Source organism: Solibacillus isronensis, assembly GCF_023715405.1.
Taxonomy (GTDB): Bacteria; Bacillota; Bacilli; order Bacillales_A; family Planococcaceae; genus Solibacillus; species Solibacillus isronensis_B.
In genome coordinates this window covers 1,152,585-1,209,880 of the sequence record NZ_JAMBOC010000001.1, presented here as the reverse complement: position 1 = coordinate 1,209,880, position 57,296 = coordinate 1,152,585, and the positions used below count along the sequence as shown (strand labels likewise).

Annotated in this window: 63 protein-coding genes, 1 riboswitch and 1 other annotated feature (1 of these 65 only partly in view); of the genes, 44 read left to right on the top strand and 19 right to left on the bottom strand. The window is 38.0% G+C overall.

Features of this window, described 5'->3' with window-relative positions; all coding sequences use genetic code 11:
* Positions 1-155 precede the first annotated feature (155 nt).
* Complete coding sequence (locus tag M3166_RS06200; protein ID WP_251688353.1) at positions 156-320, bottom strand: aspartyl-phosphate phosphatase Spo0E family protein; 165 nt, start codon at positions 318-320, stop codon at positions 156-158.
* A gap of 316 nt (positions 321-636) precedes the next feature.
* Between M3166_RS06200 and M3166_RS06195 the strand changes: the two genes are divergently transcribed.
* The 6 genes from M3166_RS06195 (at position 637) to M3166_RS06170 (ending at position 6,195) form a co-directional block, all read left to right on the top strand.
* A complete protein-coding gene (locus tag M3166_RS06195; protein ID WP_251688351.1) occupies positions 637-1,071 on the top strand; it encodes a BrxA/BrxB family bacilliredoxin in 435 nt (144 codons plus the stop codon).
* Positions 1,059-1,844 carry a class I SAM-dependent methyltransferase gene (locus tag M3166_RS06190; RefSeq protein WP_251688349.1) on the top strand — a complete coding sequence of 262 codons (786 nt, stop codon included), beginning with the start codon at positions 1,059-1,061 and terminating at the stop codon, positions 1,842-1,844. The genes M3166_RS06195 and M3166_RS06190 overlap by 13 nt, the downstream gene beginning before the upstream one ends.
* A gap of 103 nt (positions 1,845-1,947) precedes the next feature.
* Positions 1,948-2,274: a metal-sensitive transcriptional regulator gene (locus M3166_RS06185; protein WP_251688347.1), complete on the top strand. Its 327-nt coding sequence runs from the start codon at positions 1,948-1,950 to the stop codon at positions 2,272-2,274.
* 13 nt (positions 2,275-2,287) lie between these two features.
* Positions 2,288-2,494 carry a copper chaperone CopZ gene (copZ, locus tag M3166_RS06180; protein WP_251688345.1) on the top strand — a complete coding sequence of 69 codons (207 nt, stop codon included), beginning with the start codon at positions 2,288-2,290 and terminating at the stop codon, positions 2,492-2,494.
* 90 nt (positions 2,495-2,584) lie between these two features.
* A complete protein-coding gene (locus M3166_RS06175; protein WP_251688343.1) occupies positions 2,585-4,978 on the top strand; it encodes a heavy metal translocating P-type ATPase in 2,394 nt (797 codons plus the stop codon).
* Between the two features lie 215 nt (positions 4,979-5,193).
* Positions 5,194-6,195, top strand: coding sequence for an NAD(P)/FAD-dependent oxidoreductase (locus M3166_RS06170; protein WP_251688341.1), 1,002 nt, complete (start codon positions 5,194-5,196; stop codon positions 6,193-6,195).
* Between the two features lie 159 nt (positions 6,196-6,354).
* Here M3166_RS06170 and M3166_RS06165 read toward each other — a convergent pair whose 3' ends face one another.
* From M3166_RS06165 to M3166_RS06150, 4 genes are all read right to left on the bottom strand, one after another.
* Positions 6,355-7,737 (bottom strand): sensor histidine kinase, encoded by a 1,383-nt coding sequence (locus tag M3166_RS06165; RefSeq protein WP_251688338.1) that lies wholly within the window; start codon positions 7,735-7,737, stop codon positions 6,355-6,357.
* On the bottom strand, positions 7,734-8,414 hold the full coding sequence (locus M3166_RS06160) for a response regulator transcription factor (protein ID WP_251688336.1): 681 nt from the start codon (positions 8,412-8,414) through the stop codon (positions 7,734-7,736). Before M3166_RS06160 ends, M3166_RS06165 begins: the two co-directional genes overlap by 4 nt.
* Positions 8,415-8,513: 99 nt before the next feature.
* Positions 8,514-9,227: an ABC transporter ATP-binding protein gene (locus tag M3166_RS06155; protein WP_251688334.1), complete on the bottom strand. Its 714-nt coding sequence runs from the start codon at positions 9,225-9,227 to the stop codon at positions 8,514-8,516.
* A 1-nt stretch (position 9,228) separates the two neighbouring features.
* The gene (locus tag M3166_RS06150; protein WP_251688332.1) at positions 9,229-10,263 is read right to left on the bottom strand and encodes an FtsX-like permease family protein; all 1,035 of its coding nucleotides are present in this window, start codon (positions 10,261-10,263) and stop codon (positions 9,229-9,231) included.
* A 398-nt stretch (positions 10,264-10,661) separates the two neighbouring features.
* Here M3166_RS06150 and M3166_RS06145 point away from each other — a divergent pair, with 398 nt between their 5' ends.
* Both M3166_RS06145 and M3166_RS06140 read left to right on the top strand, forming a co-directional pair.
* On the top strand, positions 10,662-11,468 hold the full coding sequence (locus M3166_RS06145; protein WP_251688330.1) for an aldo/keto reductase: 807 nt from the start codon (positions 10,662-10,664) through the stop codon (positions 11,466-11,468).
* A 406-nt stretch (positions 11,469-11,874) separates the two neighbouring features.
* Complete coding sequence (locus M3166_RS06140) at positions 11,875-12,270, top strand: VOC family protein (RefSeq protein WP_251688328.1); 396 nt, start codon at positions 11,875-11,877, stop codon at positions 12,268-12,270.
* A 98-nt stretch (positions 12,271-12,368) separates the two neighbouring features.
* Here the strand turns inward: M3166_RS06140 and pgeF are convergent, their stop codons facing one another.
* Positions 12,369-13,130 (bottom strand): peptidoglycan editing factor PgeF, encoded by a 762-nt coding sequence (pgeF, locus tag M3166_RS06135; RefSeq protein ID WP_251688326.1) that lies wholly within the window; start codon positions 13,128-13,130, stop codon positions 12,369-12,371.
* An 88-nt stretch (positions 13,131-13,218) separates the two neighbouring features.
* Here pgeF and M3166_RS06130 point away from each other — a divergent pair, with 88 nt between their 5' ends.
* Genes M3166_RS06130 through M3166_RS06120 form a run of 3 tightly spaced genes read left to right on the top strand, consistent with a single transcriptional unit; the run spans position 13,219 to position 14,622 of the window.
* The gene (locus tag M3166_RS06130) at positions 13,219-13,647 is read left to right on the top strand and encodes an ATPase (RefSeq protein ID WP_251688324.1); all 429 of its coding nucleotides are present in this window, start codon (positions 13,219-13,221) and stop codon (positions 13,645-13,647) included.
* Positions 13,631-14,302 (top strand): DUF771 domain-containing protein, encoded by a 672-nt coding sequence (locus M3166_RS06125; protein ID WP_251688322.1) that lies wholly within the window; start codon positions 13,631-13,633, stop codon positions 14,300-14,302. The genes M3166_RS06130 and M3166_RS06125 overlap by 17 nt, the downstream gene beginning before the upstream one ends.
* A gap of 17 nt (positions 14,303-14,319) precedes the next feature.
* Positions 14,320-14,622, top strand: coding sequence for a DNA primase (locus M3166_RS06120; RefSeq protein ID WP_251688320.1), 303 nt, complete (start codon positions 14,320-14,322; stop codon positions 14,620-14,622).
* Positions 14,623-14,671: 49 nt separating this feature from the next.
* Here the strand turns inward: M3166_RS06120 and aspA are convergent, their stop codons facing one another.
* Positions 14,672-16,090, bottom strand: a complete 1,419-nt coding sequence (gene aspA, locus M3166_RS06115; protein WP_251688318.1) for an aspartate ammonia-lyase — start codon at positions 16,088-16,090, stop codon at positions 14,672-14,674.
* 221 nt (positions 16,091-16,311) lie between these two features.
* On the opposite strand from aspA, the gene M3166_RS06110 reads away from it, so the two are divergent.
* Complete coding sequence (locus M3166_RS06110) at positions 16,312-16,848, top strand: dehydrogenase (protein ID WP_251688316.1); 537 nt, start codon at positions 16,312-16,314, stop codon at positions 16,846-16,848.
* A 320-nt stretch (positions 16,849-17,168) separates the two neighbouring features.
* Positions 17,169-17,248, top strand: a riboswitch (glycine riboswitch).
* Positions 17,249-17,502: 254 nt separating this feature from the next.
* Positions 17,503-18,840, top strand: a complete 1,338-nt coding sequence (locus M3166_RS06105) for an amino acid permease (protein WP_251688314.1) — start codon at positions 17,503-17,505, stop codon at positions 18,838-18,840.
* Between the two features lie 98 nt (positions 18,841-18,938).
* Here the strand turns inward: M3166_RS06105 and M3166_RS06100 are convergent, their stop codons facing one another.
* The 4 genes from M3166_RS06100 to M3166_RS06085 form a co-directional block, all read right to left on the bottom strand.
* On the bottom strand, positions 18,939-20,093 hold the full coding sequence (locus M3166_RS06100) for a cobalamin-independent methionine synthase II family protein (RefSeq protein ID WP_251688312.1): 1,155 nt from the start codon (positions 20,091-20,093) through the stop codon (positions 18,939-18,941).
* Positions 20,094-20,193: 100 nt separating this feature from the next.
* Positions 20,194-21,123 (bottom strand): LysR family transcriptional regulator, encoded by a 930-nt coding sequence (locus tag M3166_RS06095; RefSeq protein WP_251688310.1) that lies wholly within the window; start codon positions 21,121-21,123, stop codon positions 20,194-20,196.
* A 133-nt stretch (positions 21,124-21,256) separates the two neighbouring features.
* Positions 21,257-22,465: an MFS transporter gene (locus M3166_RS06090; RefSeq protein WP_251688308.1), complete on the bottom strand. Its 1,209-nt coding sequence runs from the start codon at positions 22,463-22,465 to the stop codon at positions 21,257-21,259.
* A gap of 11 nt (positions 22,466-22,476) precedes the next feature.
* A complete protein-coding gene (locus M3166_RS06085; RefSeq protein WP_251688306.1) occupies positions 22,477-23,748 on the bottom strand; it encodes a sugar-phosphatase in 1,272 nt (423 codons plus the stop codon).
* Between the two features lie 214 nt (positions 23,749-23,962).
* On the opposite strand from M3166_RS06085, the gene M3166_RS06080 reads away from it, so the two are divergent.
* The 23 genes from M3166_RS06080 (at position 23,963) to M3166_RS05970 (ending at position 44,418) form a co-directional block, all read left to right on the top strand.
* A complete protein-coding gene (locus M3166_RS06080; protein ID WP_251688304.1) occupies positions 23,963-24,511 on the top strand; it encodes a GNAT family N-acetyltransferase in 549 nt (182 codons plus the stop codon).
* Positions 24,512-24,710: 199 nt separating this feature from the next.
* Positions 24,711-25,616: an ABC transporter ATP-binding protein gene (locus M3166_RS06075; RefSeq protein WP_251688302.1), complete on the top strand. Its 906-nt coding sequence runs from the start codon at positions 24,711-24,713 to the stop codon at positions 25,614-25,616.
* On the top strand, positions 25,603-26,541 hold the full coding sequence (locus M3166_RS06070) for an ABC transporter permease (RefSeq protein ID WP_251688300.1): 939 nt from the start codon (positions 25,603-25,605) through the stop codon (positions 26,539-26,541). Before M3166_RS06075 ends, M3166_RS06070 begins: the two co-directional genes overlap by 14 nt.
* A gap of 266 nt (positions 26,542-26,807) precedes the next feature.
* Entirely contained in the window at positions 26,808-27,539 is a 732-nt protein-coding gene (locus M3166_RS06065; RefSeq protein WP_251688298.1) for a GntR family transcriptional regulator, read from the top strand.
* Positions 27,536-28,705, top strand: a complete 1,170-nt coding sequence (locus M3166_RS06060) for an iron-containing alcohol dehydrogenase (RefSeq protein WP_251688296.1) — start codon at positions 27,536-27,538, stop codon at positions 28,703-28,705. The genes M3166_RS06065 and M3166_RS06060 overlap by 4 nt, the downstream gene beginning before the upstream one ends.
* Positions 28,678-30,426: a thiamine pyrophosphate-binding protein gene (locus M3166_RS06055; protein WP_251688294.1), complete on the top strand. Its 1,749-nt coding sequence runs from the start codon at positions 28,678-28,680 to the stop codon at positions 30,424-30,426. The genes M3166_RS06060 and M3166_RS06055 overlap by 28 nt, the downstream gene beginning before the upstream one ends.
* Before the next feature lie 3 nt (positions 30,427-30,429).
* Positions 30,430-31,359 carry a bile acid:sodium symporter family protein gene (locus M3166_RS06050; RefSeq protein WP_251688293.1) on the top strand — a complete coding sequence of 310 codons (930 nt, stop codon included), beginning with the start codon at positions 30,430-30,432 and terminating at the stop codon, positions 31,357-31,359.
* Positions 31,356-32,309 (top strand): SDR family oxidoreductase, encoded by a 954-nt coding sequence (locus tag M3166_RS06045; protein WP_251688291.1) that lies wholly within the window; start codon positions 31,356-31,358, stop codon positions 32,307-32,309. The genes M3166_RS06050 and M3166_RS06045 overlap by 4 nt, the downstream gene beginning before the upstream one ends.
* A gap of 293 nt (positions 32,310-32,602) precedes the next feature.
* Positions 32,603-33,835 (top strand): DNA polymerase IV, encoded by a 1,233-nt coding sequence (locus tag M3166_RS06040; protein ID WP_251688289.1) that lies wholly within the window; start codon positions 32,603-32,605, stop codon positions 33,833-33,835.
* Positions 33,836-33,992: 157 nt separating this feature from the next.
* Positions 33,993-35,477 (top strand): MFS transporter, encoded by a 1,485-nt coding sequence (locus tag M3166_RS06035; protein WP_251688287.1) that lies wholly within the window; start codon positions 33,993-33,995, stop codon positions 35,475-35,477.
* A gap of 118 nt (positions 35,478-35,595) precedes the next feature.
* Complete coding sequence (locus M3166_RS06030; protein WP_251688286.1) at positions 35,596-36,045, top strand: protoporphyrinogen oxidase; 450 nt, start codon at positions 35,596-35,598, stop codon at positions 36,043-36,045.
* The gene (locus tag M3166_RS06025; protein ID WP_251688285.1) at positions 36,046-36,984 is read left to right on the top strand and encodes a TRM11 family SAM-dependent methyltransferase; all 939 of its coding nucleotides are present in this window, start codon (positions 36,046-36,048) and stop codon (positions 36,982-36,984) included. It begins immediately after the preceding gene.
* Between the two features lie 128 nt (positions 36,985-37,112).
* On the top strand, positions 37,113-37,547 hold the full coding sequence (locus M3166_RS06020; protein WP_251688284.1) for a MarR family winged helix-turn-helix transcriptional regulator: 435 nt from the start codon (positions 37,113-37,115) through the stop codon (positions 37,545-37,547).
* A gap of 77 nt (positions 37,548-37,624) precedes the next feature.
* The gene (locus tag M3166_RS06015; protein ID WP_251688282.1) at positions 37,625-38,608 is read left to right on the top strand and encodes a ring-cleaving dioxygenase; all 984 of its coding nucleotides are present in this window, start codon (positions 37,625-37,627) and stop codon (positions 38,606-38,608) included.
* A gap of 33 nt (positions 38,609-38,641) precedes the next feature.
* Positions 38,642-39,244 carry an alpha/beta hydrolase gene (locus tag M3166_RS06010; RefSeq protein WP_251688280.1) on the top strand — a complete coding sequence of 201 codons (603 nt, stop codon included), beginning with the start codon at positions 38,642-38,644 and terminating at the stop codon, positions 39,242-39,244.
* 439 nt (positions 39,245-39,683) lie between these two features.
* Positions 39,684-40,625: a ribonuclease Z gene (gene rnz, locus M3166_RS06005; RefSeq protein ID WP_251688278.1), complete on the top strand. Its 942-nt coding sequence runs from the start codon at positions 39,684-39,686 to the stop codon at positions 40,623-40,625.
* 124 nt (positions 40,626-40,749) lie between these two features.
* Positions 40,750-40,980, top strand: a complete 231-nt coding sequence (locus tag M3166_RS06000) for an acyl-phosphate glycerol 3-phosphate acyltransferase (protein WP_251688276.1) — start codon at positions 40,750-40,752, stop codon at positions 40,978-40,980.
* Between the two features lie 212 nt (positions 40,981-41,192).
* Positions 41,193-41,525: a nitrite reductase gene (locus M3166_RS05995; RefSeq protein WP_251688274.1), complete on the top strand. Its 333-nt coding sequence runs from the start codon at positions 41,193-41,195 to the stop codon at positions 41,523-41,525.
* A gap of 61 nt (positions 41,526-41,586) precedes the next feature.
* Positions 41,587-41,916 carry a histidine kinase gene (locus M3166_RS05990; RefSeq protein ID WP_251688272.1) on the top strand — a complete coding sequence of 110 codons (330 nt, stop codon included), beginning with the start codon at positions 41,587-41,589 and terminating at the stop codon, positions 41,914-41,916.
* Positions 41,917-41,929: 13 nt separating this feature from the next.
* Positions 41,930-42,694, top strand: coding sequence for a hypothetical protein (locus tag M3166_RS05985; protein WP_251688270.1), 765 nt, complete (start codon positions 41,930-41,932; stop codon positions 42,692-42,694).
* Positions 42,695-42,843: 149 nt separating this feature from the next.
* Entirely contained in the window at positions 42,844-43,125 is a 282-nt protein-coding gene (locus M3166_RS05980; RefSeq protein WP_014824066.1) for a hypothetical protein, read from the top strand.
* Between the two features lie 94 nt (positions 43,126-43,219).
* Positions 43,220-43,915 carry a UDP-N-acetylmuramyl pentapeptide phosphotransferase gene (locus M3166_RS05975; RefSeq protein ID WP_251688268.1) on the top strand — a complete coding sequence of 232 codons (696 nt, stop codon included), beginning with the start codon at positions 43,220-43,222 and terminating at the stop codon, positions 43,913-43,915.
* A gap of 44 nt (positions 43,916-43,959) precedes the next feature.
* On the top strand, positions 43,960-44,418 hold the full coding sequence (locus M3166_RS05970) for an NUDIX hydrolase (protein ID WP_251690022.1): 459 nt from the start codon (positions 43,960-43,962) through the stop codon (positions 44,416-44,418).
* A 52-nt stretch (positions 44,419-44,470) separates the two neighbouring features.
* Here the strand turns inward: M3166_RS05970 and M3166_RS05965 are convergent, their stop codons facing one another.
* On the bottom strand, positions 44,471-45,019 hold the full coding sequence (locus M3166_RS05965) for a hypothetical protein (RefSeq protein ID WP_251688267.1): 549 nt from the start codon (positions 45,017-45,019) through the stop codon (positions 44,471-44,473).
* Between the two features lie 256 nt (positions 45,020-45,275).
* Here M3166_RS05965 and M3166_RS05960 point away from each other — a divergent pair, with 256 nt between their 5' ends.
* A complete protein-coding gene (locus M3166_RS05960) occupies positions 45,276-45,449 on the top strand; it encodes a tRNA U-34 5-methylaminomethyl-2-thiouridine biosynthesis protein (protein ID WP_251688265.1) in 174 nt (57 codons plus the stop codon).
* Positions 45,450-45,718: 269 nt separating this feature from the next.
* The gene (locus tag M3166_RS05955) at positions 45,719-47,869 is read left to right on the top strand and encodes a transglycosylase domain-containing protein (RefSeq protein WP_251688262.1); all 2,151 of its coding nucleotides are present in this window, start codon (positions 45,719-45,721) and stop codon (positions 47,867-47,869) included.
* Between the two features lie 231 nt (positions 47,870-48,100).
* Here the strand turns inward: M3166_RS05955 and M3166_RS05950 are convergent, their stop codons facing one another.
* The gene (locus tag M3166_RS05950) at positions 48,101-48,493 is read right to left on the bottom strand and encodes a cohesin (protein WP_251688260.1); all 393 of its coding nucleotides are present in this window, start codon (positions 48,491-48,493) and stop codon (positions 48,101-48,103) included.
* 201 nt (positions 48,494-48,694) lie between these two features.
* A complete protein-coding gene (locus tag M3166_RS05945) occupies positions 48,695-49,249 on the bottom strand; it encodes a nucleotidyltransferase family protein (RefSeq protein ID WP_251688258.1) in 555 nt (184 codons plus the stop codon).
* Positions 49,250-49,440: 191 nt separating this feature from the next.
* On the opposite strand from M3166_RS05945, the gene M3166_RS05940 reads away from it, so the two are divergent.
* Positions 49,441-49,728 (top strand): hypothetical protein, encoded by a 288-nt coding sequence (locus tag M3166_RS05940; RefSeq protein ID WP_014824058.1) that lies wholly within the window; start codon positions 49,441-49,443, stop codon positions 49,726-49,728.
* 76 nt (positions 49,729-49,804) lie between these two features.
* Here M3166_RS05940 and M3166_RS05935 read toward each other — a convergent pair whose 3' ends face one another.
* From M3166_RS05935 to M3166_RS05925, 3 genes are all read right to left on the bottom strand, one after another.
* A complete protein-coding gene (locus tag M3166_RS05935; protein ID WP_251688256.1) occupies positions 49,805-50,269 on the bottom strand; it encodes a DMT family transporter in 465 nt (154 codons plus the stop codon).
* 11 nt (positions 50,270-50,280) lie between these two features.
* Positions 50,281-50,709 carry a DMT family transporter gene (locus M3166_RS05930; RefSeq protein WP_251688254.1) on the bottom strand — a complete coding sequence of 143 codons (429 nt, stop codon included), beginning with the start codon at positions 50,707-50,709 and terminating at the stop codon, positions 50,281-50,283.
* Positions 50,710-50,790: 81 nt separating this feature from the next.
* The gene (locus M3166_RS05925; RefSeq protein ID WP_251688252.1) at positions 50,791-51,105 is read right to left on the bottom strand and encodes an ArsR/SmtB family transcription factor; all 315 of its coding nucleotides are present in this window, start codon (positions 51,103-51,105) and stop codon (positions 50,791-50,793) included.
* A gap of 537 nt (positions 51,106-51,642) precedes the next feature.
* Here M3166_RS05925 and M3166_RS05920 point away from each other — a divergent pair.
* The 3 genes from M3166_RS05920 to M3166_RS05910 all read left to right on the top strand — a co-directional run bounded on the left by M3166_RS05920 (position 51,643) and on the right by M3166_RS05910 (position 53,066).
* A complete protein-coding gene (locus M3166_RS05920; protein WP_251688250.1) occupies positions 51,643-52,017 on the top strand; it encodes a phosphoadenosine phosphosulfate sulfotransferase in 375 nt (124 codons plus the stop codon).
* 180 nt (positions 52,018-52,197) lie between these two features.
* The gene (locus tag M3166_RS05915; protein WP_251688248.1) at positions 52,198-52,581 is read left to right on the top strand and encodes a pilus assembly protein PilB; all 384 of its coding nucleotides are present in this window, start codon (positions 52,198-52,200) and stop codon (positions 52,579-52,581) included.
* A 242-nt stretch (positions 52,582-52,823) separates the two neighbouring features.
* Positions 52,824-53,066 carry a hypothetical protein gene (locus M3166_RS05910; RefSeq protein WP_251688246.1) on the top strand — a complete coding sequence of 81 codons (243 nt, stop codon included), beginning with the start codon at positions 52,824-52,826 and terminating at the stop codon, positions 53,064-53,066.
* A gap of 338 nt (positions 53,067-53,404) precedes the next feature.
* Here M3166_RS05910 and proC read toward each other — a convergent pair whose 3' ends face one another.
* Positions 53,405-54,211 carry a pyrroline-5-carboxylate reductase gene (gene proC, locus M3166_RS05905; RefSeq protein ID WP_251688244.1) on the bottom strand — a complete coding sequence of 269 codons (807 nt, stop codon included), beginning with the start codon at positions 54,209-54,211 and terminating at the stop codon, positions 53,405-53,407.
* Positions 54,212-54,283: 72 nt separating this feature from the next.
* Positions 54,284-54,495, bottom strand: a binding site (T-box leader).
* 325 nt (positions 54,496-54,820) lie between these two features.
* On the opposite strand from proC, the gene M3166_RS05900 reads away from it, so the two are divergent.
* Both M3166_RS05900 and M3166_RS05895 read left to right on the top strand, forming a co-directional pair.
* The gene (locus tag M3166_RS05900) at positions 54,821-55,819 is read left to right on the top strand and encodes an MBL fold metallo-hydrolase (RefSeq protein ID WP_251688242.1); all 999 of its coding nucleotides are present in this window, start codon (positions 54,821-54,823) and stop codon (positions 55,817-55,819) included.
* 7 nt (positions 55,820-55,826) lie between these two features.
* Positions 55,827-56,303, top strand: a complete 477-nt coding sequence (locus M3166_RS05895) for a YxiG family protein (RefSeq protein WP_251688240.1) — start codon at positions 55,827-55,829, stop codon at positions 56,301-56,303.
* A gap of 568 nt (positions 56,304-56,871) precedes the next feature.
* On the opposite strand, the gene M3166_RS05890 is transcribed toward M3166_RS05895, so the two are convergent.
* Positions 56,872-57,296, bottom strand: the 3' portion of a protein-coding gene (locus M3166_RS05890; RefSeq protein WP_251688238.1) for a hypothetical protein. 193 nt of this gene lie beyond the right edge of the window; only the last 425 of its 618 coding nucleotides appear in the window; the start codon falls outside the window, past its right edge — the gene reads right to left on this strand; it ends in the stop codon at positions 56,872-56,874.

The following is a 57,296-nucleotide window of genomic DNA, read 5'->3' as shown; positions in this document are numbered from 1 at the left end:
TAGTAATTAGATAAGGTGGGATAGTAGTGTTAAAAAAGGGTTTTTACAAAACAAACACATAGTTCATTGGTATTCAATGAACTATGTACAAGTAATAGATCGATATTTACTCAAATTCAATTAGAAGCAAAACAATATGTAAGCCTTCTTTTTAATTAAGCGGCAATATCTGAATACTTATTAAGTAATTCATCCAGTTCCTGACTGCAATTCACGACTTCCGGATGAGTGAATCCTAAATCATTTGCTTTTTGGTACATAAGTTTTCTTTTTGTCTCAATTCGTAGTTTTAGTAGCTTTTTTAATAGTAAAAATTTCATCGATAAATTTCCCTTCAGTAGTAGTTGGTAGGTTTAAACTTTTGTTGAAATAAAATGACAACTGTTTCATCCTATCTTATTTCGGACAAGATATATGTCGAAACATGCTAAAAAAGCATAATTCAATAATTTGTAAAAATTATAAACTTTATACATAAATAGGGTGCTTTATATTTGACTTAACTTAAAATGTATGGATATTTGTTGGGTTCTTGTAAATGTCGGAAATCGGTGAAATCCAATTTTTGTACAACTGGTAATATCATTGATATAATGAGCGATGTGAATACATATAAACAGAAAGAGGTTATGAAAAATGACAAATGCTTATGATGAATATATGCGTCAAGTAACACAGCCAATGCGTACGGAACTTGAGAGTGCAGGCTTTGCACAATTAACTACGGCAGATAGTGTACACGAATTTATGGCTGAAACAAAAGGGACGGCTTTAGTTGTAATCAATTCAGTTTGTGGTTGTGCTGCAGGTCTAGCACGTCCGGCTGCTCGTGAAGCAGTAGCAGATGTAAAACCGGATCAGCTTGTAACGGTATTTGCTGGTCAAGACCCGGAAGCGACTGCAGCAATGCGCGGATACTTTGATGAAGTGCCACCAAGCTCACCATCAATGGCGATTTTAAAAGATGGTCAATTAGCTTACTTCATTCCACGTGATCAAATCGAAGGTCATCCAATGGAACAAATCCGTGATCATTTATCAGATGTGTTAAAACAAGTATGTGCCGAGTAACGATTGTCACAACTGCAGGCAGACCGGACGAGCAATCGCTTCAGTTAGCTGAATTTGCTAGTAAGGAGCTGCAGGCAAAAATTGTTCCGCGCCAAAAACGTTCGGTACGTAAGCTTTCCGAAGTGTACGATGCCAATGTCATTGTTGCGGGGAAAAATCGATTTGAATACTATGCGAAAGGTGCCGAGGCGCCTTTCTTTTTTCATCCAAATTCTGCCGCATTTCGTTTGAAACGTGTCGCTCGCGGTGAAGACGAGCCATTGCTTACTGCTTGTGCACTGCAAAAAGGGGATACGTTTTTGGATTGCACACTAGGCTTAGGGGCCGACAGCTTGTTGGCTGCTTATGTTGTAGGTGAAAAAGGCAAAGTGATTGGTGTAGAAGCAGACAAAAATGTGTCGTTTATTGTAAAAACAGGGATGCAAGCTTATGATACGACTGAACTTCCATTGACGGCATCCATGCGAAATATCGAAGTGGTTCATTCTACGGCACTGGAATATTTAAAGCAGCAAGAAAATGAAAGCTTTGATGTCGTATACATGGATCCGATGTTCGAGGAAGTCATTGAAGAATCAACGAATTTTGAAGCGCTGCGCTATGCCGGAAAGCATGTGACACTAACGGATGAATGGGTGGCTGAAGCAAAACGTGTGGCGAAAAAGCGTGTCGTGTTAAAGGCCCATTATAAATCGAACTGGTTTGAAAAGTACCAGTTTCAGCGTGATGTGCGATTAACAGCCAAGTTTCATTATGGTGTTTTTGAAAAATAAAGCGTTGAAGTTCTTTTTAAGAAGAGCTTCAGCGTTTTTCTTAACGCTTTACATACCCCTCATAGGTATGATAATCTGAAATCAAGTAAGGGGGATTGATTGAATGATACATGAAAACGATAGTATATTGGAAGCACATGAAGAAAGCTGTCGTAAAAGTCATCATCCTGAACCGATAAAAAAAGATTTAACGACGAGATTAAATCGGATCGAAGGGCAAATTCGCGGAATTAAGGGTATGATTGATAAAGACGTGTATTGTGATGATATTATTACACAATTATCGGCAACACAATCGGCTTTAAACAGTGTCGCGAAAATTTTGCTTGAAGGTCATTTAAAAGGCTGTGTTGTGGATCGTCTGAATGAAGGCGATACCGAAGTTTTGGACGAGCTTGTCGTAACTATTCAAAAAATGATGAAAAAATAAGGAGTGTTCAAGTATGGTAAATGTAACGTTAAATGTTAATGGTATGTCTTGCGGTCATTGTGTAAAATCTGTAGAAACTAGTGTTGGCGCATTAGCTGGTGTACAGGAAGTAAAAGTGGATCTTGCTGAGAAAAAGGTATCGGTTGCGTATAACGAAGATGCTGTTACTGTTGAGCAGATCAAAGAAACGATTGATGAACAAGGTTATGACGTTGTTTAAGTATTGTGGTATTGATTCAGGTTCTCTACTATAGAGAACCTCTCTTTTTACAAAATTTTATACCCCCTTGAGGTATAAAGAGGTGAGAATATGACGAAAGAACTTACATTGCAAGTAACAGGTATGACGTGTGCGGCATGTTCGGCAAGGATTGAAAAAGGGCTGAATCGTCTGGATGGCGTCGAATCGGCGAACGTCAATCTAGCGGTTGAAAAAGCGGCGATTCGATATGATGAAACCGTTGTTAAAGCACAGGATATTGAGCAAAAGATTCAGGCACTTGGCTATGATGTCGTCAAAGAGAAAGCGGATTTCACAATCGATGGAATGACGTGCGCGGCGTGTTCGGCAAGAATCGAAAAGGTGCTCGGGAAAATGGACGGGATTGCTTCGGCAAATGTGAACTTGGCGTTGGAAAAAGCGACGATAGAATTTAATCCGTCACAAGTTTCGGTGTCCGATATTATTGCGCGTATCGAAAAGATCGGTTATGGCGCACAGCCCGTTGTTGAAGGCAATCCGGTTGATCATCGTGAAAAAGCAATTCAGCGGCAAACGGTTAAATTTATCTCGGCGGCTATTTTATCATTGCCGCTTTTATGGACGATGGTTGCCCATTTTTCATTTACGAGCTTTTTATATGTGCCTGACATTCTTATGAATCCTTGGGTACAGCTAGCATTAGCAACACCTGTTCAATTTATTATTGGCTGGCAATTCTACGTGGGAGCATATAAATCATTGCGCAGTGGTGCTGCAAATATGGATGTGCTCGTTGTAATGGGAACGAGCGCGGCCTATTTTTACAGCATTTATCAAATGCTCGCACATCCTAGCGGTCATATGCCGCACCTGTATTTTGAAACGAGCGCGGTGCTTATTACACTGATTTTATTAGGGAAACTTTTTGAAGCACGTGCTAAAGGCAAATCGTCACAGGCAATCAAGCAGTTGATGGGGATGCAAGCGAAATCAGCACTAGTAATCCGTGATGGCGTCGAGCAGTCTGTACCGCTTGAAGAAGTACGCATTAATGATATTGTCCGAGTGAAGCCAGGTGAAAAAATTCCTGTCGATGGGGAAGTCGTTTCCGGAACTTCAGCCGTGGATGAATCAATGCTGACAGGCGAAAGTTTGCCGGTGGAAAAAAGCATTGGAGATTTCGTTTACGGTGCAACACTGAATAAAAATGGTGCACTGGAAATGAAGGCATTAAAGGTTGGCAGTGAAACAGCATTGTCACAAATCATTAAAATCGTCGAGTCGGCTCAAGGTTCTAAAGCGCCGATTCAGCGTCTTGCCGATAAAATTTCCAATATTTTTGTGCCGATCGTTGTAGGGATTGCCGTTGTGACATTCCTTTTATGGTGGTTGATAGGCGGAGAATTTATCCAGGCATTTGAAGCGACAATTGCAGTTCTTGTTATCGCATGTCCATGTGCGCTCGGCTTGGCGACACCAACGTCGATTATGGCGGGTTCAGGACGTGCGGCACAGTTTGGTATTTTATTTAAAGGCGGGGAACACCTTGAACAGACTGGTTTTGTCGATACTGTCGTTGTCGATAAAACAGGAACGGTTACAAACGGGAAACCGGTTTTGACAGATGTTGTATTGTTCAGTGATTTAGAAGAAAATAATGTCCTGCGCATTGTTGCTTCTGCAGAAAAACAGTCTGAGCATCCATTGGCAGAAGCAATTGTTGAAGGTGTATTAGAGCGCGGGATTAAGCTATCGGCTGTTTCAAGCTTCCAGGCACTACCAGGGCTTGGTATTGAAGCACAAGTGGATAATGTAGAAGTAGCTGTAGGTACGAGAAAACTGATGCGGGATCGACAAATTAGTATTGAAGAATCGATCGAACAGCAATTGATTTCATTGGAACAGCAAGGGAAAACGGCGATGCTAGTAGCAATTAACAACCAATTCGTTGCAATTATTGCCGTTGCGGATACGGTAAAAGAAACATCTGCTGAAGCGGTAAGACGTCTGCATGCACTTGGTCTGAAAGTGATTATGCTTACAGGTGATAATGAACGAACGGCAAAAGCGATTGCAGCGGAAGTAGGCATTGACGAAGTAATTGCAGAAGTGCTGCCGGAACAAAAGGCACAGCAAATCGAAAACTTAAAAGAACAAGGTCGTAATGTTGCAATGGTTGGTGACGGGATCAACGATGCACCGGCACTTGCGGTAGCTGATATCGGGATGGCAATCGGTACGGGTACAGATGTAGCGATGGAAGCGGCGGACATTACATTAATTCGCGGGGATCTGAACAGTATTGCAGATGCGATTTTAATGAGCCGTAAAACGATGAAGAACATTAAACAAAACCTGTTTTGGGCATTTGCCTATAATGTCATCGGCATTCCGATTGCCGCACTCGGTTTCCTCGCTCCATGGGTAGCAGGCGCAGCAATGGCTTTCAGTTCCGTTTCGGTTGTATTAAATGCATTAAGACTGCAGCGTGTGAAATTGTAAAACAACCGGTATTCTGGATAAAGAATGCTAATGAGTTTGACGGAAAATGCGCAAGGATGACAATCAATATTGAAGTTTAAATTTTATAAGAATATTCCAACATAGTCATACAGCATTTGTTTTAAAAATTATTGTTGTGGAAACGTACAATGGAAGTGTTAAATCGTTTAAAAAAAATAGCACTCTAATTTCTTATAATGATTGGGGCCAATAATATGAATGAAGATTCAAAGGTATATGATGTCACGATTATCGGTGGAGGTCCTGCAGGGATGTTTACGGCATTCTATGGAGGCATGCGCCAGCTTGAAGTTAAGTTAATTGAAAGTCTGCCACAATTAGGCGGGCAGCTTGCAGCACTTTATCCGGAAAAATATATTTATGATATTGCAGGATTCCCAAAAATCCGTGCACAGGAACTTGTAAATAATCTGAAAGAACAAATGTCAGCCTTTGAGCAGGAAATCGTAACTGGTCAAAGCGTTGAAGCCATTGATAAGTTGGAAGACGGAACATTTAAGCTTACAACTAACAAAGAAATACATTATTCAAAAACAATTATCATTACAGCAGGTCTTGGTGCATTCCAGCCAAGACAATTGGAAGTTGAAGGAGCCGATTATTACGAGGGTAAAAACCTTCATTATTTCATCAACAATATAAGTGAATTCAAAGGTAAAAATGTTGTCATTTTCGGTGGCGGAGATTCAGCTATTGACTGGTCGCTTATGCTTGAACCGATTGCTAAGAAAGTTACTCTTGTGCATAGACGAGATCAGTTCCGGGCGCATGAGCATAGTGTTGAAAAACTGTTTAATTCAAGTGTTGAAATAAAAACGCCTTATATGCCTGATGAGTTGTATGGCGATGAAAGTGGCATTAAACAAATTGTCATCCGTAATGCAGAAGGGGAAAAGGGAACACTTGAAGTTGACGAAATCATTGTAAACTATGGATTTAAATCCTCTTTAGGACCAATTAAAGAATGGGGTTTGGAAATTGAGAGAAACTCCATTATCGTAAACCCTAAAATGGAAACCAACATCGAAGGAATCTATGCGGTTGGTGACGTCACAACATACGATGGAAAAGTGAAATTGATTGCAACGGGATTCGGTGAAGCGCCGGTCGCCATTAGTGCAGCACGGTTGTATATTGACCCAACAGCCAAGAAGCATGTACCGCACAGCACGGACCTTTTTAAGGGGGAATTGTAGCGGGTTTATCGGTATGAATGGAATATTTAACAGGGAAGTGGAGACACAATTCACATATGAATTTGTGTCTCTTTTTTTATTGCTATGTTTAAACTGATACAAATTGTTATTTCCTGTTTTAGGGACAATGGGGAATTATAGATTGTGAAATTTATACTTTCACTGCGTGACAGGCAATTCTACGACAAAGTTGGTTCCGCGATTTTCAATACTGTCCACATGGATTAATCCACCATGTAAAGTAACAATGGCAGCCACTATTGATAGTCCGAGTCCTGTCCCATCAACCGAACGTGTCCTTGCGGTATCTACTCGATAAAAGCGGTCAAAAATTCTTTCTTTCTCTTTATCATTCATTCCTATACCCGTATCTTCAAAAATTACCAATACCGATTTTCCTTGTTCTTCGATTGATATTTCAATCATGCCGTTCGGTTTATTATATTTGATGGCGTTGGTTAACAGATTGTCCCAAACCGCATTTAGTAAGGACGGATCTCCGGTGATTTCTACATCCGGTAATGTGAACCCGAGCGTAATCCCTTTTTCACCTATTTGCCATTGATTGTTCCGTACTAGTTCCTTAATCTGCTTTCCGATATTAACTGTTTTTCTTTTCAAAATATCCTCATCGTGATCCAAAGAAGCGAGGAGCAATAATTGTTTTGTTAATGTAGAGAGTCTTTCGATTTCCGCATTGATGATTATAATGTAATTACTTTTATCCTCAGGACTCGTTGAATCACTTTTTAATAGGTTTGTATATCCTTTAATATTGGATAGAGGTGACTGAATATCATGAGAAATGTTTGAAATAAACTCTTTTCTCATTGCATCTAATTGTTCCAGTCTACTGGCCATTCGTAAAAAACTAAGTGAAAGTTCTCCTAATTCATCATGACGGGTAGTATCAAGATCAACATTGTAATTTCCGTTTGAGAGCGTTTTAGTTGCGGATGTAAGCTTTGAGATTGGATTAACTAAATATTTTGTAATAAAAATTACCATTATAATGCTCAGCATAATCGTCAAAGCTAGCAGCCACCCGAATAAAATATGCATTTCGTTAAATAGAAGCTTAATATCCGGTCTTAGAAAGAGGGCATACTTTTCCTCGTTATGTGTCAAAGGAACACCAATCGTATTCTTTAATTCGTTCGCAAAAAATCCTGTTACAAATGTTTCCTGGGGGAAATTTGATATACCATGAAAAATATTGCCGTTAAGTACTTGTTCTTTAGTTGAATTGGATAAAGTATTTTCCCTGAAAGGTGCACCAAAATAAAGTTCATTTCCTGAATTGTCAACGAGGAAAATTTGATAACCTATTGAAGAAATATTTTCAAGATAATCTATAAGATTTAAATCAGCTTGATTACCGGTAAATTCAGCAATTTCCAACGCAATTTTAGTGTTTTTTTGGTCATTAAATGGTTTTAATTTTTGCTGATAATACGTATTCGAAATTAAAAAGGCAAATATACCACTAAAAATCATAATTCCAATGGTGAACACAACAAATTTCACATAAAGAGATTTCATTTGCGGTTTGCCTCCAGTGAATAGCCAACCCCACGCACAGTCTTAATATGAAAATCGTCCGTCAATTTAGAAAAACGTTCCCTTAATCTTTTTACATGAACATCTATTGTCCGCTCATCTCCTTCAAAATCTACACCCCAGATGTGTTCTATTAGATGAGCTCGAGAAAATACTTGCATAGAATTTGTAGCCAGGAAGTACAGCAGTTCAAATTCCTTTAAGGGTAACAGAATCGTCCGTTCTCCAATCTGAACCTCATAGCTTTTTTTATTTATAGTTGTACTACCTAAATGAATAACAGTTTCATCGGATTGCTTATCATATCGTCGTAGTAAGGCTTCTATTCTAAATTGTAATTCTTTTGGTTCAAACGGCTTGACTAGATAATCATCTGTGCCAGATTTATATCCTTCTTCCTTATCTTCAATTTGATTCTTAGCCGTTAAAAGGATGACTGGAATATCATATTTCTTTCGAATAACCTTTGTTAATGCATACCCATCCATAAAAGGCATCATCACATCGATTACTGCTAAATCACATACTTCTCTATTAAGAACTGCTAATGCTTGAGTCCCGTCTTTTGCTTGCACAACTTTGAATCCTGCCTCGGCTAAATGGATTTTTACAAGCTGTAATATATTGATGTCGTCATCTACAATTAGAATTGTTGTCATTCTTGTACTCCTGTTTTATAAAAATTTTTTATCTGCTTTAAACCATATCAAATGAACAGCCATGCAACGTCCAGGCTGTTCATTAATATTCTGCTTATATTACTCCTGCTTTAAAATTTGCAGAACTTGCTCTTCACTTTGCAAAACCATTCCATCGCTCATTTTTATCACATGGTCTACATATGAAAGCAATTCTTCATCATGTGTAACCATTAATGTAGCAATATTTAACGTTTTAGTTAACTCTTGAATCAATAACATAACATCTCTAGACTTCCATGAATCTAGGCTGGCTGTTGGTTCATCTGCGAAGAGAACTTTCGGTTTATGGATAATGGCTCGGGCAATGGCGATCCGTTGTTTTTCCCCACCTGATAATGAAGATGGGTAGGCCTGTCTTCTATGATCCATTTCAACAAGTTGCAGAATGTTACGAACTTCAGCTATTTTTGATTGTTTGCTTAAGTTAGATTCAGAAACATCCAGCATCAAAATTAATTGCTCTTCAACTGTGAGAAAAGGAACAAGATGAGCAAACTGAAAGACAAACCCAAATTTACTGGCCCGTATTTTTCGAACCTGTTCAGAACTCATTGCAGTCATATTGTTTCCGTCGAAAATAACTTGCCCATTTGATGCGGGTTGTAATCCAGCAGCTATAGTAAGGAGCGTACTTTTACCGGAACCTGATGCGCCTACTAATGCTGTTATCTCTCCTTCTTTAAGAGTAAGGGTAATTCCTCTAAGTATTTCTTCTTCTATTTCCCCCGAGGTAAATGTTTTTCTTACATCTTCAATTGAAAATATTGTCATATTAAGCCTCTCCTTGTTGTATCGCATGTAATGGTTCGATTTTTTTGATTTGTATTCCAGAGAGTGTAGCTCCGATAAAACCGATGAATAGGAAAACTAAAGATAATTTTATGGTTGTTTCAAATGTTAAATGGAAAGGCATTCCTTCAGGTGCAATCATATTAAATACTTGGCTGAATGAAATGGACAAAATAAGAGAAATTATCGTAATGAAAATCATTTGTGTCCACATAATTTTGAATAACCTGCTTGTTTTCATGCCAATTGCCTTTAAAATACCAAATAAACCGACTTTTTGAATGTTCATCATGTAGAAAAAGATGGCAAACAACATGCCGCTAATGACAACTAAAAACCAGACAATCATATTTAAAGACATTTGTTCTGCATTATAGCTTGGAATTGTATTAAGGAAATCCTTGTTCGAAAAAGATTGCAGGCCCATGAATTGTTCTGAAGATTCTCCACCTGGTATGAATAACAATTGCATTTCCATAACTCGATAGATTTCCTTATAATTCTTCATATTTATATATGCAACAGGGGCATGACTGAATTTCTTCTGTTCAACAAAACCCTTAACTTTAAATTCACCACTAAATTGATTATTCGTTAAGACATCTCCAACCTTTATCCCTTTATCCTCCATTGACTGGTCTAATATAATCTCCCCGTCTTCAACGTTTTCAAATAGCTCTGAATCAGTGGAAGTAACAAAGGCAACGCTATGCTGTTTGTCAGTTTCGCTATTTAAAAAACCCATTTGAATTGAGAATGCCACTGCATCTTTTTGTTTATTTATTATTTCATCCTGTATATCACTGTCTATTTTTGAAAGATTGTAAGTTTCATCTCCCTCTTTATTCATATAAAATTGACCTTCTGGTAAATCTTTGATCAACGAAGCATTGTCTTGCGATAATCCATTCGCCAAACCCGATATTATAAAGGTCAATAAACTAACAAGAAAAATAATTGAACCTAAAATTAAAAATCTCACTTTGTTTTTCTTTATTTCTTTCCATGCAATATTCATTTGTAATTTCCTCCGATCTCTTCTTTACATCCATAGTTTATCGATTGAATATGAACGGGAGATGAACAGTAAATTACATTTCGAGTTCATTCGAAATATTTATAAATGAACAGTACACAATTATTAGGCACTAGATTATTTAATTTGCAGAAAGTATCAGAATGAAAAAGTAACAGAGAATGCGGAAACAACTGAATTTAGTAGAGGGGATAGCAGTATTACAAACTCGGTTAAATCAACAGTCATATCTATAACATGTCCTTACGAAGGAAAACCCGAGTTATAAAGGTATTAGGGCAAATCTTTAATCTTTTCGTACTTATTAATTTCTGAAAATTCCATACTTTGTTATAATATATTTAGTAAATAAATAGAGATACAATGGGAGTGCCTAAACTATGGAATATATCACGCTTAATAATGGAGTAAAAATGCCGATCGTTGGTACTGGTACAAATACGTATGGTAAACAAAATAATGACTATAACGGTGAATTAACAAATGAAATTCCTGAACTTGTATCAGCACTTGAGCTGGGATATCGCTCAATAGATGCAGCTATTAGTTATCGAAACGAAGCAATTGTCGGGGGAATTTTAGCAGAAAGCACAGTGCCTCGAGAAGAGTTGTTCATTACGACAAAAGTTCCTGCAAGAGAAGAATATGTTTCTTCAAAGGAATCGACAAGAGCAGCAATCGATAATAGTCTAAAAAATTTTAAAACAGACTATTTGGACCTGCTTTTGATTCATGCTCCGATCGAAGACAAAGAGCAGCTAAGAAATACTTGGGAAGTTTTTGAAGAATATTATGAGGCGGGCAAACTTAAAGCAATCGGCGTTTCGAACTTTAAGAAAAATCATCTGGATGAATTGAAAGAATTCGCGAAAGTGAAGCCGGCCGTTAATCAAATTCAAATTAATTTAAAAGAAAAGAACAAAGAACTTCTTGATACATTACAAGAAGAGGGAATTACACCTGTAGCGTGGGGTCCGATGAAAACGGAAGAACATCAAAATGAAGTGTTGGATGAGATCGGTAAAGCGTATGGGAAATCTGGTGCTCAAGTATTATTGAAATACCAAATCGAGCGCGGTGTGGTCGTCATCCCGAAATCACACAACCGTGAAAACCAAGCAGCTAATCTGGACCTTTTCGATTTCGAACTGACTGCGGCGGATGTAGAAAAAATTGAAAACCTATAGTTGGTAACTAACTGGGCGTCTCCTATTTTGGAGACGCTTGTTTGAGATCTGCTTTTGTTAACAGGCCACTTATCAAAATAAAAGCACCAATGAAAAACATTGCAATAAACAATATGACCATCACGCCCATTCCTCCAGAGCCCTTTTCGGCAAAAATAGCAAAACAAATCCCAATAATAAGCCAGGAACATGATTCCCCATTATTGAGCGAAAGATTATAATTTTATGCTTATTAAAGACAAAGTGAGAAATATCAGTTTAATGTTAGTAATAGGTTGGAATAGTGAGCAGACAGAAATGAAAGCGGTGGGCTTTAATGCTTCCACAGGGGAATATAGGATTCAAGGGTGAAAGCATAATATTTATAGATTACAGATTATTTGGTAGATAGAAAGGAAGTCATCCATTGTCAAAAGGGCTTATACATCATATTGAACTATATGTTTCTGATTTAAAAAGTTCCATCAACTTTTGGGGTTGGTTTTTAGAAGAATTGGGATATGAATCTTTTCAATCGTGGGAAAGCGGACATAGTTGGAAAATCGGAGAGACCTATATCGTTTTTGTGCAAGCAGAAGAACGGTATATGGATGTACCTTATCATAGATGTAGAGTTGGTCTAAACCATTTGGCCTTCCATGCAAGCTCCCGTCAACAAGTAGATGATATGACAAGAATGTTAGAAAGGAAGGGTGTTAAGATCCTTTATACTGATAAACATCCCTATGCGGGAGGGGAAGATTATTACGCGGTATTTTTTGAAGATCCAGATAGAATTAAGGTTGAGTTGGTAGCACCATGACCTTGCCTGTTTAAATGTTTTTTCTTCTATATGAAATTAAAAATGGAACACCTAATGAATTGTAGGTGTTCCGTTACACATATTCTATACAAAAGAACCTATTCCTTCCGCATAATAAAGCTCAAATGTCTGCCTGTTGAGCGGTCTTGGCGGTGGGAGAATCCATCATCGTACATAAATGTGCACATACGGTCAATCGTAATATTTTCATCAGGCACACCTGCAAGCATGCACTGCTTTTTCACTGTTAACTGGTTGTCGATATGAAATTTGCCCGTTTCTTCATTCCAGTACATAAATTCGTCCGCATAGCCGAGTGCTTTGAATTTTTCCTGTACATCGGCATCTACTTCAAATTTTTCCTGACTGATTGCAGGGCCGATCATTACTTTCAAATCACGTAAATCGCAATTTTCTTGTTGTTGTAAATACTGCAGTAACTTCAATGTAATTTCTTTAATCGTCCCTTGCCACCCGGAATGAACAGCCCCGATGACATTTGTTTTTTCATTATAAAATAAGACCGGTACACAATCTGCGGTAAAGCTTGAGATCACGACGTTCGGTTCATACGTATACAGTGCGTCGGTATCGGGAACTGCAGTTGCGTTGTCGGTTGCTCCTTTACCGATTTCAGATTTTTCCACACGGAAGAAGTTTGCACTATGTGTTTGATTGGCACATACAAACTTAGATAAATCCGTTTGCAGCAGTGAGGCAAGCTGTTGGCGGTTTTTGATAATAGCAGCTTCGTTTTTGCAAACATGGAGTGCCATATTATTGTCCTCGGCAAAGGCTGAATCCTTCAATGTAATGCCCAGTACATGTTTTTCATTATTTTCATAAAATTTTATCTTCATTTTATCACCCCCTGTACTATACCCGCAAAAGCGAATTTTGTATAGGCAAATGGTGTTTGGTATAATGATGAAAAATAGGGGGTATGTGATGAAGAGTTGGCAAATCATTTTAACGGGTCTTTTACCTTATGTCATGGCGGTCATTGCCTTTATCGCATTTTCATTGCCTTATGTGAATCAAATGATTACATTCGGAACTGCCGCGGCCTTTACTTTTTATGTTTTACCGATTTATTTTTTTGTCGTGATTCCCTGGTATTATGTGCTGTACTTCATGCGTAAAAATTACAGCAAACGGGCACTTTACTTAACAAGCTTTATTTTTTGTTTTCTGCAGCCAATCGTATTCGGATACTTTATGAAAGCACCGGTCGGCAGCGCGTATTTTTTATTTTTTGTATCACCACCGTTTATAGTTGGCATAATGGTTAGTACATTGTGTATTAACTGGTTTTATAAAGAAGATTTGAAGCAGACGACAAATGGAAGGGGAGAGCCGATTGGAATTGACGATTGAATGGCAATACATTACTAAGTCTAAGCAGGAAATCACATGGCGAAGTGAGGCAATTCCTGCAGCGCATGCCTACACGCTCGTGCTGGATATGGAAAATACGGGTCGCACAAAAAATATTGTGATGACAGATGAACATGACAGTACATGGACATTAAAAGAGCTGAAAAAATATTTGAAATCTCTTGAAACAGAACCTACCGAAGTGGAATTGTATTTCGATGGCGGATTTAATAGAGAAGAAAAGCTGGCCGGTTTAGGGATTGTCGTCTATTATAAACAGAATGGGAAAAACTATCGCTTGCGGACGAATCAGCTGGCGGAGTATTTAACATCAAACAATGAAGCGGAATATGCGGCATTGAATCTTGCGGTCGAACAGCTTGAGGAAATGGGTGTCCATCATCAAAAAATAAAGATTTACGGCGATTCGCAAGTCGTCATTAATGAAATGAACGGCGAATGGGCAGTAACTGATAGCGTTCTGACAACGTGGGCGGATAAAATCGATGCGAAGCTCAAGAAGCTTGGCATTCGACCGGAATATCAATATATTGACCGCAAACTAAACGGAGAAGCGGATCAGCTTGCTAATCAGGCACTTCAGGATGTCGAAATATACGCGGATATAGATATACGAAAAAGTAAGAAAAGATAGATGAAGGGGGGATCTTTATGATTCGTTCTGTTGGTACAGGGAGTTCAAGTTTAAATAATCAGACACGTCCCCGAAATTTACAGCAACAAACTACAGCCTTCCCGAAAATCGGAGAAGAACAAGGAGTCGCACGAGAGCAGAAAAAGCTGCGAACGGATGAGGCCGAAAGAGGACCAATAATGGTTGGGGTCAAACCGAAAGCACAGCTGAAATCCATTTTTGATGAACCAAATGGTGTCGTGAAGCTTAATGCTGACGGCGACAAATTGGAAGTCAGCAAGCGTGCGATTTCACTTGCAAAAGAAGTGCTCTATACTTAAAGAAAAAAGCTCCGCCGGGAATATCTCGGCGGAGCTTTCATGTTAAATTTTATTGTTGTTTTTCAAATGCTCGTTCACCAGCAATACCTGGTTGCGTTAATTCGAATGGATTTAAAATAATATCCAGCTGCTCAAGCGTGAAATAGTTGTACATTAAGCAAAGTTCGCGTACAGATTTGCCGCTATGCAGAGCTTCACGTGCAATTTGACTTGAACGTTCATAGCCTAAATGTGGGGCCAGTGCTGTAATTACACCGATTGAACGTTCAACAAAATCATGCAGGCGCGCTTCATTTGCTTCGATATGATCCAGGCAGTATTTTGTAAATACTGTGAAGCCGTTTGTCATAATTTCAATCGACTGAAGCAGATTAAATACTAAAACTGGTTCCATTACATTCAGCTCAAATTGTCCTGCCTCTGAAGCAAGCGAGATTGTTACATCGTTACCGATAACTTGGAAAGCAATTTGGTTAATGACTTCCGGCATAACCGGATTTACTTTACCTGGCATAATTGAAGAACCTGGTTGGCGTTCCGGTAAGCGAATTTCTGCAAAACCTGCTTTTGGACCTGATGCCATTAAGCGTAAGTCATTACAGATTTTAGACATATTCATCATGGCGATTTTTAACATTGATGAAACTTCCGCATACGTATCGGTATTTTGTGTACCGTCGATTAAATTGTCCACTTTTATGAATGGGAAGCCACTGTAAACCGCGATGTTTTCTACTGCCAATTTCATATATTCAGGGTCTGCATTCAGGCCTGTACCGATCGCAGTTGCACCGATATTGATTTGCAGCATTGTTTGCTGCGCTTTTTTGATTCGGTTAATATCACGAGAAACAACGGCAGCGTAGGCACCGAATTCCTGGCCTAAACGAACAGGTACAGCATCCTGTAAATGTGTACGACCCATTTTAACGATTGAATCGAATTCTACTGATTTTCTGATAAAGCTATCACGCATCATTTCCATCGCCGTAATTAAATTATTTAACGTAGAAACTGTTGCAATATGAATAGCCGATGGGAATGCATCATTTGTTGACTGCGCCATATTGACATGGCTGTTAGGACTAATGATTGAATAAGTACCTTTTTCTTCCCCTAAAATTTCCAGTGCGCGGTTTGCAATTACTTCATTGGCATTCATGTTCATTGAAGTGCCTGCTCCGCCCTGAATTGGATCTACAACGAACTGGTCATGTAATAGTCCTGAAATAATGTCATCTGATGCTTGTGCAATTGCATTGGCAATTACTGGATCCAATTTGCCGATAGCGGCATTTGCAAGTGCCGAACTTTTCTTTACGATGGCAAATGCACGAATTAATTCAGGGTGCATTGTCATTTTAGTAATCGGGAAATTTTCTAATGCACGAGTTGTTTGAACGCCGTAATAAACGTCCTTTGGAATTTCTAATGTGCCTAAAAAGTCTTTTTCAATACGTGTACTCATTTGTACAAACCCTCCAAGAGAATGGTGTAATAGTTGGATAAACAACTACATTATACGCCATATAATAATAAAAGCTTACTTGCTGAATTATTAGTTTATTTAACGTTCTCACGTAAGCTTAAATTAACCAATATTAACAAATATAATGAGTGAAATTTCGTAACTTTTTGATTTTCTATACGACTAATTAGGAAAGGGATAAAGGGATGAGGTGATTGTCGATGAAGAAATGGTTAAGTTATATGTTGGTCGTGGGAATGATCTTGCTCCTTGCAGCATGTAATACGAAAGAAAACGAAACATCAACCGATTCAACTGAACCTGTGCAGGAAGAAAATAATGAAAATAAAGTAGAATATGAATTACTGTTTCATTTAGATTCGATACCTCCTGAGGTCGGTACGAGTATTTCAATCGTGCAGGATGAAAAGCTTTATACTACTTGGGCCGATATTTTTGGTTTTGAGCCGGTTCCATCTGTCGATTTTGAAACAGAGGAAGTGCTGTTTGTCACAGGATATTCGGATGGCTGTGGAAGAGAAATTGAGAAAATCGAAAAAGATGAGGATCTTTTAGTCATTACCTTAAACTATCCGGAAGATATTCGCAGCGAGAAAGACATCGTCTGCACAGAAATTGCATTGGACAATACGTATGTTGTCAAAATGAAAAAGACTAACACCTCAAAAGGAAAGCTGATTGATATCAATCGAACAACATATGAAGAAGATTCAACGGTTCAGGAAAAATTGCAGTAAACGAATACAGTAATACGAGGGGCTACCAATTCCTCTATATGAATATTACACTGAAAATATCGAATTTTCGGTGTAATATTTTTTTGGTCATGAATTTTCTGCAAGAAGAAAACATTATGTTGGGAATAAGGTTAAATTGCTATTTACATAATAAACGGCTCCGATTGTCCATTGTAAGACGGTCAAAAAATTGGTAGTATGATTATCGTACAATAATAGTATTGAACGCGAACTATAGGAAACTGGAAGATGCCAGGGACCTATAGGCAACTAATTGCATACATATCAAGCGTTGATCGTCGTGGATAAAACTACTGACGGGAGCAGTTTCTGGAGAGAGCGCGATAATCCGCGTCGCCGAAGGGTTCACAATCTCAGGCAAAAGGACAGAAGAGTAATGAGAGACGCTTTTCTTTAACATAGGGTGTATGAACATCCATTGTTTAATGAAAAGCCCTCGATAGATGTCACAGATTTTTTTAAATCTGGGCGCGATTTTGCAGAGGCGAAATCGATTATTCTTAGACACAGGGACTGGCATATTATCAGTCCCTGTTTTTATTCCAGGAAAATTTACTTGATGGACCGCGATGAAGTACTTATTATTTTGCGCTGTGTAAACAGACAAAATACTTATCCTTTGGAGGAATCGTTTTGGAACAACAAGAATTAAAGCGCGATCTGAAAAATCGCCACGTTCAGTTAATTGCGATTGGAGGAACGATCGGAACGGGGTTGTTTTTAGGGTCAGGTAAAGCGATCTCACTTGCAGGACCTTCTATTATCTTTGCATACTTAATCGTTGGAACCGCACTATTTTTCGTCATGCGTGCACTTGGCGAATTGCTTTTATCAAAAGGCGGCTATGCATCTTTTACTGAGTTCGCCACTGAATACTTAGGGGACTGGGCAGGCTATATTACAGGCTGGACATACTGGTTTTGCTGGATTATGACGGCAATGGCAGATATTATCGCTGTCGGCATGTACACGCAGTACTGGTTTGATATCCCGCAATGGGTACCGGCTATCGCATGTTTAGTAGTTTTACTTATTTTGAATTTATTGACGGTCAAACTGTTCGGAGAGCTGGAGTTTTGGTTTGCGTTAATTAAGATCATCACAATTGTTGCGTTGATCGCAATAGGTATTGTATTGCTGATTATTGGCTTTGAAACAGATACAGGCAAGGTTGCTGTATCAAATTTATGGGAGCATGGCGGATTATTCCCGAATGGGGCATTTGGATTTTTAATGGCGTTCCAAATGGTTGTCTTTGCATTCGTTGGTGTTGAATTAGTAGGGGTAGCAGCTGCTGAAACGGCAAACCCGCAAAAGAATATCCCATCTGCAATTAATAAAATTCCCGTTCGTATTCTGCTGTTTTATGTAGGAGCATTATTCGTAATTTTAACAATCAACCCTTGGGATACATTAAGCGCGTCAAGCTCACCATTCGTTCAGGTTTTCGCATTGGTAGGTATTCCGATTGCAGCAGGTTTGATTAACTTTGTTGTGCTGACATCAGCTGCTTCTGCAGGAAATAGCGGAATGTTCTCAACGAGTCGTATGCTGTTCAGTTTAAGTAGTAATAAACAAGCACCAAAAGCTTACGGTAAATTAAACAAAAATGCGGTGCCGCAAAATGGTCTGTTATTTTCTGCGGTTGTAGTATCGATTGGTGCATTGCTTAGCTATTTCATGCCGGACGATGCATTTAGTATCGTCACAACAATTAGTGCGATTTGTTTTATTTGGGTTTGGAGCATTATTCTGATTTCGCATATTATTTACAAAAAGCGTCATCCGGAATTACATAGATCTTCAATTTTCAAAGCACCTTTAACACCATTTATCAACTATTTAATATTGGCCTTCTTCTTGTTTTTACTAATCATTATGGCCATTTCCGAGTCTACGAGAACTTCACTGCTGTTAACACCGTTATGGTTTATACTGCTGTTTGTTCTTTATAAGGTTCGTAAAAGATAATTAGGCAAATCCAACATGTTATAAAAAACGGAAAACACGCAAATTCAAAGATACCGAGGATTTGCGTGTTTTTCATATTGAAAATTATATGTTTATATTTAACTCCAGTACTGCAGAGCAAGTTGCTGTCCTTGCTGAATTTTTGCCCATTGTTCAGCTTCTGTAAGTTCATTGCCGCCATCGCAGGAAGCGAAACCGCATTGGTGTGAAATGAACAAACGGTCTTTGTCGATAATTTTAGAGGCTTCATCAAGCATTTTAATAATACGATCTTCATTATCTAAAGTATTAGTTTTAGAAGATAATAATCCTAATACAATTTCTACATTTGGTTTATCTTTGAAGACAGCCAGTGCTTCAATTGAACCAGCACGGTCATCATCCCACTCTAAGAAGAAGCGGTCATAATTTAGTTGCTTTAAGAAGAGGTTAGCAATTTTAATGTAAGAACCACCACCCATATTACGTGAGTCGTAGTTACCTCGGCAATTATGTGTCCACATTTTCAAGCCTAAACGATGGCCCACTTCAATAATTTGATTATTTATCCCAATAAATTCAGTTGCTAACGCTTGAACTTCTTCTTGATTAATTTGTTCGCCAGTAAATGGTGAATTCGGATTGTCGTCAGCAAAAAGTTGCCATAAGCAATCATCAAATTGTAAAATTTCACCACCAGCTGCTGCAAACTCTTCCACAAACTCTGTATAAGCTATTGCTAACGCTTGTTTTAATTCATCTTTTGTTTTATAAAATGCAGCTGGTCCGAAATTATCCGAAAAAGATAACTCACCTAAAATATGGGAAGGTGAGGGGATACATAGTTTTGTTTGGTGATCGCCAGCACTTTTTTTCAGTTTTTTGTAGATTTCGATAAAATGATGGTTTTTCCCGCTTAGTTCCCCCGTAATGCGTAAACCGATGTCTTTGCGTGTTTCATAGTGAGAGTTTCCATCGAAATCTTTGAAGAAATAACCATGATCTGCAATATAGCGATCGAATCCTTCAATACCCCAGGCAAAATCTAAATGCCATAATGATTTCGAATGCTCGCCATCTGTCACAACCGTAATGTTATTTTCGATTTCTTTTTTTACAACTTCTTGTATAGAAGCGAGTTCAACTTGTTCGTAGCCTTCAAAATCTTTATAAAAAGGGTATGTAATATCATCACGTTGTTCAATTTGTTTTTTATACGTTAATAATTCATTTTTTCTTAATAGACTGCCTACAATTTGAAATTTTTCACACATGTTCATTTCCTCCTTGGTAATTCAACTTTTTTAAGTTGGATTTATCATACCATCGTGGAGTGGGATATTTGAAACACGTAAAAAATATCAATCGGTATAGTTAAAAACTATAGCGAGAAGATATTTTTAGTTCATCTTTGATCGTTTCTTTTAAATAATTAATATAGATTGCAGCGAGTTTACTAGTAGTCACATGTTTATGGACGATATACCCGACTGTCATCGTCTCATCGACTTCCAGAGGGAGAGAGCAAATATTTTTATTCAATTCCTGACTAATGACTCCTGTTGAAATGGTATAGCCATTAAGCCCAATCAATAAATTGAAAAGTGTTGCACGGTCACTAACCTTAATATTTTTAGGGCGTGAAATGGTACTCAATATTTCCTCTGAAAAATAAAAGGAATTAAATTCGCCCTGTTCAAAAGATAAGCATGGATAGGCATGTAAATCCTCCAACGTAACGGATTTTTGATGTGCAAGCGGGTGTCCTATATGGATAAATACATGTGGCTTCGCTTCAAATAATGGATAGAACTCTAAATTGGCTTCCCTTAAAAATTTCCGAATGACCTTTTCGTTAAAATTGTTTAAGTATAAAATTCCTACTTCGCTTTGTAAATTCTTTACATTTTCTATAATCTCATATGTTCTTGTTTCACGAAGCGTAAATTCATATTCATCGCGATCATAATTTTCAAAGAGACGTACAAATGCACTCACAACGAAGGCATAGTGTTGTGAAGAAACGGAAAAATGCTGTTGTGATGGCTGAACGTTTGCATACCGGTTTTCCAAAAGTTCAGCTTGCTCGACAACTTGCCGCGCATAGCCCAAAAATTCTGTTCCTTCAGCGGTAATAGTTATCCCTTTACTTGTCCGTAAAAAAATAGTAATGCCTAACTCTTGTTCAAGCTCTTTTAATGCGTTCGAAAGGCTAGGCTGGCTAATGAATAAGTTTTGGGCTGCTTTACTAATTGACTGGTTTTTTGCTACTTCAATTACATATTTAAGTTGTTGTAATGTCATAATAAATCCCTTTCTTTCTTCTAGAAGTAGTGTAGCAAATAGTCCACTGGATCTGCAAAAAGAATTCCATAAACATAAAAGCTATCGTAATCGGAAATCACGATAGCCTTTGAAGAGGAAATCTCAACTATTATTATGTTAGCTCCTCTTTTGAAAACAATGGTTTGTTGTTTAACAGATGGAAATAGACGATACATGCGATGACAACACCGATTAGGGCGAAGATACTTGTTGTCAGTTGAATCGTGTAGATTTCCGCCAAAAATCCGATAATCAAGGTTAGAGTGATCTGCATCACACTTTCAATCAGTCCAAGTGAACTGCCGAACCGTCCCATCAATTCAGTCGGGATTGTCTGCTGGTAAAATGTCGCGTAGCCCGCATTGCTGAACGCCATAAACAATCCGAGCAAAATAAAGGCAGCGACCGCAATCATTAAATAAGGTGAAAAGTAAAATATAAAGTAAGAAAGTAACGTACATGTAAACCCGAGGCCGATGTATGAAACGAGTGACAGCTTCTTCACGAAGCGGGCTGCCAAATAGCCACCGACAATGGCACCGATTCCTGTGATTCCTACAATGATGCCATAAACCGAATCCGTCACTTCATGGAAATCTTTCAAAAAGGACATTTCCTGGGAATCAAGTGAAAAGCAAATCATCAATGCTGTTGAATATAAGACGAAAAATTGCAGGAGCGTTTTCCGTTGCGAGATAAATTTCCATACAGTAATAAAATCATCTCGGATAACAGCAAGTGTTAGTACAGTTGATTGAGTGGACGACTTGATTTCTTGATTCGGCAGCAAATACATCATGAATGCGCTAAACAAAAGCATAAACCCATTCACCCACATCGCAGTCGCGGTACTGCTCATGGCGATAATGGCACCACCTAAAGCAGGGCCGATCATAAAGCTCCCTGAACCGAGCATGCTGTTGATGGCATTAAAACGCAAGCGATCATTTGGTGAAACAAGTTTTGTAATCATAAATGTACTGCTCGGATTGGCAAAACAGACCGCGATATTCGCCAAAAAGATCAAACCGTAAATGAGCCAAATTTCCGAAAGCAGCGGCATCAAACAAACGATACTTGCGCGGAAAACATCACAAATAATCAATATGATTCTTTTATTGGTTCTGTCTACGATGGAGCCGGCAAAAAAACTGCACAAAATGCGGGCAATCGGACCAATAATATAGATGCCCGCGACAGCTGCCGGTGACTCGGTCAAATGCCAGACCGAAAGATTGAGCGCGATCAAGTAAATCCAACTGCCCAGTTTGGATGCGCCAAACCCGAACCACAAATAAAAATACTCTTTTCTTAACTCCAAATCATCACCCCTTAGCTGCTCATTCGCTGCCGTATTTTTTCACTTGCATACAGTGCCAGCCTAAAGCAATTGCTCGCCTGTTTATAGGCATGGAGCTGCTCGTAAAACTGTGCCCATAATGGCGCATAGAACAGAATCAGTGAATAATACTGCTGTTCGTTGAAATGCGGAAAAGCTTCATCCTCCAGTAATTTTAATCCGCGAATCGTAAATTCAGTTTCAACCGCATACGCTAGTAGTCTGCGCTGATAAATATGATGGGGTACAGTAAATTGCTGTTCTTCATAGCGTATTAACAGTGTATTCAACTGTTTAAAATCCTTTTGCGCAAAGCATGTGCGCATCCAATTAATTGCTGAATGCAGGTCTTCATCATAGTTATTTGCCAATTGATAATGTTTGGACGCTTCCGTAAAGTTTTCCTGGCATTCGTAACAATACGCGATATTGTTATGCAGTGAGCTCCACTGCATCGGTGTTTGAATTGAAGAGACATTCGCAAGTAGGTTGAGCCCTGCTTCAAACTCCTTGAGAGCTTCCTGGAATCGATGTGAATCATTGAAAATCACACCTTTCATGGAATAAAGCTTCAACTGAAACAACGGTTTATACTGATGGGTAAAAAACTGCTGTGCAAGTTCAATATGTTCCAGTGCCTTTTGTAACTTATAGCTTCTGTGATTCGCAAAAGCAATATGATAATGGTAGTTGGCCAGTTCAAATGGGTGGGTATTGGATAAAAATTGCGCCAATTGATTGTCTGCTTCTTTAATGGACAACTGTTCAAATTCCTGAAATGACAGATGACCGAAAGCGGTAATCGCAACGAACAGCTGAGTGATCCGGTCTTTTTTCCAGTTGATAAACGGCTCGATTTCATTAAGTATTGTTCTCGCCCTATCATCTTCTTTTTTCGAGTAAAGGAAACGAGCATACACAAGCTTTGCCAACAGCTGCTTTTCAAATGGCTGCTCTTCGGTTTGCATTGCGGTTAATTGGTCGATTTCACCTGCAGTAAGCTCGGCATTCGACAATAATTTTTCGTATAACAGCTCCAAAAAAGTGGTTTGGCTTTTCAGTTGTTGTTCGAGCTTATTGAAATCGATGCCTAAGTTTTCAAACAGCTGCTCATACATCGAATGTTCTGCGACAACGATTCCATTTTCAATCCGGCTTAAATACGAAGGGGTACAAATGCCGAAAGCAACGTCATCCTGTTTCTGCTTCTTTTTTTGACGATAATATTTTAATAGTTTTCCCCAAGCCTGTTCATTGTTTTCCATAAAAACACCTCATAGTTAGTTTACCAAAATACTAAACAGGAATATTGCGAATTTTCTTGAAAAAGTGCACGATTAACGTTGTGAAATTGGTAAACTTACACAAATTATTGTTGGTTTACATATTTTAATTGCATATTCGGAAATAGCTATATATGATAAGAAAATAAAAAAGGGTTTATCGTTTTAAATGGGAGCTTAGATTGGAGAGATAGTAATGTTCTTTTATGAAGTAGATAATGAAATTCAATTAAAATTAATTACACAAAATGATGCAGAAGAAATCTTTGCTTTCATTGACCGTTCACGCGATTATTTACGAGAATGGCTTGGGTGGGTAGATAATACAAAAACTGTTGAAGATACACGCGATTTTGCCGCAATGAATTTAGAAAAATTCGCAAAGCGTGAAGGTCTGGATACAGCGATTTTTTATAAAGGGCAATTTGTGGGGAAAGTCTCGATCAATACCATTAATTGGTCTCTGAAAAAATGCGAGATCGGCTACTTTTTAGATGAAGAATATCAAGGGGAAGGCATTATGACACGCGCTGTGAAAGGCATCATTGATATCGCCTTCAACGAATATAAGCTTGGAAAAGTTGAAATTCATGCTGCTGTTAATAATACGAAAAGTCGTCATATTGCGGAGCGTCTTGGTTTTATGCATGAAGGGACAATCCGTCAGGCGGAATGGCTGTACAATCACTATGTTGATCATGCAGTATATGGTCTGTTGAAAGACGAATGGGTTGGAGAATACTAATAACTGGTTTCGCCTCATCAGAAATACCTGATGAGGTTTTTTATCGCTAAATTATAAATTTAATGAAACTTTTTCCAAACTCAACCAGTATAGTAATTAGAATCTATTACATGTGAGGTCATTCATGTCACTACATAGCATCCAGGTACGCAAATAAATGCTTGTAATAGAAGAAATAGCAGAAAGCAGGTGTGGGCAATTGTCACAGCCAATTGTGGAAATTAAAAATTTGAACAAAACGATTAAAGGCAAACACATTATTAAAGACTTGAACCTGGACTTTTACCCGGGGCAAATTACCGGATTTTTGGGGCCAAATGGAGCGGGTAAAACCACGACAATCCGTATGATGACGGGGTTAATGTATCCTTCTAAAGGAGAAGTAATCATCGATGGGAAACAGCTTTCGACAAATTATGAAGAAGCGATCAGTAACATCGGTGTAATCGTTGAAAACCCGGAAATGTATAAATATATGTCAGGGTATAAAAACTTACAGCACTTTGCCCGAATGCATAAAGGTGTAACGAAACAGCGTATTGATGAAGTTGTAGCGCAAGTCGGTCTGCAAAATCGTATTCATGAAAAAGTGAAAACATATTCGTTAGGGATGCGTCAACGCCTTGGACTGGCACAAGCGATGCTGCACCGTCCAAAGTTTTTAATTTTGGATGAGCCGACAAATGGTCTGGACCCTGCTGGGATCCGTGAATTCCGTATGTATTTGCGTAAAATTGCCGTAGAGGATAATGTCGCCATCGTTGTATCGAGTCACCTTTTATCCGAAATCGAGTTAATGGTAGACCGGATCGCGATTATTCAAAATGGTGAGCTGATTGATATTCGTGAACTGCAACATGTCGAGGCAGCACAATATTACATTGAAGTCGGCCAGCCGGATCAGCTTCAGGCGATGTTCGAAGAGCCGTTAACAAAAGAGAATGGCGGCTACGTAGTCAATCTAACAAAAGAAGAAGTGCCTGCACTTATTCGTAAACTAGTTGAATCGGGTATTGATCTATATACGATCCAGCCGATTCAAAAACGTCTTGAAGATCAATTTATCGAGATGACAGGTGGAGGTGCAATCGATGCAATACGTTAAAAATGAATGGATCAAAATGTGGTCGCAAAAAAATGCTTGGATCATGTGCGGGCTTTTAATTGTACTAATCGTATTCGTTGCAGGGATGAACAAATATTATGATGTGGATTCAAGTACAAAAGAAGCGCGCTTAGCAGCAAATGAAGAAATGATGGCCCATCCAAAAGAAATGCTTGCTTCAGAAGATTTAATGCCGGAAGATGAGCAATATTTCAAGGAAGAAATTGCAATGGCCGAATATCGTATCGCCAATGATTTACCATCATCAAATGCAATGACCTTTACGGAACATATGGACTTATCGTTAACATTGACAATTATGGTAACAAGCATCTTTACAGTTGTTATTGCTGCAGGTATTGTATCATCAGAGTTTGGTACTGGTACGATTAAAATGCTTCTTACACGACCTGTTGCAAGATGGAAAATTTTACTTTCGAAACTTGTAGCGTCTATTCTTTATGGAATTGTACTTTTTGCCGCTGGAATCGTTGTCGCATTAATTGTCGGTATGGCATTGTTCGGTACGGACAGTGCAATTGCGTTATCAGTCGTTGATGGGCAAGTTGTGCAGGAAACGGTGGAAAATACATTTGTCGAAACGACACTTTATTCGCTCGGTTCAACAATTATGACGATTATATTTGCGTTTATGATCGGTACGATTTTTGGTTCAAGTACGTTAGCGGTAAGTTTATCGCTGTTCATCTTGTTGATGGGTTCAACGGCAACAATGTTTATCGCTCAATATGATTTTGCGAAATACGTCTGGTTTGCCAATGATTTATCGTTTTATGCACCGGGAAGTATGCCGATGATTGAAGGATTAACATTTACGTTCTCGTTAGTTGTCAATATCGTGTATGCAATCGTCTTTTTAGCAATTACGTTCATTTACTTTATGAAACGTGATGTAACGGCTTAATACGGAAAGTTTTTTAATAACAATTAAATATAGCAAAAAAATATAATACATGAAATTCCCCATTCCTTCATCGGTAAAGATTTAGGAAATGGGGAATTTTTATTTTTATCATTTTTTGGAAATAATAGTGTGAAATATTATAGAAGAATCATATATTAGAAAATTCTGAAAATTTATTGTAATTATTGGAAAGTACCCCTATAATCAATTTTACAAAGTGAACTGGTACGGACGTTATGATGTGCGGACCAATGGAGGTGGGTACATTGAACTTTGAAAATCATATTCCGTTACATATTCAACTGAAGGATTTATTGAAAACTGAAATTGTTGAAGGGAAATATGTGGAGAAAATTCCGAGCGAACGTGAATTAATGGAGCGCTTTTCCGTGAGCCGATCAACAGTGAGAGAGGCGGTAAAGCATTTAGTGCATGATGGGGTACTGAAAAAAATCCATGGAAAAGGAACGTTTATTACAAAAAATAAGACGGTACATGACTGGCTTAATTCTTTGAATAGTTTTACAGATACGGTCAGGCAAATGGGAATGAAGCCAGGAGCGAAACTGCTTTATGCGAAAAATATTGATAACTTCCCGGAAGCGAATGAAATATTAGGGCAATCCATATTATTTGGCATTTCCAGAGTACGAACAGCTGATGACCAGCCAATCTCCATCGAACGGCATTTTTATCCAACTCATTTAGGGAAACAAATAGCCGCATACAATCTGAATGAAGCGACGATCTATGACATTATCGAAAAAGAGTTGAATATTACAATGGTCGAAGCTGAACAGACGATTCGCTGTAGCCCAATTAGTGAAGAGGATGCGAAACTCCTCGATTTGAAGCCTTATACGAATGTTTTAAATATTGAACGGGTCATTTTGGGTGTACAAGGTGAAGTGATTGAATATTACAGTAGCCTGTTCCATCCAGAACTTTATATGTTGAAACTGAAAACGAAAAGGACAGCAGGAGGTGTAACTTCATGATCTATGAACTTTTTCTACCTATAAAAATTGTTGCAGGTATCGATTCATTTCAACGATTATCAGTGGAAACGGAACAAAGAAAGATAAAGCGGCCATTCATCATTTACAGCAGAAGCGCAATAGCCAGTCAATTAAATATTTTTAAGCAGGAACTCCCTAATGCGCATTTTTATGAAATATCTAAAGGGGAGCCAACAACATTTGAACTGGAAAAGGCATTAGCCGAGCTCATAGTAAACAACTGTGATGGTGTCATTGCCATCGGTGGCGGGAGTGTCATTGACTTAGCGAAAGCGGTGGCTGTTTTTGCGGTGAATCCGAACTTGAGTTTAAATGATATTCCAAACCTGGCTGAATTGCACCGCTTGCCGTTTATCGCAGTTCCTACTACGGCGGGGACTGGTTCTGAAGCGACAAAAGTAACGGTAATTACAGACGAAAAGCTTCAAAAAAAGGTTAATCCTGCACACCCGAGTTTTATTCCGGATGTCGTTATTTTAGATGCAATGCTTACGGTAAATGTGCCACCACCCGTTACAAGTTTTACGGCGCTGGATGCATTAACACATGCTATCGAAGCTTTTGTTTCAACGAAGGCAAATACTATGAGTGACTTTTTTGCAAAAGAAGCGATATCCTGTATTTCAAGAAATATTGAGACGGTTTTTGTACAACCGGACAACATGGAAGCGAGGCAGCAATTATTAATGGGTAGCTTTTATGCGGGAATTGCGTTTTCCAACTCTTCGACAAATTTGGCACATGCAACAGGTCGAGCACTCGGCGTAAAATTCCATATGCCACATGGACAATGTGTTGCACTAATGCACCCGTTTGTCATCCAATACTCACTGGAAAGCGCGTATGAACGTTACGAGGAAATAGCAAAAATCATCGGGTTGAACAGTACTCAATTTTTAAGCGGTTATTTGGATGAGCTGAACAGAAAACAGTACATTTGGAAGAGCGCACAACAGATTGCACCTTTATTGACAGATGAAGTGATCGAGCAACTTGCGGAGCAGACGTTATCCGGCAATGGGATTCTAACAAACAGGAAAGTACCGAATATTGAGGATATTGAAGTAATTTTTAAGCAATTAAGAAAGCGTTTACAAATTGAAGGGGGAATTGTGGAATGGCAACAATGTCAGGTGGAGAAGTAGTAGCAAAAATGTTGGCAAAAGAAGGTGTGGATAACATCTTTGGAATTATTGACGGGACGTATTTCGGCTTTTATTCGAACTTGCAAAAAAATGGAATTGAGCTCATATCACCACGCCATGAAACAAGTGCGGCACATATGGCAGGTGCTTATGCGAGGGTGACAAATCGTTTAGGTGTATGTATGGCGAGTAATGGACCGGGTGTAGCTAATATTCTGCCGGGTTTAGTAGTAGAAGAAGCAGAAGCAAATCGCGTGTTGTGCATTACGAGTGCAAGACGGACAGGTATCATGTATCCAGACCGTGGCGGAACGTACCAGTGTTTTGACCAGACTTCAACAATTAAACAGTTTGCTAAATGGAGTGAAGCAGTACCTTCATTTGACCGTATCCCTGAAATGCTGCGGATGGCATTGCGCAAATGCTATGAAGGGCGTCCGGGCGTCGTTCATTTGGATATCCCGGAAAACATTATGAATACGAAAGTCAGTTGTGAACTGAATTTTTGGGAACCTTCGCAATACCGCATGCTAGAGCTGCCAAAAGCATCGAACTATCAGGTTGAACGAACAGCCCAATTACTGAATTCAGCTACATTCCCGATCATTCATGCAGGCAGCGGTGTCATTCATGCAGGCGCAAAAAAAGAACTGACTGAAGTTGCGGAAAAACTGCAGGCGATGGTTACGACGAGCTGGGCAGGGCGCGGTGCGATGAGCGAGGATAATCCGCTTATGATGTCAATGGTGCATATTGAAACAAATAATAATGTACGAAACGATGCGGATGTTGTATTAGTATTAGGGTCTCGTCTCGGTGAAACGGACTGGTGGGGGAAAGCACCTTACTGGAATGCACATCAAACGGTCATACAAGTAGATTTGGAACCTTCCATTCTTGGAGCAAATAAACCTGCTGAACTATTGATTCAGGCAGATATTAAAGCATTTTTACAAGAGTTGCTAGTTGTACTAAATCGAGATACTGAAACCGTAATTGATACAAATCGAAAACAGATGATTGAAAAACATATTGAATCGAAAAGGGCGCACCGGAAAAAATTGAATGAGCATACAACGGATAAAAATTCACCTTTAAATCCAGCACAAATCCCGCATATGGCCAATCAAATATTCCCTAAAAATACACCACTTGTCATTGACGGTGGCAATACAGCCATCTGGTCGAACTTCTATTATGAAGTGAATGATGAAATGCCGCTTTTATCGACATTTAAATTCGGTATGCTCGGTGCAGGTGTCGGTCAGGCACTCGGGGCGGCAGTTGCCAAGCCAGAACAGCCGGTTTTATGTATTATCGGTGACGGGGCAATGGGCTTCCATCCGCAGGAAATCGAAACAGCTGTGCGCAACAATCTGCATGTCGTCTATATCGTGCTTTGTGATAAACAATGGGGCATGGTGAAAATGAATCAGCATTTTGCGCTAAGACCGATTAAAACTATGTTGAAAAAAACTTTGGATCCACACGAAAGCATCAATGCCGATTTAGGTGAGATTCGATTTGACCTAGTAGCGAAAGCAATGGGAGCACATGGCGAATATGTAGAAACGTTTGACCAGCTGGAACAGGCCCTTCTAACTTCTATTTCAGTAGGAAAGTGTACAGTCATTCATACAGAGGTCGACCCGGTCAAGCATATGTGGGCGCCAGGGTTACGCTATTTCAAAGATATGCACGCCGAACCGAAGGGAAAATAATATATGGGAATCGATACTATTCAAATCAACTTTAATGAGACGGCCTTGTTAATAATGAACATCGTCATTGGATTTATCATGTTTGGCGTAGCGCTCGATCTGCAAGTTTCAGATTTTAAGAGATCGTTAAAGACTCCCAAACCGGCGTTAATCGGCCTTGCTTGTCAATTCTTCCTGTTGCCGGCGATTACATTTGTACTTGTCAGCATTATTCAGCCGATTCCTAGTATTGCGTTAGGTCTGTTTTTAGTCGCCGCTTGTCCAGGAGGAAATTTATCGAATTTTTTAACGCATTATGCAAAAGGCAATACACCACTGTCGATCAGCATGTCAGCCATTTCCACGGTTTTGGCAATTGTCATGACACCGCTGAACACGATGTTTTGGGCGTCTTTATATGGTCCAACAAAAGAGATGATGACATCGTTCAGTATTAGTGTTGTCGATATGTTCACGACAATTTTCTTTATGCTCGGTCTGCCGCTTATTATCGGGATGTATATTCGAAAAAAATTCCCGAAATTTGCAGCCCGCTTCAACCAGATAATGATGAAACTATCGATCGTCATTTTCGTGTTGTTTGTTGTCATTATGGTAGCGAATAATTTTGATGCGTTTATTAATAATGTTGGAGCTGTTGTTTGGGTCGTGATCCTGCAAAATTTACTGGCGATTTGCATCGGCTATTTCTCTTCCCGTGCATTAAAAGTGAATGAGCGCGACAGAAGAGCAATCGCAATTGAGGTTGGTATTCAAAATTCGGGTCTCGGCCTCGTACTCATCTTTACCTTCTTTGGAGGTCTGGGAGGCATGGCGCTGGTTGCGGCAATGTGGGGAATCTGGCATATTATTTCCGGTTTAGCAATCGCAACTTTCTGGTCAAGGCGCGCTCCCGAAGCAATTGTCACAGTTCAACAGGAGGTCCAGGCATGAACGTTTTAATCACAGGGGCGGGCGGTTATTTAGGACAGCAGCTCGTTCTCTATTTACTGGAAACTACAAATCATTCAATAATAGCAGCTGATATTCGGAAAACGTCACCTTTTGAAGTACATCCTAATCTACAATATATCGAATTGGATGTCCGCTCAGATGAAGCACAGAAATATTTCGAACAATATAATGTTGACGTCGTTGTACATTTGGCTTCAATTGTTACACCTGGAAAGAATAGTAACCGGGAATTTGAATATTCGGTCGATGTATTAGGAACAAAAAATATACTGGAAGCATGTGTAAAGACGAATGTTAAAAGGATTGTCGTTTCATCCAGTGGTGCGGCTTACGGCTATTATGAAAATAATGCACAATGGATAGAAGAAACAGATCCAATCCGGGGCAATGAAGCTTTTGCCTATTCCTATCATAAGCGGTTAGTAGAAGAAATGCTCGAGCAATACCGATCGCAATACCCGCAGCTCGAACAGACAATATTTAGGATAGGTACGATTTTAGGGAAGAATGTACGCAACCAAATTACAAATTTATTCGAACAGAACATGGTGCTCGGTGTTGCCAAATCAAAAAGCCCATTTGTATTTATATGGGATCAGGATGTCATTTCCTGTTTTGCTAAGGCGATTGACAGTGAGGTTACAGGCATTTTTAATTTGGCAGGAGATGGTGCGGTCACAATAGATGATCTGGGTGTTTTGCTGAATAAAAAAGTAGTGAAAATACCGGCGCCGGTCATAAAGGGAAGTTTGTTTGTGTTAAAAAGGCTGAAGTTAAGTCAATATGGAGAGGAACAGGTTGATTTCCTGCGTTACCGTCCTGTTCTGAACAATAAGAGATTGAAGGAAGTTTTCCAGTTCATTCCACGAAAATCCTCGCTCGAAGTGTTTGAATACTACTGGCAGCATCGAATGAAAGAGTTGAAATAGATTGGGTTTTATTAATAATTGTGGTTATTCCGGAGAGTCAGATTTTTATTTGATTTTCCGGCTTTTTTATGTAGATGGCTATTTAAAGACGAAATTTCCCCCGCATTTTATATAGAAGCGGCACGTTTTGGCGAAGATAACGATAGAAGTTTCAATTATTTTAGAACTTATAAATTAAATTGATGAATAACATGGAATTTCTCCTTATTTAAGAATCAGAGTTTGACCCGGAACATTATTAATGTAGTAAAATAGTATCCATAAACAATCTGCTCAGTAAAGGAGGTGGGGAAATGGCGGCGAGAGTTATTTTCCATTTAGATATGAACAGTTTTTATGCATCTGTCGAACAGGCTCATGATCCGAGTTTAAAGGGGAAACCGATTGCTGTTGCGGGAAATGCTAAAGAACGGCGCGGCATTATCGTAACAAGCTCTTATGAGGCCCGTGCCAAAGGGATTTATACAACGATGACTGTTGGAGAAGCAAAGCGTAAATGTCCCGAACTGCTGTTGCTGCCCCCTGATTTCCCAAAATACCGGGCAGCAAGTGCGGCAATTTTCTCCATATTACGAAGCTATACGGATTTAGTAGAACCTGTATCGATTGATGAAGGCTATTTGGATGTAACGGAACAATCCAAATCACAGCATCCGCTCCAATTGGCCGAGGAAATTCAGCAACGAATTTTACATGAGCTCGATTTACCGTGCTCCATTGGTATTGCCCCTAACAAATTTCTCGCTAAAACCGCTTCAAACATGAAAAAACCGCTCGGAATTACGATTCTTAGAATTCGCGAACTGCCGGAGCTTTTATGGCCGCAGGAAGTCGTGACAATGCACGGAGTAGGGGAGAAAACAGCGAAGAAGCTGAATGGGCTAAATATTTTTACAATCGGTGATTTGGCACAAGCGGATGAGCGACTGTTAATACGGAATTTAGGAAAAAACGGAGCTCGACTCATCAAACGTGCAAATGGCATTGATTCACGGCCGGTTGACCCGAACGCTATATTTGATACGAAAAGTGTTGGGAATTCGACGACCCTTCCAAGGGATGAGACCGAATATTATATTTTGAAGGAGACGTTTGAAAAGCTGAGTAAAAGTGTATCCGAACGTCTGAAAGTGAAATATTTGGCGGGGACAACGGTGACAATTCAAATACGCAATTTTGACTGGCAAAATGCTTCGCGCAGTAAAACATTGCGGAACGCCGTCAATCAGGCAGATGAAATATTTGAAATCGCGTGGAAGCTGTTTACCGAAAACTGGGATGAAACACCTGTTAGACTGATCGGCATTACCGTTTCCAACGTTGTCGATCAATCCGAATTAACCCAGCAGCTCAGTCTGTTTAATTTTGAACAGCATATAAAAGATGAGCCGATTTTGGAACTGGTCGAAACTATTGAAAAGAAGTTCGGAAAAGGAGCCATTAAACGTGGAGTCCGGGCGAAATCAAAAAGCTACGCCTCAAAAACAAGCTTCAGCAAGGACTTTCTGGAGGATCATACTAAGTGAACGCAAGCTGAGTTTAAGTGGAAACTTCAACACAGCTTGCAATGTTTAAATTCTCCGAAACTCGTACATAGTGTTATGAGAATAATTTTCATTTAGTTAGGTAACTACGAAAGACCCATGCTATAATAGGATTGATATTATGCTTCAGGAGGACAATATGGGTATTCATCCGATCCGGTTTTTACGCATAATGGGCTTACTCGATGGGATTTCGCTCATTACGTTATTACTTATTTCCATGCCGCTTAAGTATTTCGCGGATTTACCGCAAGTTGTGACGGTAAATGGCAGCGTACACGGCGGTATTTTTATGGTTTATTTCCTTGCAATCGTCATCGTGCAACTGCGCATTCAATGGCATATCGGCTGGTCATTGTTAAGCGTGCTTGTCGCATTTATCCCATTTGGCAATTTTCTGCTTGATAATAAACTGAAAAAAATGCAACCATCATTACATACAAAGCCATTTCCGAAACATTGGCTCGTTTACGCCATCATTTTCTTCTCGTTTTTCGATCTGTTCGTCCAGCTGCCGATCATGAGTACATATGCACTGTCGGTCGGCGCGACAACGTTTATCGCGGGGATTGTCGTTGGTCTATATTCATTTATGAACACATTCGGCAATATCTTTTCCGGTATTTTTACTGATAAAATTGGGGCATTTCGTATATTAGTATTCGGTTTGTTGACGTCTGCGATTTCGCTATTATGTTACCAGCTTGTCGATAATGCGACGGCACTTTTAATCGTCCGCTGTATTCACGGGTTCAGCAGCGGTTTTATTACTCCGGCTGCCTTTACATTGCTTGCGAATATGCGTGCATCCAATGAACAGGGGAGCGGAAGCGCGGTTACAGGCTCGTTTGTCGGTATTGCGGCAATTGTCGGCCCTGCTTCAAGCGGAATTTTAGCGAGTAAAATTTCGGTGCCGAATGTGCTGGGAATCGTTGCACTGTATGGCATTATTCTATTGATCGGCTTATTCCTGTTTTTACGCAAATCACCGTTACCAAAACGGGATAAGCAGAAGGCAACCGAAAAGTTCAATTTGAACAGCGGTATTTTAAAAGCATATGGCGGTGCATTTTTCCTTATGTTTTCTCAAGGTGTTCTCGCATATTTATTGCCGATTTACGTGCAGGATTTAGGGTATGGTTCACGAGTATCCGGTACATTACTAAGTGTATTCGGTATTGTCGCGGTCCTGATCTTTATATTACCGACGAACAAAATTTTCGATTATTTAAATCCGCAAGTAACATTGTTTGCCGGAGTGCTACTACTCGGACTTGCTCAAATCGGCATCGGTCTGACAAAGGAAATGTCATGGCTGTATGCAATACTGGCACTTTACGGAATCGGATTTGCGTTTTTATTCCCTTCTATTAATGCCCTATTAATTGAAGCAACGACTGAACAGACTCGCGGGAAAGCATACGGCTATTTTTACGCGTTCTTCTCCATTGGTGTAGTCGCAGGGTCTTCATTATTAGGCGCACTTGATCTGGTAGGAACATCAGGCTTTGTATTTACAGGGACATTATTGTTTAGTTTCTGTATCGTTGTGCTCTATTCATTTATGAAATCGGGTGCGGCATTTGTGAAGGTTCAGCATAAAGAAAAAATGCATCATTCATAAATACGAGGTTTACCGTTTTGAAAGAAATTTCTTTCTAATGCGCTTTAAACAATAGTCATGTATACTGGACTAGGTGATTTTTTAATGGGCGAATATGGAATCGAAAGGAATTATAATCATGGTACAATTACATTTAGAAGTTTTAGAACGATGCAGTAAAGAAACAGAAGATACAATTACAGCGGAAAGTAATGCATTTGCATCTACACCAATCCACTATTTAAAGGACAATCAAGGGGAATTTATTTATGTGGAATGTGCACAATTCAACGATATTCGCATCGACGCGGTAGCACTTGAATTTGATGATGCATTTAATCTGTATACGGCATTATTCGGCTTGAAACTGCAAAAGAAACATGGTGAAGTAATTCGTCAATATTTGAAAGACAATGTGAAATCTGCATTAGGAAGCAGCAGTGCAGCGTTCTCCGGACAAGAAGGCCTTTGGGAACTGAACATTGCGGTTGACTGTATCGAAGGCTTCCATGAGAAGATGACGATTACAGAAGTTTGTGAAATGCTTTACCAATTTGTTGCGCAATTATTATCAACAGTCGAGAAATAAATGACGCAAAAATACTTATATAGTTTTACTTGGCAAAGAGATGAATATGATCTTTCACGTTTGGAAATGCGCACATTTTTTAACTTTCACGTGGAAGGAAATGTTTTAATTAGCCAGGAAAAAATAGAGCCGAGTCGTAGTCCGTATATGCGTTCAAGGTTAGCTGTTTTCCTTGAAGCGAATTCAATAGAGCAACTGGTAGAAATGGCGGCACAGTTGGAGCTTGGACAAAAGACGTACAAAATTCATTGTTTGAACAATAGTAGTGATGGGATTAAGCCAAAATTTAACCGGGCGATTCGAAACGACTATATGATTCGCGTTAGCTCAGCAATCAATGCCGAACCGGAACTAGTAAAGCCGGATGTAGTATTGGGTCTTGTGATTCATGAGGAGCGCTATTATTTAGGCGAGATTACATACGGTGAAGCGGTTTGGCTGAAGCATATGCAAAAGCCTGAAATGTACTCCACGGCACTGAGTACACGGGATGCCCGTGCGATTGTCAATATCGCGGTACCGTTTCCGGACGGATTAAAGGTGATTGATCCTTGCTGCGGTATCGGTACAGTACTTGTGGAAGCGATGAGCATGGGCATTGCGATTGAAGGGCGCGACATCAACAAACGTGTTGTATGGGGTTCCCAAATTAATCTTCGCCATTTCGGCTATGAACCGAATGTAGAGATTGGACCAATTGAAGAGGCAAGTGAAGGCTATGATGTGGCAATTATTGATATGCCGTACAATTTATTTACGCATATTACGGGTGAACTGCAGCAAAGCATCATTACAAATGCTCGTCGGATTGCAAAGCGGGTCATTATTGTGACAATCGAATCGATGGACGATAAAATCCACGAAGCCGGTTTAACAATTATCGATCGAGCCGTATTGAAAAAAGGGAAATTCGAACGCCAAGTTTTAATATGTGAATAGTAGAAACGTTTCAATTCGGTGTGAACCTGGATTGGAACGTTTTTTGTTTGACACTGCATTTTTTACATGGTATATTTATCTCGAATTAAAGATAAATGAATTCGTGATAACAGGAAGGAGGGTACTTTATGAGTAAATATGACAAACAATTAAAAGCATTTACTGTTTTACATCGGGCACAGACATCCGTTCAAGAAGCGACGAAAAAAGATATCCAGCAGCATGATCTGAATTTAACGGAATTTGCCGTGATGGAATTGCTTTATCATAAAGGAGATCAGCCTATCCAAATCATCGGTAAAAAAGTATTGATCGCAAGCAGCAGCATTACGTATGTCGTCGATAAGCTGGAGAAGAAAAATCTCGTGGCACGTGTTGCCTGTCCGACAGACCGCCGTGTTACGTTTGTTTCATTAACGGATGAAGGAAAACAGATGATTGAATCGATTTTCCCTTCACATGAAGAGAAGATTGCATCGATTTTTGATGTGCTGTCGGATGAAGAACTGCAAAACTTTACAGACTATTTAAAGCGTGTAGGACACCATGCGAACAAATTTTAAATTGATGAGAAGCATCGGAATCGGTGCATTTTTCTTAAACTAATATCTCGATATCGAGAAAAATGGAGGCAATACAGATGAACCATATTAAAGGAATCCACCACGTAACAGCCATTACAAGCAGTGCAGAAAAAAACTATGAATTTTTCACATATGTATTAGGAATGCGACTAGTGAAAAAAACTGTCAACCAGGATGATATTCAAACATACCACCTGTTTTTCGCGGATGATAAAGGTTCTGCAGGAACAGATATGACATTCTTTGATTTCCCGGGTATCCCGAAAGGTCGTCACGGTACGGATGAAATTTACAAAACAGCTTTCCGTGTACCGAATGATGCGGCACTGGATTATTGGGTAAAACGTTTTGACCGTCTGAAGGTACAGCATGAAGGTATCAAACCATTATTCGGTAAGAAAACATTATCATTCGTCGATTTCGATGACCAGCAATATATGCTCATTTCAGATGAAAATAATGAAGGGATCGCTTCAGGTACACCTTGGCAAAAAGGTCCGATTCCATTGGAGTTTGCGATTACAGGGTTAGGTCCGATTCATGTGCGCGTTTCAAACTTCGATTATTTCAAGGAAGTACTTGAAAAAGTATTAGTAATGCGTCAAACAGGCAAAGAAGATTCGCTGCATTTATTTGAAGTAAGAGAAGGCGGTAACGGGGCATCTGTTATTGTCGAGCACAATACGGTATTACAGCCAGGTCGTCAGGGATTCGGTACAGTTCACCATGCAGCATTCCGTGTAGAAGATACAGCCGTATTGCGTGAATGGATCGGCCGTCTTGAAAGCTTCGGGTTTGGTACATCAGGCTATGTGGACCGTTTCTTCTTTGAATCGCTCTATGCACGTGTAGCACCGGGGATTTTATTTGAATGGGCAACAGATGGACCAGGATTCATGGGCGACGAGCCATACGAAACAGTAGGGGAAATCCTTTCGTTGCCGCCATTCTTAGAGAGCAAACGCGACTATATCGAAAGTGTTGTGCGTCCGATTGATACAGTACGCTCAACAAAAACAATCGAGAAGGAATACGAGTAATTCGACTATCAAAATGAGAATGGAGAATGTCCGATGAACTATATTTTTAGTAAAGGTAAAGAAGACAAGCCGGTATTTTTACTGCTTCACGGGACAGGCGGAGGTGAGAACAGCCTGCTTGCACTGGCAGAAATCATTGATCCGGAAGCATCGGTTTTAAGTGTACGAGGCAATATATTGGAACACGGGATGCCGCGATTTTTCCGACGTTTAGCTGAAGGTGTGTTTGATATGGAAGATTTGGCCTTCCGTACGAAGGAGCTGTATGAATTTATCGGCGAGAAAGCAAGTGAATACGACTTTGACCGTCAAAACATTATTGCGATCGGTTATTCTAACGGTGCCAATATCGCAGCAAACCTGTTGTTTGAATATGAAAATGCATTAAAAGGTGCGGTTCTGCATCATCCAATGGTTCCGAATCACGAAGCAACGGTTGCGAAACAGGACGGCACGCATGTATTTATCGCAGCAGGAGTGAATGACCCGATTTGCCCGCAGCAAGAAGCAATCGATCTGGAGCGTTACTTAACGGATGCAGGAGCAAACGTGACATTAGAATGGGAATCAAACGGTCACCAGCTGACGATGAATGAAGTACAAAAAGCGAAGGCTTGGTATGAGCGCGCATTTTAATTAAAGATTGTTCATGCATAAAAGACCCTTTCCGGTTTCAGGAAAGGGTCTCTTGTATTTAAGTGATTTTCTTTTTACATTTTTTATTATCCGCAAAGACGGCAATTAAGGTTCCGGATATCACCGTCATCCATAAAATAATGCTCATTTTTTCAACTCCAATCGTTTGTTTCATTACTATATGTTTAATGATAAGGAAGGATTAGTTGAATAGTCAGTTTAGCCAAGGTGGAGGTTTTTAATAAGGATTAAGGAAAGCCGACCTTAATTTTTCTGCTAATCAAGTGTTGAAGAGGGGAATTTTTATCATTCCATATGATCATTTCTTTTGCCGCCCCTTTTTTTCTTTGCATATACTTATTTGCAACCTATAATAAATACAACGATAGTAAAAAGCTTCTACATGAGGCAAACTAAACTCGTGTTAGGAGGAAATGACATGCAAATCCAATTTTTAGGCACTGGTGCAGGGATGCCGTCAAAAGAACGCAATACGAGTTCGATCGCATTCAAACTGCTGGAAGAACGGGGCTCTATTTGGCTGTTTGACTGCGGGGAAGCGACTCAGCACCAAATTTTGCATACAACGGTTAAACCGCGCAAAATCGATAAAATCTTTATTACACATTTACACGGCGACCATATTTTCGGGCTGCCCGGCTTTTTAAGTTCCCGTTCCTTTTTAGGCGGAGAGGACATACTTACAATTTACGGGCCGGCGGGATTACAACAATGGATTGAACAAACATTACAATTATCTAAAACCCATTTAACATATCCGATTGAATTTGTCGAAGTAAAAGATGGCATCGTATTTGAAGATGAGAAGTTTACGGTACGTGCACTGTCGCTTCAGCATGTTGTCCCATGTTTCGGCTACCGGATTGAACAAAAGCCGATGCAGGGCGAGCTGCTGATCGACAAGGCTTTAGCATTAGGTGTGCCAAAAGGTCCGTTATTAGGCCAATTAAAAGCAGGTCATTCTGTAAAATTGGAAGATGGAACAGTTGTGGAAAGCAGCGATGTGACGTCACCACCACAGCAAGGGTTCACAGTAGTCATTTTGGGGGACACAAAGTATTGCGAAAACAGTATCCGATTAGCACAAAATGCGGATGTTGTCGTACACGAAGCAACCTTTGACCATTCCACAATAGAACTGGCGGGCAAGTACGGACATGCGACAAATACAGAAGCGGCAAAAATCGCGAAAGAAGCACAAGCGAGACATTTGCTGTTGAATCATATAAGCGCCCGTTTTTTAAAGCATGATCTGATTCCGTTTTTGGAAGAAGCAAAAGCGATCTTCGAAAACAGCTATTTAGCAAATGATTTCAGCCAATACGAGTGGCGGAAAAACGAATTGCTGGAAATCGAATAGATGAATTTAATCGAGGTGTATAGTAAATGGGGTGATATTTACTATATGCCTCTTTACTTTTTTAAGAGAATTTTGCCCAAATTACAGAAAGTTTCCGCTATAATGGAGAAAAGGGGGATGAATGATGCAGCAACCGACAATTTCACCGAAAGTATTACGATTGCTAGTTATTTTTCCAAATGTCATGAGCTATATTCTGTTATTTGGGGTCGTTGTGTACATAAGAACAAACTTGGAAATGCTGAAGGCGACAGACGGCTTAACGACATGGCTGATCATTGCCGCAGTATTAGGGCCAATTTCGCTCTATACGACATTCAGTATTGTGAAGCGGATTAAGAATGGATTATTGTAAAGGTTCCGGTTCGCGTAAGGGGAAAAATATTAATTGATCACATGCCAAAACACTCAGTATTTTTTGAACTGAGTGTTTTTTATTATCTACTCTCTAATTAATCGAAGCAACTGCAACCCATCAGATGGATTTCCACTATATCCCGACATCCAGCGAAGGTAGGGACTGAAATATGCTAATATAGGCCTAACCTTGTATAAAGGAGGATTATTTTGAATAAGTTCGGCAGAGGGATTGTAGCATTATTAGGAATTTTGCTTACTATAATTTCAAGTATTATATCAGGTGTGAATTTCTTTGATTTGAGTGGTGGTAAAGGCTTAAATACAGAAAAGATAGAAAAGAATATAGAAAAATTAAAAGGCTATTCCTGGTTTACTGAAGTATTTAAAATTGAGGAGCATCAGCGTTCATTTTATATAAGCTTAAAAATTAGAAAGTACTTACAAAGCTCAATGCGTGTAAATAGATTAATTCGTAGTGAAAAAGAGCAAGTAAAGTTTATTTTAATGTTAGAAGAAGTGGCCCGATTACGTAATAAATGATTATTTAAATTTACCTTGTGAACCGGTTGTTAAAGAATAAATTTATACGGAGGAAAGGCACATGAAAAAAATAATTCTCTTTAATCTAATATTTTGTATAGTAGTTGTTATTGTTGCATTCAATTATTTTAATATTAAATCTCGAAGCGCGGTTGTATTCAATTATGTGGGAGACTACATGGAAACTAACTATGGGGTTGATCGGGAAAATATAATTTTAGTAGAAAATAATTACCGAAGAGGAATGGGGTTGTTTGAAATAGAAGTTAAAGATGTAGTTACGGAAACCTATTACTTTTATGAAGTCGACATTAGGGATGACTATTCATTATATTATATTAGAGATCTTTCTGAGCTACATCGTAAAAATAAGGCTGATCAAGAAGGGTGAGAGGTGGGAAATGATGAAACAAATTTATGCTTTTGAAAGTATTCCGGATTATGAAAAGTATAAAGACGAAATCGATTTATTGAATAAAAAATTAAAGACGTATAAAGAATTGTTAATTAACCAATTTGAGCTCATAGAGTTACCCAAATCAATCGTTTGGACGAGTAGTAAGAATGCTACTACCGTATTTTCACAAGTCCCTGTACCTGCCTATACCAATCGGGAAACAATTTATATGTCGCCAAGTGTTAGCGAATGGAAGGCATTTTACCTTTCCCAATTGGATGGTGAGGAACTGGAGCATAATGATGAAATTCAGTACATAAAAAATTATTTCCAATCACTGACGATCGATGATGTTTTTTGTATATTAGCACATGAGCTTACACATCATATTGAACTCTTTCCTGATGAATTTGAAGAAGTGCGCGATAATAGTATTTGGTTTGAAGAAGGAATGTGTGAATATCTCTCTCAAAGAATGACATTATCGGAACATCGATATAATGAATTAAGGAAAAATGAAAACTTATTGATTAAACTATTTAAGCCAAAGTATGGCGGCTTTTCATTAAATGATTTTGGAGCAGGTAGCTATAATCAAACATCGTTAGCTTCAATTATGCTGAATTATTGGAGAAGCTCCGCTGCAGTTCATTATTTAGTAGAATGCTGCTACGAAGGCGACGTTATGAAGGTCTTTAGCAAATATGAAGAATGGCATGAAAATGGGAGACAGCAACCATTAACTGAATATTTTGGTGTGGAGAAATTTTAAATCCAACAAACGGGTGGAATTCATAATTAAGAATTCCGCCTTTTTGCTTAACTAATTTATATAGTGATATGTAAGGTGTGTCCGTTTCATCAAATAAGTAATCTGTTTGTGCTAATATAATCAATAAGTCTTTGCAATAGGAGGTCCCCATGGATTTAATAGCGCAACATCCTTATTTTAAAGTAGAAAGAACTGTGACAGGTACTGAACAGTTTGAAGTAGAACATGACCGAATTATTTACTTATACCACGATAAAGTCGTTACTCAGCATCGAGAATTTCCGACTAAGATTGTGATGGATTTTTCTTACCGGGAAATTGCAAAACAAGGGGGGATTCTCTATTTACATACGCTGCAAGGTGTATATGCGTATACTGTGAAATCCTCACCTGAAGCATTCATCAGTGCATATAGAGCTTACTTCAAGTGAAAGTAGTATTTAAATAATTGGTTTTTTATGGTAGTATTCTGAGTGAGTCTTGAATGAACACAAAAAGTTTAGTCGCATAACAAGGAGGAGAAATTTGTTATATTTCACACTATTAATAGGCTTGTTTCTAGTCATAATGACAACGAAGCTTACTCAAAAATTTAAATTATCAAGCATTTGGTTGATAGTAGGTCAAATTAGCGCATCATTAATCATTATATTGTTTGGCGATCTTGAGGTTAGTTATATTAATCAAATTGAATTAGGATTCTTGGCAATTCCATTTTCTTTATTATTCCTAGTAGGATTTACTAATGTAATGAATATAGAACAAGAGCAGCAACCATTAATCTTGCTGTTACCATGTATTTCTTTACTTTGTCTTTCTACAGCTGCTCTTATTATGGGGAATTCATTTGTTTCAATATCCGGGCTATTTGCTGTTTTAACAATTATGTTGTGTCGCTCTGTTTTAGGGGGAAAGGTTTTAGGAAGACCCTTTACTATATCGCTCGGTTTTGTAATAGCAGTGCTGTCACTATCATTACTTAAGTTTTCTTTTGTCACAATTTACATTCCGATTTTTACTTTAGCATTACCGTTAGCAATTTATCTTTTCTTACAAAATAAAATAACTAGTGCACAATCAATGATTATTAGTGCTTCAGTAGCAGTATTGTTCGGGTTACTAATGTTTGTCATTCCATTTAATGTAGTATGGTACATGGTCGTTGGGGCAACTGTTATTTTGGCCATTTCACAATTATCCAGTAAGTATCGATTTATTTAGTGAAATCAAATTTTCTTTTAATAAACTATTAGTAGGTGATGACACTGGGATATATTATGGAGTTACGAAAGAAGATTGGTACGGATCCCATAATTATGGTGGGAGCTTGCGTTTTAATATTGAATGAGAAAGCACAACTGCTTCTCCAACAGAGAAAAGATAATAAAAGCTGGGGACTTCCTGGTGGGGCAATGGAATTAGGTGAAAGCTTGGAAGAGGTAGCAGTAAGGGAAATGGAAGAAGAAACCGGATTAATCCCAACACGGTTAAAATTATTAAAAACATTTTCAGGTAAAGAATTTTATTACAAATATCCTCATGGTGATGAGGTTTATAACGTCGTTACTGCATTTATCTGTAAAAACTATGAAGGTTCAATTAAATACGATGAATCAGAAGCCATTGATATAGGATTTTTTGATTTATCAGATTTACCTCTACGTATAAGTCCACCAGATTATTTAGTAATTATGGATTTCTTAAAAACACAACATTCAATTTAAACGGTAAGCAAAAATGCTCAGAAAATCTGAGCATTTTTTGCTTAATTCACGATTAATATTTTAGAGATAGGCGGTACTTGATTCTCTCGACCATTTCGTGTTCTTCATCGTGCATCGCATCATATGCAGATTGCGGATTGTACGAAACAATATCTCTAAAATCTTTAACAATGAAACGAATTGCCTGGAGAACTTGATATAAATCAGCAACCTCTTCTTTGGTAAGTGATGCTCCATAAACATAATCGATTAAATATGTACGTACATTTGATACTCTATATTGCAATTCTGCATGGACTGAAGCATTACTGCCTATAAATAAGAGATTACTTGTTATAGTACGGAAATCCTCGGATACCTTTGAAATCATACTATTGTTTTCATCAGTTATCGGCTGATTGAAATTATAATTCAGGAGCTGCTCAGACACATTTTCTAATAAAGAGATGTCGTTTATATAATGTTCACCGATTTGTACCTCAAGGATACTTACTTTTTCCTCTAATTGATTTACTTCTATTTTTGTAGGGAGTTTAAACCAAACAACTGTACATAAAGCTATTACTACCACAAGTCCAATTACATACTTTAACCATTTCACTCTATCACACTCCAATTTTTATACATTAACTACTACTTGTTAAACCTATTTAGTCTGCAATTCCTTGTAAACAACCAATATCCTTGTTTAATAAATAGTATGTTATTATATTGCTATATTAACATAAATAACCATTATTTTCTGTTCGGCTTATAGGGAATCGAAGTTGTGTCGGAAGGCGATGGGATTTATGTTAAAATCTAGTGAGTTATTTTTAAGGTTTTCAATAATAAAATAAATATTTAGGAGGTAGAGAATGAAAAATATAATTGGTTTAATAATAGGAACTTTTGCAGGTTGGCTAATATGGGGATATTTTACGGGTGAATTTTCAGGGGAAAGGTTTTTCATGTTTTTAATGGGAATCATTATGGGGTACATTATCGGTAGAATTAAACCAAAGGGAAAAAAGTTTGATTTAGAAACTTGATGGTTGCTTATCATTTTATGAGAAAAATATATTCATGAATGCTTTATTTTAATAAGCATTTTAATTAAATGGGCGTAATTCTGAAACAAGAATTAGCGTCCTTTTCTCTTTTAAGAGCCATATTATGTAGGAGAAATGTTATGAAGTGCAAGAATTTAAAAGAGGATAAAGTAGCGGATTACAAAAGCCCTATTGACTATGTATATTTCATATCTAACAATAACCTTTATGCAGAAGCTGATTCGTCAGACTAGAAGGTGGAATAAAACGTGAGAAGAACGGAAAGAAGACAGCAACAAAAATTAACCGGGCGGATATGGAGTAAGGTTAAAAATAAAAAAATAATGGTGAAGGTTTTAGCAGTGAGTTCAGTATTTTTATTATGCTTTTTCCTCATATTTAATATTTTTGTTTGGGCAAGCGATGTCAGTAAACTAGAAGAACCCACTCCGCAGCCAACGATTATTTATGATCAAAATGGAGATATAGCCAGCAAGGTAATGGGTTCTAAAACAGATGGGGTCAGTATAGGACAGATTCCGGAACATCTTATTCATGCTGTAATTGCAACGGAAGACCAGAAGTTTTACAAGCATGGTGGAATTAATATGATAGGGATTGTTCGGGCATTGACTCAAAACATGATGAGTGGAGAAATAGTGGCTGGAGGCAGTACGATTACACAGCAGTTAGCTAAAAATGTCTTTCTAACACAAGAACGTACATATACGAGAAAGTTAAAAGAACTCATATTGACGAAGAAAATTGAACGAACATACGATAAAGACGAAATAATGGAACGGTACTTAAACCAGATTTACTTTGGTGAAGGCGCATGGGGCATACAGCGTGCTTCCGAAACGTACTTCGGCAAAGATGTTAGTGAATTAACATTAGGTGAGTCGGCTATGCTTGCGGGGTTGATTAAAGCGCCGTCAGTTTTGTCACCATTAAAAGATATGAATAAATCAGTTCAACGGAGAGACCTTGTTCTAGCATTAATGGAAAAGGAAGGTTACATAACTCAAAACGATGCAAAAAAAGCAAAAGAACAACCTATCGAATTAGAGGGCAAAAAGATGGATGATTATAAGGGGAAATATCCTTATTATGTAGACCATATTATTGACGAAGCGATCGAACAATACGGGCTTACAGAAAATGAGGTACTTTCGGGTGGACTTCATATTTATACAGAACTTAATCCTGCAATACAAAATGCAGTTGAACAGGTATATAAAGATAATGAAATGTTTCCTGAAGGGCAATCGGACCAGTTAATCCAAAGTGGAGCAATCTTCATCAATCCCTCAACCGGAGGAATCACTGCACTAATTGGAGGTAGAGGGGAACATACTTTTAGAGGATTTAATCGAGCTACTCAATTAAAACGTCAGCCTGCGTCAACTATGAAACCATTGGCGGCGTATACTCCTGCTTTGGAGCAAGGATACGAAATCTATGATAAGTTACAAGATTCACCTATTAATATTGACGGGTATCAACCAATGAACTATGACAAACGATTCCATGGTGAAGTAACGATGTATGAAGCATTGGTAAATTCATACAACATCCCACCGGTATGGTTATTAAATAAAATGGGATTGAAAAACGGTATAAATGCTGTTGAGCGTTTTGGTATTAAATTAAAAGAAGAGGATCATAATTTAGGTTTAGCACTTGGTGGTTTAAGTGAGGGTGTATCGCCTTTACAAATGGCTCAGGCATATTCCACATTTCCTAATGATGGTGTAATGGTAGCAGCACACTCTATACAAAAAATTGAAGATGCAGATGGCGAGGTCATTGCTAAGTGGCATCATAATGAGACGAGTGTTACGAAGCCCCTAGTCGCTCAAGAAATAACATATATGCTTAAGGGCGTTGTTGAAGAAGGTTCAGCAAAGAACGCTCAAGTGGAAGGATGGGAAGTAGCAGGTAAAACGGGCACGACCGAGCTTCCTTTTGCGAATTCAGGGGGCGCGAAGGATCATTGGTTTGTTGGATATACGCCAGAAATTGTTGGGGCAGTTTGGATGGGATATGATCAAACAGATGAAAATCATTATTTGATGGGAACTGGCGGATCTACTGTCACAAAGATTTTCAAAGCAGCTTTGGCTGAATCTATGACGGAATTTAACCAAAAAGAATTTAACTTACCTCTACTAGGCAAACAGCTAAAAGAGCAGGAGAAGATAGAGGAAGCGCAGAGGAAGAAAGAGAAAGAGATAAAGAAAAAAGAGAAGAAGGGGAAGGATAAAGAGAAGAAGGAGAAAGAAAAAGAGAAGAAAGAGAAGGATAAGGAGAAGAAAGAGAAAGAAAAAGAGAAGAAAGAGAAAGAAAAAGAGAAGAAAGAGAAAGAAAAAGAGAAGAAAGACAAGGAAAAGGAGAACAAAAAGGAGGAAAAAGAGTAATTTGAAATGATCGAGGTTTATTATGAGGGACATCCTACTTTTCTAGATATAATCTGTTTGCCGACTTTTGTAGCCATTTTTTCTAAGCAATTATTCATTTAGCCGAAGAGAGGGGTTCCATACCATCTTTATTAAAAAAGTTTAAGTTTTAAAATTTTTTAATCTAAAGTGAAAAAGCCCGTGAAAAAATCTCACAGGCTTTGCTAATAAATTTATCAAGACTTAGGTTTTCTACTTATCAAAATTCGCACCATTATCACGCTTAAATGCTTGGTCTTTAGTAGGGGGGAATTCCTTTGCAATCTCTTCTAGGCTCTTCTGTTGTGATTTTATCGGAGCAAACGCATTGGACATTCGATTTGTTTGATTATTTGCAGGGAGGAATTCTTTCGCAATTTCTTCCTGGCTTTTCGGTTGTGATTTCATTGAAGCAAATGCATTGGACATTCGGTTAGCTTGATCAGCAGGAAGGAACTCTTTTGCAATTTCTTCGATTTTGGATTTAGCATCGGTTGAAAGGATGGGTGAAAAATCTTTCGCGATTTCGTAAAGAGTACCTAGCTTCGATTGATCATTACTTGCCTGCTTGTTTTCTTTATTGTTCTTATTTGACAATGTTATCATCTCCTCATTCCTTAATATGAGAGATAGTGAATGGAATTATATCAAGAAATGATTGACAAAATTTTTAGTGATATTCTTGTTTTTTAGATAGGTGAAAGTCATGAAAAGAATAAAAATAAAATTGATTATCGGGCGCGATTCTATCAAAAGAATCAGCGCTCTATCGTTATGACGCTTGTATGTAGCTTAGTTGTTTTTCTTTTATTCCGAATCAATTTTTAATGTATTCCAAATAGAACCCCAATTTTTACTTTGTACTCGATTTGAATAAATAGGATGTAATTTGGAGTCTGGATTAAATGGAGGAGTAGGTCTAACTAGTCCTTCAAATAAATCATTTAAGCCATAAGGAGCTAAGATTTCTATCTGATTGTTATTTAAACGAACGGCTACTGCAGTTGGAGTTTCAGGGAAATGAGCAACACTTTCAAATGATGATGAATAGGGAGAAAGTCTGTTTTTAACATGCATTCTGGCTTGATTTTTTACGGACCAGGGCAGATGAGGCATACTCTTTTGCAACTCGGATTCTAACGCTTTTTCAGACTCTATTGAACTATTCAACTCGTCAAAATATATAACATCAATATCATTTATTTCAGTTTGTACATTATGTAAGTAATCCCAAATTTTATTTCGAATAACACCCGCTGCGACCCAGCAATCATTTAATTGTAATTCTTGCACGGTTTTTAAAATCGACATCATAAGTTGATCTGATTTTATAATGTTCGTTAACTCTAATTCGTAATCCAAATGTAATCATCTCCTTTTTTACTGCTATTATATCCTTTGTAACTAGCTATTCCTTATAAAAGATTATACAAACTTAATGCTTACAATGTTTTGCCTTAAAGAAGCACTGGAAGTCAGATTGATTTCATTATGGGAAATTCTTAACAAGTTTTCAGTTTAACTGGTAAAGTATGTATATGGAGGGGAGTTTAATGGGGAATTTTTTAGTTGTACTAATGATCTTTTTAATCGTTATTGCAAATGTTATTGGGTTTATAATCTTCAAAAAGGAGAAAAGCCTGTACTCTGCTGCATTAATAATATTACTGCTGGCAGGTGTATTTGGGGGACTAGGAATTGCGTTATCATTATTTATTAATGATGCCTTTGCCATATTCTACGGGCTGAATCTTGCCGGCTATTTACTAATTAATAGTCTGATTGTATTCCTTATTGCCATTTTAGTAACTATAATTAAGAAATTTTACAGTATTTTTTAAAATCGAATTATAAAGGCAATCCTCATCAGATGAAGATTGCCTCAAATTGGTTATTTATAGAGAAGACTTCACTCTCTTATGCAACAGTATCATCGGTAGTATGTTTATTTCCTTTATAGATAAAATATAGGGAGATAAACATAAAGAATAAGGCAAAGGTTCGTTTAACATCTAATTCTATGACTAAACTATTGAACCACCCGAAATGATCAATAATCACTCCGATTACTAGTTGACCAGCTATACCAGCAATACTGGTTGCAATCACTCCAATTCGTGGTACTGCCATAACTGTCAACAGTAAATACATAGTACCTAAAAACGCTGCACTTAATTGCCATTTTGGCGCCTCTAAAATTCCTAGCAAATTCCCGTTACCAAAAAATAAAATAAATATGGTCAAAAACATTGTCCCAGTGAGAAAGGTTAAAAATGTTGTTTCAATTGTTCCGGCTTTTTGACTAAATGTACCATTGATAGATGATTGTGCGCTTAATGTGATACCGCCAATCAATGTGAATAGAATCATAAATAATCCCATGGAAATGCCTCCTAATTTATTAATATAAGTGCAATGATCATTGAAATAACTGCATATATTTTTTCTTTATTAATCTTATTTTTCTTACTACCTAACCACCCGAAATGCTCGATCGTCATACTCATCACCAATTGCCCGATGATGACAGCAACCATTGTTATGCCTACTCCGACGAATGGAACACTTACAACGATGGAAGTTAAATAAACAACACCTAAGAGCCCTCCAAGCAATGCCCATTTAGGTGCCTCCAATGTATAGGAAATCCTGCCTTTTCCAAAAAAGAGCCACAAAAGCCCCATGATGATTGAGCCCATAAAGAAGTTATAAAAGCTTGTTTCTATTTGTCCGATTGTTTTTCCTAGTTCAGCGTAAATTGCGCCTTCAAAGCTAAGTGCTGCTCCAGCTAAAAAAGCAAATAGATAAAATATAAAGCGCATAGATGAAATCCTCTTTTCGGTATAATTGTATATCTAGAAATATCGATATAAGTATTGATAAAAAAACAGAAATCAATAATATTAGATATCTGTTTTAAAGTATTCAGCTAACTGTTGAATAAATTCTTCATTACGTCTGTAGTATGTCCATTGTCCATGGCGAATCGACTCAAGTATACCAGCTTTTTGCATCATATTTAAGTAGCTAGAAACAGTAGATTGAGAAATTTTGGCCTTTTCCTGAATATCCCCAACACATACTCCACCCTTGTAACTTACCTCCTTCGGTAGGTGAGCGCCTTGTTTTGGGAAATGTTTCTCGGGTTCCTTTAACCACTCTAAGATATTGAGTCTTGTTTCATTCGATAATGCTTTGAATACATCAATAGGTTCCATGCGTGTAATTATATATCTAGAATTCTCGATATGTCAAGGTGATTTATTGAAGTATTTCCCAGGAAAAGGTACCCACTAGTTTAACTTATCTATGGTTATATTTAGAATAAAACTATTATAAAGTACTACATTTTTAATGATGTAAATGTGTTTGGTTTGAAAGATTATTTTAATAAATATTAAGATTCGAAAGAGATATATCCTATACTATTCAACAATAAGGCGCGACGCGTTTTTCAAGGTCATTTTCTGGAATAAGATTTAAATAGTAAGTTTGATATTTATGTTAAAATTCAATGATAATTAATTTATTTAAATAAGTGAGAAATAGTACAAGTGTAATGATTGTGGTAATCATAATTGCAATAATTTTATTCAATTGCTGTTTTCCTATAAATATAATTAACCTAATAAAAAATGTGAGTATTTTCCTTATTAACTAACGAGGTGCTTTAGTTTTTTGTTTAGTAAACGAGCATTTTCTTCTTACGTCTCTAGAAATAAGTAAACCATTCGTTTTTGAAAGGGGAGCTACATATGAATTTTGGAAAAGTTGGTTTTTTGGTTATCTTGCTCGGTATTTCTCTTCTATCTGCTTGTGGACAGAAAACCGTTATATTTTCTGGGGAAGGTGAAAACTGGAGAGTTCAAATTGAATATGAACATAGGGGTGAAGATAGTAAAAAAACTGGTTACATTAAATATATTGGTACAGAACCAATTCCAAAAGAAATTGAATATTCGTTCACTGTTGTTTCTTCTTCTGGAAAAGGAGCATTAGGTTCAGATGGGGTCATGTCATTGGGAATAAGTGAGTGCAGTCCTTGTACCTCTCCAAGTGAGGATTCGGAAATTGTAGGATTAATAAAATGGAACAATCAATCAGAAACAATTACCATAACAGGAGAGTAATTCGGACAGCTATTTTAGTAGTAATCAATTCTTGATCTTCAACAATTAGGTGCGATTCTTCAATAAGAAAATCGCATTTTTCCGTTATAGGGCTATATTGTTGAACAATGCCTCTAAAGAAATTAAAGATGAGCTGTCATCTAAAAGACTGAATTATAATAACAAAAAGAGGTGACTTGAATGAGAAAGACTTCTATTGCAAAGATGCTAATTGCCCCGATAATAGTAGCATTAGTTACCACATTAAGTATCGTATTTATCGAAGGAGTATTCCGATCCGAAATAATGCCTCCTTCGACAGCTGAGAAAATACAGCTTGCTGTACTGCTCTATTTAGGAATCTATTTATTTACTATTATCTTTGTAGTCCCTATTGATATTTATTTAACTAATAGAATAAAAAACAAAATACTATTTTTTGTTCTAACAAATGTTATCGGTTTATTTTTGGTGTGGTGCATTGATCTTTGGTTCTTTACTCTTGGTGGTTTTATGTCTATATATTTGATTTTCCCATTGTTCTCAATTTTAACGTTAATACGATTCAATTCTGATGCGAAATAAAATATATAGAGAAGGATGAGTGAAGGTTGGTTATCATTCTTTCAATATTCAACCATCGGGTGCAATTCTTGAAAAGACATATGCCTTCTTCAGCTAAAGAGCCATATTGTTGAATAATATTCTTTTAAGAAGGTTCCCAAACGCCGCTTTTGGAACGATTATGCTATATTTGCGTGGAATTATCGAAACTTTTTGAATTCTAATCCGTAAATGTAATAATAGTTTCGAAGGAGGTGGAAATTTTGAAGAAGTTTTCTGTATTTATAATTAGTTTCATAATATTATTTCTAGCATTTCAAATATTATCGGGTTTGATACTTACTGCTTTTCACACTCCCAATCTCCCTTCAATTGCAAATGATTTAAATCGAGAAATATCATTTGGAAGTGCCTCAAATCCATTACTATTGGCATTGTTGACAGCCACAGTTGCTTATTCTCTATCTCAAAAGATATTTAGAGTATCAAACACTCAAACCAGCTAACTTGTGCTTATATTCCACAAGGGTGTATAAAGTTTCTAAATACGTTCCCAAATAAAAGTTTGGAAACACAGAAAACGATATTCAACAATCGCGCCGATTATTGAATGATGACATTTTCTTTTTTTCATAGCCACAATCTATGAGAAAAGTGATTTAAGTAAAGTAAAGACCAAAAATTTAAAAAAACATCCATTATCTCAATAAAGGTTTAATGGATGTTTTTTAGTTTTATTAAAAATTTTTGTTATATACAACAAAACTTAAATCCCCTAAATATAAGTACTGTTATATTTTATTATACTTTTCACCCTATATTCGAATTATTAGTAGGTGTTTTTTTATTCCTCACGCGCCAGTTCCCTTGAACGGTTTTCGGCACTTCGAACACAGTTCACAATCGCTTCGTTAAAGGACATCGATTCAAGTGCCTTGATCCCGGCTTCAGTCGTTCCTCCTGGACTTGTTACTTTTTTGCGCAGTAGGGAAGGTTCCAAATTACCGGATTTTAGCATTTCCGCGGAACCAGCAATCGTCTGTACCATCAGTTCCCGTACAATTTCCTTTGATAGACCGAACTCAGCACCAGCCTGTTCAAATGCTTCAACCAAATAGTATAAATAGGCAGGACCACTTCCGGAAAGGGCTGTAACTGCATGAAGTTTTTCTTCCTCCACTTCGATTACAATGCCAATCGCTTCTAACATTTGAATATAAAGCGCACGCTTCACGTCTGTTACATGGTTATTGAATGCAATGCCGGATGCAGACATGCCGATTGTTGCGGAGGTGTTCGGCATTACACGAGCGATTGGGCGGCTGCCGAGATGCAGTTCAATCGTATCAATGCTGACACCAGCCAGTACCGATAAAATTGCAGTATCAGCACTTAGATGGGGTGCGATGACTTCCATAGCAGCACGCGCATCTTTCGGTTTCATTGCTAAAATCACGAGGTCTGCATCCGGCAAGTGTGTATGGTCCTCCAATAGGTTGACATTATAGCTTTCCACCAGTTCGTTTAGACGTTCTTTATTCGACCGATTGGATATAAACAGGGCATGCGGGTTGATGACATTCTTTTTAATCCATCCATGAATGAGTGCTTCTGCCATCGAGCCTGCGCCAATAAAAATAATTTTTTGCATAAAGTATCCCTCCGATTTTTAAATCCGATTCCTTAAAGGAACATAAAAAAAGCATTTCCATCCCTACAATTAAGTAAGGACGAAAATGCATTGATCTCCGCGGTACCACCTTTATTCACACATAAAGTGTGCAGCTTCAGCCTTTTTATCGCAAAGGGTACGGTTATGTTGTCATAACGGCTCAAAAGGAGGTTCAATTATTCCAGCGGGTTATGCCGATTTCAGCAAAGACGGCACTCTCTATAACCTTAAAATAATCTACTTGGCTTTTTCATTGCCTGTAAATTTTGAATTATCCAAAATTATAGTGCTGTATTGAAAAACTGTCAACCTTTGACGTGACGAATGAAGAAAAAAGAGTTAAAATAAATGAATAGTCATTCATTACGAGCATATCAATTACGCCTCGGCGTAATTGCGTCCAGATTTTTTTGAGTTTAGGCCCACATGACTTCCTCATTAAAATCAATTTAAAATCTGTGACACCTGCCAGAGGCTTATCTTTATTCAGCTGGCTTTTGTACCAGCAGCTGGGTTAAACAAAACAAGCAGCTATCATCTACTTGAAGAGGTGAGTGATTGCTGAATTAAGATAAAGGGGATTAAAATATGGAAGTACATAAAATTGTTATACCGACACCATATGCAGTGGGAGATGTAAATGCTTTTCTAGTAAAGGGGGAGGCACTGACATTATTCGATGCAGGTCCGAAAACGGAAGAAGCATATGAAGCAATCAAATGGGGTTTACACAGTGCAGGTTATGACTTGAAAGACGTGGAACAAGTCGTGCTGACACATCATCATCCGGACCATGCCGGTTGGATCGATGCATTTCCAGCGGCGGAAGTATTAGGGCATCAATATGTTGATTACTGGATGAAGAAAGAACCGGAATTTCTGCAGTATCATGAGCGGTTTTTTAAAAAGCTTTTAATCGAGCAAGGAGTACCGGAAAAATACGTAAACCGGATTTTACATGTTAAAGGGGAAATTGAGTTATTCGGTACGATTCCATTGACTGGCTATTTAAAAGAGGGGGATGAAGTGCCAGGTCATCCTGGTTTGAAAGTATATGAAACACCCGGTCATGCACAAAGCCATCTGATTTTTGTCGACGAGACTACTCGGGAATGTATCGGTGGAGATTTACTGCTGGAACGCACATCATCGAATCCATTAATCGAGCCACCACTAGATTTATCGATGGAACGTCCTAAATCATTGCTGCAGTATAATGAATCACTCAAGCGACTGAAAAATTTAGAGATTTCAAAAGTGTACGCGGGGCACGGAGGGGAACTGACAAATATCGAACCACTCATCGATGAGCGCTTGGAAAAACAAAGACAACGTGCATTAAAAGTATACGGTCTGCTTCAAACACCGCAGACAAATTTTGAAATGACTACTCAATTATTTGAACGCATTTACCAGCAGCAGTTAGGATTGACACTATCGGAAACATTAGGGCAGTTTGATTACTTGGTCGATCAAGGGATGGTCGAGATTGAAGAGCGGGATGGGATTCATTATTATAAGAAAAGTGATATTTCCCGTCATGCTTCAAGAGAAGCGAATAAATCATTAAATAAAACAGGGTATTAATAGAAAAATGAAAAATCTTAAAGATGTTCAGTATTTATTAGAGCACAATGTCAATGGGTGGGAAATTTCTTCTTTAGATATAAACTATTTCGCTGAAACGATTTCCCTTATAGTTGAAAGTGTGAAAGGCCAAAATATTATTAAAACGCATGTAACTTTTAAAGAAGTTATTTCTTATTTTATTTATCAGGAACCGGTCGTGTATGATCAGGAGTCAAACAAAACGTATAGGTTAAATGACCGCAAATATAATGATAATAATTTTGTTAGTGAAATTGGCTACCATCAGAATGGATTCGGAAAAATTAAAATTGAAAGTTTAAACCGAGATTTAACAGCGATTGAAGATATCAGTTCAAATACAAATTTTTACTTCCAGGTGAATAATAAAGATCACTTTTTTATTGAAGCGAACAAAGTTCAAATCAATGATGAAACATTTAGTGATATACTTCAAAGCAGTGGTAATTTTAAAATTCAATAGTTCGGATGCCTCCTAATTAAAAATTGGGAGGTTTTTCTGTAACCGGGTTGATTTAAATATTTTTCAAGTGACGTCTAACATATAAACAACTGCCTTTCATCAACTGACCAATTCATGTTCCTGCCTCCAATTTGTCTTTTGCCCTATATATGCCTCCCAAAAACAAAAAAGGGGACAAACTAAATGAAAATAATTTCTGGGTAGAGAAGATTATTAAAAGCCATAAAGAAAAAACTACCCGGTTGCGTTTTAACGCAACAATATATATTTTTTAAATTATTTAAAAGATATAAGATCTTTTTGAGGGGACGTTTTTGGCCACGTGTGGATGGGATATAATTGACCTGTTCTGGAGGAGTCAGAACCGTCCGATGGGATGGACTAATTTGTACGTAAACAGGAAAGTGTAGAAGTTAATGAAATTTCTATTTTAAAATAATAATTATAAAGTGGTGAGGAATAAAAAGTGTTATTTCTATAAAATAAAGCTCAGTAAGATTTTTAACAAAAATCGTTTACTGGGCTTTAATTTACAGATATTTGTTTATACACAAATTAATTGAACGATTTAGTTTTCGGAATCTGCTTCACCATTCTTTGAATCCTCTTCCATAACGTCAGGGAAGACCATTGATTCAGTTTGTTCACCAGTTTTTTCGTCGATTAAATTAACCTTAGTTTTAATATCGTCACTAGATTTGCCATCAAATGCACTGTAAAACATAGATACATAGGCCAATCCCATTAACCCAAATGCATCAAAACTATTTTCAAAGCTTGCCGTATCCACTGTTACGTCGAATTCTGTGAAATCTTTGTTATATGAAATTTCTTTAAATGATTTAAAATCTTCGCCATTTACAAGATCATCGACCGTACTGACGATACTTTCTTCCATTTCTTTCATCATTTCTTTATGAGCAGACTTACTCATTTTATAATAAACAGAACCGTCTGGATTAACTTTTGCTTCCTTGACACCTTTTTCTTTAG

What these genes read in the sequence shown, in the direction of transcription:
- M3166_RS06200 (WP_251688353.1), bottom strand. Translation starts at nt 320, where the DNA reads ATGAAATTTTTACTATTAAAAAAGCTACTAAAACTACGAATTGAGACA.
- M3166_RS06195 (WP_251688351.1), top strand. Translation starts at nt 637, where the DNA reads ATGACAAATGCTTATGATGAATATATGCGTCAAGTAACACAGCCAATG.
- M3166_RS06190 (WP_251688349.1), top strand. Translation starts at nt 1,059, where the DNA reads ATGTGCCGAGTAACGATTGTCACAACTGCAGGCAGACCGGACGAGCAA.
- M3166_RS06185 (WP_251688347.1), top strand. Translation starts at nt 1,948, where the DNA reads ATGATACATGAAAACGATAGTATATTGGAAGCACATGAAGAAAGCTGT.
- copZ (WP_251688345.1), top strand. Translation starts at nt 2,288, where the DNA reads ATGGTAAATGTAACGTTAAATGTTAATGGTATGTCTTGCGGTCATTGT.
- M3166_RS06175 (WP_251688343.1), top strand. Translation starts at nt 2,585, where the DNA reads ATGACGAAAGAACTTACATTGCAAGTAACAGGTATGACGTGTGCGGCA.
- M3166_RS06170 (WP_251688341.1), top strand. Translation starts at nt 5,194, where the DNA reads ATGAATGAAGATTCAAAGGTATATGATGTCACGATTATCGGTGGAGGT.
- M3166_RS06165 (WP_251688338.1), bottom strand. Translation starts at nt 7,737, where the DNA reads ATGAAATCTCTTTATGTGAAATTTGTTGTGTTCACCATTGGAATTATG.
- M3166_RS06160 (WP_251688336.1), bottom strand. Translation starts at nt 8,414, where the DNA reads ATGACAACAATTCTAATTGTAGATGACGACATCAATATATTACAGCTT.
- M3166_RS06155 (WP_251688334.1), bottom strand. Translation starts at nt 9,227, where the DNA reads ATGACAATATTTTCAATTGAAGATGTAAGAAAAACATTTACCTCGGGG.
- M3166_RS06150 (WP_251688332.1), bottom strand. Translation starts at nt 10,263, where the DNA reads ATGAATATTGCATGGAAAGAAATAAAGAAAAACAAAGTGAGATTTTTA.
- M3166_RS06145 (WP_251688330.1), top strand. Translation starts at nt 10,662, where the DNA reads ATGGAATATATCACGCTTAATAATGGAGTAAAAATGCCGATCGTTGGT.
- pgeF (WP_251688326.1), bottom strand. Translation starts at nt 13,130, where the DNA reads ATGAAGATAAAATTTTATGAAAATAATGAAAAACATGTACTGGGCATT.
- M3166_RS06130 (WP_251688324.1), top strand. Translation starts at nt 13,219, where the DNA reads ATGAAGAGTTGGCAAATCATTTTAACGGGTCTTTTACCTTATGTCATG.
- M3166_RS06120 (WP_251688320.1), top strand. Translation starts at nt 14,320, where the DNA reads ATGATTCGTTCTGTTGGTACAGGGAGTTCAAGTTTAAATAATCAGACA.
- aspA (WP_251688318.1), bottom strand. Translation starts at nt 16,090, where the DNA reads ATGAGTACACGTATTGAAAAAGACTTTTTAGGCACATTAGAAATTCCA.
- M3166_RS06110 (WP_251688316.1), top strand. Translation starts at nt 16,312, where the DNA reads ATGAAGAAATGGTTAAGTTATATGTTGGTCGTGGGAATGATCTTGCTC.
- M3166_RS06100 (WP_251688312.1), bottom strand. Translation starts at nt 20,093, where the DNA reads ATGTGTGAAAAATTTCAAATTGTAGGCAGTCTATTAAGAAAAAATGAA.
- M3166_RS06095 (WP_251688310.1), bottom strand. Translation starts at nt 21,123, where the DNA reads ATGACATTACAACAACTTAAATATGTAATTGAAGTAGCAAAAAACCAG.
- M3166_RS06085 (WP_251688306.1), bottom strand. Translation starts at nt 23,748, where the DNA reads ATGGAAAACAATGAACAGGCTTGGGGAAAACTATTAAAATATTATCGT.
- M3166_RS06080 (WP_251688304.1), top strand. Translation starts at nt 23,963, where the DNA reads ATGTTCTTTTATGAAGTAGATAATGAAATTCAATTAAAATTAATTACA.
- M3166_RS06070 (WP_251688300.1), top strand. Translation starts at nt 25,603, where the DNA reads ATGCAATACGTTAAAAATGAATGGATCAAAATGTGGTCGCAAAAAAAT.
- M3166_RS06060 (WP_251688296.1), top strand. Translation starts at nt 27,536, where the DNA reads ATGATCTATGAACTTTTTCTACCTATAAAAATTGTTGCAGGTATCGAT.
- M3166_RS06055 (WP_251688294.1), top strand. Translation starts at nt 28,678, where the DNA reads ATGGCAACAATGTCAGGTGGAGAAGTAGTAGCAAAAATGTTGGCAAAA.
- M3166_RS06050 (WP_251688293.1), top strand. Translation starts at nt 30,430, where the DNA reads ATGGGAATCGATACTATTCAAATCAACTTTAATGAGACGGCCTTGTTA.
- M3166_RS06045 (WP_251688291.1), top strand. Translation starts at nt 31,356, where the DNA reads ATGAACGTTTTAATCACAGGGGCGGGCGGTTATTTAGGACAGCAGCTC.
- M3166_RS06040 (WP_251688289.1), top strand. Translation starts at nt 32,603, where the DNA reads ATGGCGGCGAGAGTTATTTTCCATTTAGATATGAACAGTTTTTATGCA.
- M3166_RS06035 (WP_251688287.1), top strand. Translation starts at nt 33,993, where the DNA reads ATGGGTATTCATCCGATCCGGTTTTTACGCATAATGGGCTTACTCGAT.
- M3166_RS06030 (WP_251688286.1), top strand. Translation starts at nt 35,596, where the DNA reads ATGGTACAATTACATTTAGAAGTTTTAGAACGATGCAGTAAAGAAACA.
- M3166_RS06025 (WP_251688285.1), top strand. Translation starts at nt 36,046, where the DNA reads ATGACGCAAAAATACTTATATAGTTTTACTTGGCAAAGAGATGAATAT.
- M3166_RS06020 (WP_251688284.1), top strand. Translation starts at nt 37,113, where the DNA reads ATGAGTAAATATGACAAACAATTAAAAGCATTTACTGTTTTACATCGG.
- M3166_RS06015 (WP_251688282.1), top strand. Translation starts at nt 37,625, where the DNA reads ATGAACCATATTAAAGGAATCCACCACGTAACAGCCATTACAAGCAGT.
- M3166_RS06010 (WP_251688280.1), top strand. Translation starts at nt 38,642, where the DNA reads ATGAACTATATTTTTAGTAAAGGTAAAGAAGACAAGCCGGTATTTTTA.
- rnz (WP_251688278.1), top strand. Translation starts at nt 39,684, where the DNA reads ATGCAAATCCAATTTTTAGGCACTGGTGCAGGGATGCCGTCAAAAGAA.
- M3166_RS06000 (WP_251688276.1), top strand. Translation starts at nt 40,750, where the DNA reads ATGCAGCAACCGACAATTTCACCGAAAGTATTACGATTGCTAGTTATT.
- M3166_RS05990 (WP_251688272.1), top strand. Translation starts at nt 41,587, where the DNA reads ATGAAAAAAATAATTCTCTTTAATCTAATATTTTGTATAGTAGTTGTT.
- M3166_RS05985 (WP_251688270.1), top strand. Translation starts at nt 41,930, where the DNA reads ATGAAACAAATTTATGCTTTTGAAAGTATTCCGGATTATGAAAAGTAT.
- M3166_RS05980 (WP_014824066.1), top strand. Translation starts at nt 42,844, where the DNA reads ATGGATTTAATAGCGCAACATCCTTATTTTAAAGTAGAAAGAACTGTG.
- M3166_RS05960 (WP_251688265.1), top strand. Translation starts at nt 45,276, where the DNA reads ATGAAAAATATAATTGGTTTAATAATAGGAACTTTTGCAGGTTGGCTA.
- M3166_RS05950 (WP_251688260.1), bottom strand. Translation starts at nt 48,493, where the DNA reads ATGATAACATTGTCAAATAAGAACAATAAAGAAAACAAGCAGGCAAGT.
- M3166_RS05940 (WP_014824058.1), top strand. Translation starts at nt 49,441, where the DNA reads ATGGGGAATTTTTTAGTTGTACTAATGATCTTTTTAATCGTTATTGCA.
- M3166_RS05935 (WP_251688256.1), bottom strand. Translation starts at nt 50,269, where the DNA reads ATGGGATTATTTATGATTCTATTCACATTGATTGGCGGTATCACATTA.
- M3166_RS05930 (WP_251688254.1), bottom strand. Translation starts at nt 50,709, where the DNA reads ATGCGCTTTATATTTTATCTATTTGCTTTTTTAGCTGGAGCAGCACTT.
- M3166_RS05925 (WP_251688252.1), bottom strand. Translation starts at nt 51,105, where the DNA reads ATGGAACCTATTGATGTATTCAAAGCATTATCGAATGAAACAAGACTC.
- M3166_RS05920 (WP_251688250.1), top strand. Translation starts at nt 51,643, where the DNA reads ATGAATTTTGGAAAAGTTGGTTTTTTGGTTATCTTGCTCGGTATTTCT.
- M3166_RS05915 (WP_251688248.1), top strand. Translation starts at nt 52,198, where the DNA reads ATGAGAAAGACTTCTATTGCAAAGATGCTAATTGCCCCGATAATAGTA.
- proC (WP_251688244.1), bottom strand. Translation starts at nt 54,211, where the DNA reads ATGCAAAAAATTATTTTTATTGGCGCAGGCTCGATGGCAGAAGCACTC.
- M3166_RS05900 (WP_251688242.1), top strand. Translation starts at nt 54,821, where the DNA reads ATGGAAGTACATAAAATTGTTATACCGACACCATATGCAGTGGGAGAT.
- M3166_RS05895 (WP_251688240.1), top strand. Translation starts at nt 55,827, where the DNA reads ATGAAAAATCTTAAAGATGTTCAGTATTTATTAGAGCACAATGTCAAT.